A 46,937-nucleotide genomic window follows, 5' to 3' on the forward strand; every position below is an offset into this window, starting at 1 on the left:
TAATAGAGGCTGAAATCTAATTAGTGTTGGAGAAGAAAGAGATCTTTTTATTGACAAGGGGAGTCATACCAACGCCCGCATAAGGGGCAGTAAAACGTAGCGGCGATTGGTTTAAACTTGGGCGAAGCACCAAAACTAATCGCCGCGTAGTTTTGATGTCCCAGCGAGCCTGCGAGCGCCTTGATGCGCTTGTTAGTTGCCTTTCCTTGCCAACTCCAAAAACCTTGCTTTAGCAGCTTTGCTGTTTTTATAGCCTACATATTTGTAGCTTCCTATCAGGGCCTTTATGTTATTAAAGCTTTCTGAAGTTACTTTATCTTCAAATATCAGTGAGATTAAACCACCCGGCTCCATAACTATTTCAAAAGGCAACTCCCAGAAAGTGCCTTTGACCTCTAGCTCATCAGTCCACATTATGTAATGAAATGAGCTGAATTCAACACCGTCAATACTTTCGATATAAGCCATCAAATCCAATACAGACGGTTTCAAAATCCAACTCCACCAATTTTTTGGCTCTTCACTGATGACTAAATATTTCAAGACTGCTCCCAAAGGCTACTAACGCCTCAAACACCGGATTGGTGAAGATGGCGATTTTTTTGGAACAAAAAAAGTGACAGCTTTAACAAGTCCGAGTGATTTGACTTGTTATAACTGAACCAACGCACCATTACTTGTTACCTTAAATTCTATATTTTCTTTGAAATCAATCACCTTTGCTGGAAGGTTACCGTCACAATCAGGCTCCAATCCCGCTAATGTGGAAGAGATATAATAATTAAGATCTTCTTTCTTAAAGAAGGTTTTTGCTACTAATTTTTGCTCCCCTGAATCATGTCGAATTACCGCCAAGTGAGAAGCAGAGTGGCGCTTGAACCCGGGAGGAACATAAACGCCTCCATGCTCACAATACTCTTGAATTAATTTCGAGTACTTTCCTTTCATTGCTCACCCAAAGTTATAACAGCTTATTAAGCGGAAGCTCGATAATCTTCCGCGCAAAATTTAACTTACAAATAATATGTCATTTTAAGCTGTTGAAATAAAGTACAAATTTCTCACCAAGATAAGAAAAACTGAAAATCATGCTCGGCAAAAACGAGACCGTGGATGTAGGGTTTCCCTACATCCCTTGGCTACTTTGAAGTTAATCAATAACTTAGTTAATTTTTGGAAGATTATCGAGCCTTCAAAAAGCCAATTTTGGCTCTGTTTGTCACCCATTAATCAGGACAACAGTTATACCTGTATAAATACTTAGTGGTTTTTAACCAATGATGGACTGAGTTTAAACTCATTTTAGGGCAAAAATGATTTAGATGTATCGGGTTTGATGAGGTACCGCTACTCAAACTCCCCTCTGACTTTGCGAAGAATTTGATTGAGGAATAGCTGTAATAGACAGGATGTCTAGTGAGGTCTGTTCGAGGCAGGACGCCGAATAATTTGTCTGGAACAAATTTTAACAGCTTTAGCTGGCCCGAAGGGTGGAGGACAGGATGTCCGGAATAATCCGCCGCCTGCGTAATGACGATTGAAAATTAAGAGGAAGCAGATTGCGGGGGCAGGAGGGGAGTCCACAAAATTGTCTGGAACAATTTTGAACCTCTTTAGCGGGCCCGGCGGGTGGAAGGCAGGATGCCTGGAATATTGGGGAAAACTGGTTTTCCCTTCTGGGTGCTGTCGGCACCCCGACAAGTCCGTGGATGTACTAGAACAGTCAAGCGTAACTTAAAAATAATCAAATCTCAGCATCGCTGACTCCCAACTTGAACAGCCAAGCGCAGCTTAATATTACAAAACCATCTGCGAATTGATTATCACGATAGTTGAAACTGAGCGACTAAAAATAACAGGCATAAAAAAACCGAGCTATAACAAGCTCGGTTTCAACAATCTGTGAAAGATTAGAAAGGCATTTTCATACCCGGTGGCATCTGCATCCCGCCTGTCACTGCCGCCATCTTCTCTTTCTGAGTCTCTTCTACACGACGGGCCGCATCATTAATTGCTGCTGCAATTAAATCTTCTAGCATGTCTTTGTCGTCTTCCATTAGTGACTCGTCAATTTCAACGCGACGAACGTTGTGGCTGCCGTTCATGGTGATTTTCACCATGCCTGCACCTGCTTCGCCGGTGACTTCAAGCTTTTGAATTTCTTCTTGAGCTTTTTGCATTTTTTCTTGCATTTGTTGGGCTTGCTTCATTAGCTGGCCCATGCCGCCTTTTCCAAACATGTTACTATCTCTTCGATTTAGGCAAATTTATAGCTGCCATATTACTTATTTATATACGATTATCAATCAACTCTTGGGGAAATTGTACCGTATCATCGTCTATTTGCGCATTAAAGCGCTGCATTAACCAATTTACATTAGGATCTTGCAGTAAATTTTGCTTCGCGTCTTCGGTAAGCTCGGCTTTAAACCTGTGTCTGACCTCGAGTGGCGTTTCTCGCTCTGGAACATCTTCAACGATTACCTCTAAGGAGATAGGCTTGGCCATACCTTGATTCAAGGCGTCTTGCAAAGCTTGTTGGCTTTTCTTGTTATTTAAATGCCCCTGAGTATTTTTCAATCTTAGGGTTAACACATCACCTTGTTCATCAGCAATTGAATTAATCGCCAGTTGTCTTACTCGACCACCAATTGACAGACTCCCCATGCGTTTGTACCAACCTAGGTCACGACTATCACCAGTGACTACTGTGCTTACTGGAGCAATCGCACTTTGATGTGCCGCTGGCACTTGTTGTGGTGACTGTTGCGGTAATGACGATTCCTTATTTACAGGCGACTGTTGCACCTGCTCAGCCCCCTGTTTAGGCTTTTTTACGGCGTCGTCCTCACCTTTAGTATCTTGTTTGAGCTGTTCTGCATTAGCAATGGCTGCCATTAGCAGTGGATCGAGGATGTCCTCCTCGGTGGCTGCTGGCTGTTGCTCTGGCGCTATTTGAGGCGATGTTTGCGCTTGAACTGGCTCAGTGGCCGCCACTGTAGTGGTTTGAGCCGATTCAGCCTGTTGCAGGAGCGGTTGTTCAACAACGGCTTGCCCATCTATTTCAGGCTGAGATTGTGGTTCTACAGGCATTAAAGCTTGCTGGCTTTGTGCTTGCTCTGCAAAAGGGGCTTCAGTCTTAGGCGCTTGCGTCAAAGTGGCAGTCTCAGGGCTAGCCTCAAGCGATGCCGCTTGAGGCTGTGCTGAGACAACCGCCGCTGCGGCTAAATCAATACTTTGACGTTCAGTTACTTGCACATTAACCGGCTTTTGTGGCACAAAGGCAGCAGCACGGATCAGTGTCATCAACAAGCCACTGTTCGGACTTGGCGCATACGCCAGTTCTTTGCGGCCTTCTAATAAAATTTGGTAGTACAGCTGAATTTGTTCTGGTGATAATTGGCTGGCTATGGCTTGTACTGTCTTAGGTTGGCTGCTTAGGTGTATGGCTTCGGCCACAAATTGCACCAAACTGGCTTCATGCAGGCACTCTAAAAGATTCACTAACACTTGATCAGCACTGGTACCAATGCTTAAAACATGCTCAACCAGCTGCTGAATTTGAGCGATCTCACCATTGACCACATGACTGAGCATGGCTTCCACATATTTATCATCTAGTACGCCTAGCATCAACCGCACTTGTTCCAATGTTAATTGGCCTGCACCGTGTGCTAAGGCTTGATCGGTCAAGCTTAAACCATCTCGCATACTGCCATTGGCTGCTTTGGCGATCAGCTGCAGTGCTTGGTCGTCGTAATGGGTTTGTTCTTGCTGACAAATGGTGGCAATTTGTTGGCTGATTTGTTCTTCAGTGAGGCTTTGCAAGGTAAATTGCAAACAGCGTGACAACACGGTAATTGGTAGTTTTTGCGGATCGGTCGTCGCTAATAAAAATTTAACGTGCTCAGGTGGCTCTTCTAAGGTTTTTAACAAAGCGTTAAAACTACTTTTAGACAGCATATGAACTTCGTCAATTAAATAGACCTTATAGCGGCCCCTAGTAGGTCGATATTGAACGTTTTCTAGAATTTCGCGGGTGTCATCAACTTTAGTTCGTGATGCGGCATCCACTTCTATCAAGTCGATGAATCGGCCTTCTGCGATTTCTTGGCAGCTTCCGCATTGACCACAAGGATTGGCTGTCACCCCGGTTTCACAGTTTAAGCCTTTGGCAAACAAACGTGCTAAAGTGGTTTTCCCTACCCCGCGGGTACCAGTAAACAAATAGGCATGATGCAATCTTTGTTGTTCTAACGCATTAGTTAGCGCTTGTAAAACGTGGGCTTGCCCCACTACATGCTCAAATTTAGCAGGACGCCATTTACGGGCCAATACCTGATAGGACATTAATATTCCTGATCCTTCAAATTAGTCAATGACCCATGCTATCACAGATAAAAAAAGAGCCCAATACTAGGCTTTGTTTATCTTTCATGTTGACTTTATATGTGCTTTAAAGGACAAGCAATGGAAGCATAGTGATTCTAACTAAATAGCAGTGACGGGCCAAATGACCCTTTTAACGCCTGCTCAGAACAAAGTTTGTTAGCCATTTCACTGCATTGCTACTTAAGGCTTAGGGATAACCCAAAAGCCATCGCACTGCTTTGTATATAAAGCCAACAAACTCGTTTCATGACAACGGCAAAGACAACCCGACTTTGGCTGTCATTTGCACAGAATTAATCCCCTTCGAATTCACACAGGGAATAAACATCCAGGCCTAAACCTTTGAGTTTACTTTCACCACCGATATCTGGGAGGTTGATCACAAACGCTGCGTGCTCGACTTCTCCGCCTAATTGACGAATAAGCGCCACTGTCGCTTCAATTGTGCCACCTGTGGCTAATAGATCGTCAACCACTAAGACCTTATCCCCATCACTAATGGCATCGGTATGAATTTCTAAGGTGTCATGACCATATTCAAGCTCGTAGGTTTGACCAATTACTTGCCGAGGTAATTTGCCTGGCTTGCGCACCGGAATAAAACCTACATTAAGGGCTAGAGCTAATGGCGCACCAAATAAGAAGCCGCGAGCCTCTGTGCCAACAATTTTAGTAATGCCAAGGTTTTTGTAACGCTCAGTAAATAATTCGATAGTGGCTTGATAGGCCGCTGGTACTTCCATTAATGAAGTCACATCCCTAAACATGATCCCTTCTTTAGGGTAGTTTGGAATGGTTTTAATGCTTTGTTTGATTAAGTCCTGCTTAGCAGTCATTGTTCAAATCCTAAAGATAAAATTACCGCGAAAGGATATAGGCATCGATTACGACTTGCAAATAAAAATCCGACAGCATTTACCTAATAAGAGGTAATCGGGCAATAAAAGTGATCAATACTACCGCCATCAATAGCAGCATCACTTTTAATACTCCATAGTTAACCAAATAAATACTGAGCGCAAAACTGAACACTATGGTAATGCTGGCTTTAATTTTTGCCTTTAAGCGCATCCCCCGATGCCGATGCCAATCATCAATGCTTTGTTTGAACCAAGGATGATTCACTAAATAGTCATGCATCCGGCGGTCACTTTTGGCGAAACAATAGACACTTAATAAAATAAAAGGAACGGTCGGCAATAAAGGCAAAAAAGCCCCAATAAACCCTAATAATAAGCTGACAATGCCAACACTTTTATAAAAATACTTAAACATAAACAAATAAAGCACCGATAGGTGCCTTATTATTACTCGCTGAAATTTTATTTACCAGCCTACAGACAGAATACCCGCATGCTTTAACAGCGTAAGGGTTGCAGGAGCGGTAGGGATAAGTAATGCAAGGATAAAACCTAGGAAGTAGTAAATGTTATATGGTTCTTTAAACTGCTCAGAAGACATATTTAACCTCAAAGTACAAAAAGTTTGATTTAGTTCGAATAATTTGAGGCATTGTAGTGGTATAAGCGACAAATGAAAACCTTAATTTTCATTGACTTTATTAGCTTTTTTTAAGCAGCGCGAATAATCCCACGCTGAGCTAACATATTGATATTGTTTTTCAACAAGTTAACTAAATCACTCTGATTTGTTTGTGGCCATGAACTGAGTAAAATATCGTATAGTTCAGCGTATTTTATGCCTACTTTTTGAACAATTTGGTTACATATTACCGCAACTACAGGACTAAGCTGCAGAAACTGCACTCTATCTTGACTATCTCGATAAACTAACAGAAAAGTATCTTGTGCTTCTGGCGCTGGGTTTTGAGGACTAATTTGATGAACTGGCCACGGATATTGTAATAGTTGCGCCCCTTGGTACCACTGCATGTGGCTATCATTATTGAGCTCTGTCAGCAGCTCAGGTTCTTCACAATCTAAAGTGTCTAAATACAGCTCTAACCACTCGTAATGGGCTAAATGCAGACTGTATTGAGGCAACTGCCACTGTTGTAAATCCAGGGTCTGCAAGTATTCTAAAAAGTGTTCACTAATATTAACAAAATAAGGACTGGCGCAAGGGTGATGAATAAAAAATTCTCGAACTAAAGATTGCCACACTTTAGGGTCAACTAATGATTTTAAAACAGGGAAAGCCTGAGCAACAAAACCATTAATATTATTAAAAAAGAGCTCTTGATAGATCTCTAAGCGCCGAGTTTCTATTGCAAACGGCATGGTATCAGCAGCTTTTTTAAGCGCTTGAGTAAAATGATGTTGGGTGCTGAATAAGTCCATTATGCTGGCTTTGCTAAAGACGGTTGCTGCTGCAAATGTTTGATCATATTAATTTCATGCTGCAGTTCGTGCATAGGTGGAATATTAAAATCACGCTCTAATAATGTTGGCTTAAGCCCATGTTTTAAATAAGCGTGTTTTAATAGCTGCCAAACCGGATCTATCACCGCAGAGCCGTGGGTATCCACTTTTAGATCCTCTGCTTCATCGTAATGACCTGCAACATGCATTAACTGGATTGCTGCCCTCGGCATAGCATCGATAAACTGATAGGGGTCGTAATGGTGATTAATGCTGTTAACATAAACATTATTCACATCTAATAACAGCCTCGCACCGGATTCTTGCAAAACCGCAAGGGTAAATTCGGCCTCTGTCATTTGACTCGGCATCATTGAATAAAAAGACACATTTTCAAGGATCAACGGCCTTTCAATAATATCTTGTACTTGCTTAACTCTATTGGCCACATGCATGACCGCTTCTTCGGTAAATGGCAATGGCATTAAGTCATACATATGGCCATTATGGGAACAATAAGAAAGGTGTTCAGAGTAAATGTCAATATTGTGTAACGCCATAAAGCGTTTTATCCCTTTGACAAAGTCCACATCAAGGGGATCACTGCTACCAATAGATAACGATAAACCATGTAAAGCAAAAGTATGGCGCTCGGTAAGGGCACGAAACTGCTTCTTTAAATGACCCCCAAGTGTCATCCAATTTTCAGGCGCCACTTCAAAGAAATCGACATTGGGTGGCTGGTTTAAACATTCATCAAGAAATTCTCTTCTTAGGCCTAAACCGGCACCCTGTAACACATTTTTAGACTTCATATGCGTTTAGCTATTATGCAGCGCCACACTTGCCCTCACCGCATTTGCCTTCTTTAGCTTTATCGCCTTTTTTGCCACCGCATTTGCCTTCGCCGCACTTACCTTCTTTGGCTTTATCGGCTTTTTTGCCACCGCATTTGCCTTCACCGCACTTACCTTCGCCACATTTACCCTCTTTGGCTTTATCGGCTTTGTCCGCTTTTTTGCCACCGCACTTACCTTCGCCGCACTTACCTTCGCCACACTTGCCTTCTGCAGCAAATGTTTGGTAACCCGCCTCTAGTTGAGTAATGTCGGCACCTTGTGCCAATGCTTGGGCTGATAAGCAACTGGCACTTAATACTACTGCGCCTAATGCACCAGCTATTTTTGTTTTAGAATTAGCCATAGTTAGCTCCTAAGTTAACAATAGAGTGATAATAATCTCACATAATTAACATATAGTATCTATTATTTTTTGCTGTATTTCTAGAAAATGCACATACTGCTTTGTATGTAAATGTATCCAAGCTAAAATCCCTTTCTATTTCATTAATAAGGCTGTAGATGTTACACCTAACTTTAGCCCCTATGGAGGGGGTTCTTGATCACCTCATGCGGGATTTACTGACCAGAAGTGGTCAGTACGATTTATGTGTTACCGAGTTTATTCGTGTTATCGACCAGCTTCTGCCTGAAAGAGTGTTTTATAAACTCTGCCCCGAACTCAAAAATGGTTCTAAGACGCCCTCCGGTACCCCTGTTCGTGTCCAATTATTAGGTCAGCATCCTAGTTGGATGGCTGAAAATGCTAATGCTGCTATTGAGCTCGGTTCGGATGGCATTGACATTAATTTCGGTTGCCCATCCAAATTAGTGAATGGTTCCAATGGCGGCGCTGCGTTACTTAAGACGCCTGAAGTTATGTATCAGGTAGTAAAGTCCGTTCGTGAAGCCGTGCCAAAGGACAAAATTGTCAGTGCCAAAATGCGCTTAGGTTGGGATAGTGCTGAACATTGCTTAGAACTCGCCGACGCCATTTACCAAGCTGGCGCCAATGAAATGGCGGTTCATGGTCGTACCAAAGCTGACGGTTATAAAGCTGGTACGGTGAAATGGCAGCAAATTGCCAATATTGTAAAGCATGTCAATATTCCTGTTACCGCTAATGGCGACATTATCGATCGAGATTCTGCCCTTAAATGTCAACAAATCACCGGCACTCATAAATTAATGCTGGGGCGAGGTGCGCTTAACCTGCCTAATCTTGGGGAAGTGATCCGCAATACAAGTGAGCCCATGAATTGGACGCAAACAGTAGCATTGATGCTGCGCTATTCTGAGCTAGAGATGGAAGGAGATAAAGGTCTGTATTATCCCAACCGTATTAAACAATGGTTCTCGTATCTAAAAAGCCAGTACCCGCAAGCAAATGAACTTTTTAGAGAGATTCGCATTTATAAAAAAGCCCCTGAAATTGTTCAGAGGCTAGAAGCGGCTTTCGAAGCACTCGAGAACTAACCGGCCTTATAGAAAAGGTTGCTAAATGGATTGAGTAACCGCGCGGTTCCAGAAGTGAACTGCAGTGGTGCATTAATCACAGACAAACATAAGCAACCTTGTTCTGATACCGGGGTATGGGTATTACTATCGTCCATTAAACTCAGGTCCCCAGCTTTGTATTCATTGATACCATCACTAAAACTGCCCTCTAAAACCAGCGTCCATTCTTGGCCTTTGTGGGTATGCTCTGCAACCTTACCGCCTGGCTCGATGTAGAGAAAATCGATTTGATAATCTTGGCCGTGTTCTGCGACTTTAGCACGCCAGATTTTTCCAATGGCATTACTCCATGCTTGCTTTTTCGCTACAAGAGGAGCGAGTGCTTTGGGCAATTTAAAGTCTTGACCACGGTAATCAATGATCGGATGCGGCTTGGGCTGGGGATCCACTTTGGCTGAAGCCATAATGGTCGCTAACATGGCGTCCATTTCTTGCTTATCCAACATGATTTCGCTGCTACCGTTGCTTTTGCTTTTACTCCCCAATTGGTTGTTAGCTTCCGTTTCGAGCTGATGTTGATACTGATGTCTACAGCTACTGCATAGTTCTAAATGAGCTGACACCAAAATGCTATGTACATCGTCTAACTTACCTAAGCTGTATTGATTAATTAACATAGGATCTGGATGCTTTTTATTCATAACCAAAACTCTCTTTATTTATAATTTGCTCAAGCTTGATCAGGCCGAGCCTAACCCGGCTTTTCACTGTGCCGAGGGGTAAGTTCAAATGCTCTGCAACCGCCGCCTGGGACATATCTTGAAGATAGACCAGTTTGATGACTTGCTGTTGCTGCTCAGGAAGTTTACTGAGTTGTTCCAACAAGGAATTATTGTCTAAATCTTGTTCTGGGTTCTCTAACTCACCCGCTTGGTATTCCATGAAATCTTCGAAAATGTCATCGGAGCCCACCATGGAAATGCTGCGGCCCATTTTCCTTCCCATATCAAAACAGATGTTGCGCGCAATGGTATAAACCCATGTGCTGACGTTACCCTTGTCTTGATTATATAAGTGGGCTTTTTGCCAGACCATCATCATGGTTTCTTGCAACACTTCTTTGGCTTTATTTTCGTCACCCGTTTGTTTAAACCCAAAGCGGGTTATTTTTTGAGTAAAGTACTCAAAAAGCTGGGCAAAAGAGTGCTGGCATGATTCATTGGCGACTTTGACCATCCAATTACGTAGTTGAGCGAGTTCGAGTTCTTTGCCACTCAAAGCTGCGTTACTAGAGTTGGGCTGTATCGCATTTTCGTTGCTCAAAACTTCCATACTCCACCATTGGTTAACATGTACAATTCCTTAATTACGTTTGTTAAGTGTTAACGGATCATCTATATGCAGAAATTTGTTTAAATAGTTAGCCACATAAGCAAGTTTGGGTTGTTGCAGCAATAAAACTTTTTGCTCTGCAGCGATAGGCATCCATTCCAACAGCCTTAACAATAGATATTTATTGGAGAAATCACAACCTTTATACCAGTTACTCAGTTGCGGGTAATCGTTAATTATTTGCTGATATTGGTTGTGAAGCAATGCTGCCAAATCGGCTTCTATAGTGCTATCCGGCCAAATATTGCAGTCTGAATAATTGGCAATATTTAGACCGTCATCTTTGCGAAAATTTGAGTGTACTTCTACCATCTGGGTGCCCTCAACAGTGATCCCCAACAAGCCTCCGTCTAGGCGGTTAAAATCGATGACATTCACTTCACAAGCTAGATTTAAGATCTCCTTATTGTCTTGGGACAACATCCCCATGAGAAAACTTGGGCTGTTAGAGACATGCTGTTTGACCATATTCAGGTATCTTGGCTCAAAGATTTTTAAGCTAAGCTTACCTTTTGGGAAAACATGGGCATTTAATGGAAAAATAGGTAACTGTTTCATGGCATCCGCATTCAAATTATAAAATCACTATTTGCTACGCATCTTCAAATAAAATAGATCTATTGGTTTGATCTCTTTATAGTGGAACGACGTTATAAGGAATATAACTAGAAACAAGGAGTTGTTATGACCATTGCCCACAGTAACATGCAAAACTTCATCAGAGTTTTCAGCCAACTGTCTCCACACAATTTAGATACTCTATACCAAGTTTATGATGCAAATCTCACCTTCATAGACCCCGCTCACAATATCACCGGTCTAGACAGTTTCCATGACTACATGGTTAAGCTCTATGCCCCTTTAACGGAGTGTTACTTCGACATTCATGACAGTGCAGCGTTTGGCGATATTGGTTTCATCAGCTGGACTTTGAACTTTACCCACCCCAATTTTAACCAAGGCCGAAAGGTCGTTGTTGAAGGCTGCTCTAAGGTTAAATGGTATAACGACAAAATCGTGTATCACCGGGACTACTTTGACCTAGGTGCCATGCTGTACGAAAAATTACCACTGCTTGGCAAGATCATCCACTTCATTAAAAATAAACTTGGTTCAAATTAAGGAAAAAGAATGAAAATAGCCATCATTGGTAGCGGTATTTCTGCCCTAACCTGCGCCCATTTATTATCAGAACAACACCAAGTAGAAGTGTTTGAGAAAAACCACTACATTGGCGGCCATACTAATACGGTATCAGTTGAGGTTGAAGGTAAAACCCACCGCGTGGATACCGGCTTTATTGTATTTAACGATCGCACCTACCCTAACTTTTTAAAACTGTTAGACAGAATTGGCTTTCGCCCCAAAGCCTCAGAAATGAGCTTTAGTTGTCGTAACGAACTCACTGGGCTTGAATACAATGGCCATAATTTAAATACCTTGTTTTCCCAACGTAAGAATATTTTTTCGCCTAAGTTTTACAAGTTAATTAGCGAGATTGTCCGTTTTAACAATCAATCAAAGGCACTGCATTCATCGAACCAAGCTAAGCCGCTCACCTTAGGTGATTTAATCAATGATTATGACTTTTCAGAGCACTTTAGTGAGCACTATATTTTGCCTATGGTAGCGGCGATTTGGTCTTGCTCGTTAGAAGACGCTGCCAAGTTCCCTATTGATTTCTTTTTAAACTTTTTCAGCCACCATGGCTTGTTGAATATTAACGACCGTCCACAATGGTTTGTGCTTGAGGGCGGCTCTAGCAGTTACATTAATGATTTAACTGCGCCTTTTGCTGACAACATTCATCTAAATACCGGGGTGCTGGCCATCACTCGCCATGAAAACGGTGTCACCGTGACCACCGAGCATGGCTCGCAAGAGTTTGATGAAGTGGTACTGGCTTGCCACAGTGATCAAGCATTAGCCTTGTTATCTGACAAAACCGAAGACGAGCAGACGCTACTTTCTAAAATGAAGTACCAAAGCAATGTTGTGCAATTGCATCAGGATGAAAGCTTGATGCCTAAGCACAAGTTAAGTTGGGCCAGCTGGAACTTTTTATTAGAAGATAAAGCCGAGCGCTCAACGGATCCTGCCCTCGTGAGCTATTACATGAATCGCTTACAGGGCTTTAAAGACGCTCCAGACTTTTTTGTTACTTTAAATGGGGCTCACAAAGTCGATAAAGATAAGGTACTGCGAGAGTTTATTTATGAGCATCCAGTGATGGATGAAGACATGATCAACACCCAAAAGCAGCGTCAACTGATTTGCGGTAAAAACCATACTCACTTTGCAGGGGCATACTGGTACAACGGCTTCCATGAAGACGGCGTAAAAAGCGCGCTAGATGTCTGTAAACGCTTTGGAATTAGCCTATGAGCCTTGCCAAGTTAGCCATAGGTAAGGTTTTCCATAAACGCTTTGCCCCTAAGGTGCATGCGTTTAGTTACCCTTATTTTATGGTGCAACTGCCGCTAGATGAGCTCGAGCAAGTCAAACAAACTCACCCTTGGCTGTTTAAGCGTTTTAGTCCGATTAAGTTTAATCGCGATAAATACTTGGGTGACAATCAAAGCCTTGCCAGTGACATACGCGCAAGGGCTGGGGTTAAAGATGATGCACAAACCCATCCGGTCACCTTTATCGGGCAGTTAAGCTATTTTGGGATGTACTTTAGCCCGGTTAACTTTTATCTGGTTGGGCGTGAAAATTCCCATAGCCATTTAGTAGCCGAGGTATCAAACACGCCCTGGGGTGAGCGTCATCATTATGTTGTCCCCTTGGGCGACAATCAAATGCTGACTGAAAAAAATTTTCAGGTTTCCCCTTTTATGAAAACCAGTGGCGATTACCACTGGCAAATGGTTAATGAAGGCGATAAGTTAGCTTTATCGATAGAGCTGCACGATCCCGACAAGATATTTGTCGCCAGCATTAATTTGAATAAACAAAATTTGATCTTCTCCAAAACTCTGTCCGTAATGACTCTGAGTGTTGGAGCCATGTTCTCTACCTTGTTCAAAATATACTGGCAAGCATTAAAACTGGTGCTTAAAGGGATCCCTTTTTTGGGGCATCAAGGACGACACGGTAACGAAAGCAAGAATTAAGGACATCACATGTCAAGTAAATCAATTTCTACAAAATCCATAAAAGTAAGTGATTCATTAATAAAACGAATGCTGCTAAAGGCCCTAGCTAATTTAAGCCGTGGACAGTTATCCCTAATCGACGAAAACAATATCCAATATCATTTTAAAGGTAGTCATGATGGCCATCAGGCATCACTGACGATCAGTGATCCTAAGTTCTATTCTAAAGCCTTGATTGGTGGCAGTATTGGACTAGGAGAAAGCTACATCGAAGGTCACTGGCACACCGATAATTTAACTGAGCTGTTGAGTTTATTTGCAGACAATTTGGAGTGGTTAGACAAACTAGAAGCGCGCTTTGGCTGGTTGCTCATACCGTTTCTAAAGTTCAGCCACTGGCGTAACCGTAACCACGAAAAACAGTCTAAATCGAACATTTTGGCCCATTACGATTTAGGTAATCACCTCTACACTCAATTTTTGGATGATAGCATGTGCTATTCGAGTGGCATTTTTGACGGCCCAGATTGTAGCTTACATCAATCACAGCTCAACAAGATGGCAAGCATCTTGGAGCCACTCGATCTTACCCCACAAAGTCACTTGATTGAAATTGGCACCGGCTGGGGTGGACTTGCAATCTATGCTGCCCAAACCTATGGCTGTAAGGTGACCACCACAACCATTTCAGATGCTCAACACCAATTTGCCATGGCCAAGGTGAAATCTCTGGGTCTAGAAGACAAAATAACCCTACTGACCAAGGACTACCGTAAACTCGAAGGCCAATACGATGCCCTAGTGTCTGTTGAAATGATTGAAGCTGTCGGTAAACAGTATATGGATACTTACCTTAAAAAGTGTCAATCATTACTCAAACCTGGAGGCAAGCTGTCAATACAAGCCATCACGATTAACTGCAATCGCATGCGCAGCTACCAAAATGGGGTTGATTTTATTCAAAAATACATTTTCCCAGGGGGCTTCTTACCGAGCGTTGAAATGATTAGCCAACGTCTCTCAAAGCACACGGATCTGCAGTTGCGCGGCATCAAAGATTTCGGTCTGGACTACGGCATCACGCTTGCAAAATGGCGCCACAACTTCTTGGCCAATTGGCAACAGATCAGTGAACATGGGTTTGATATGCCGTTCAAACGCTTATGGTTGTTTTATTTAGGCTATTGTGAAGCTGGCTTCAACACCAAAAAGATCTCTGTGATCCAGTTTAACGCTGAAAACTTGGCGAAAGACTAACCCCGCTATGAACAAACTAAAGCAAACCCTCAATCAAGACTTTGTCAAATCTTCTGTCATCTTCCAAGTTTTGTGGTTTGCTTTAGTTATGTTTGGGGAGCAATATTTCTTCATTAGTCTAATTATTTTTGTATTTTGGGTTACCACCCAAAAAATCCCCATCAAAGCTTGGTCATTTGTGTTGCTGTTAACCTCGGTCGGGGTAACATTTGATTATGGCTTATTTATTTTTCAAGGTTATCAATTCAGCAACGACCAATTCCCATTTTGGCTAATGATGTTGTGGCTGTGTTTTAGTCGCTATCTGTATGACATGCTTAATCATTTTCAATGGCATTGGCTGGCTTGGTTTGTCATGGGGGCTATCTTTGGGCCCTTAGCCTATGTCGCTGCAAGTAAATTTGATGTTGTCACCATTACCGCTGAATCGTGGTACTTTATCCCGCCATTTTGGGCTGCCATATTAGTGTTTAGTAAAGTTGTTTTGAACAAGTTCCAGTTTGATCTAAATCCCCAATAATAGCGTAATCAAAGGCAAGTGTTTGAAAGGGTCTTTGTTATGAAAAGTTTTTTTGTTTTTCTGATTGTGATTTTTAGTGCATTCAGTTACAGCCATCAGCAAACTTATAACGACTGGAAAACGGTCGGCAGTGCTAAATTAAAAGTTCTATTTTGGGACATTTACACCGCTGAATTATTGACCCCTGACGGTCGCTATAGCAACCTTGAGCAACCCTTGAAACTTAAATTGACCTACTGGCGGGATATCGATCGTCAAGTACTCACTGACGAGACCCGCAACCAGTGGCAAAAGCTTGGTTTATATGACCAAAGCGATGAATCCTGGTTAACTGAAATCAATCAATTGTTCCCCAATATTCGCAAAGGTGAAGAACTGACTTTAGTTAGGCTAGAAGATCAGCAGGTATTGCTTTTGCATCAAGGTATTGAACTAGCAAGACTTGAGAATAGCCAACAAGTTAATGATTTTTTTGCTATATGGTTATCAGAAAATTCAAATTATCCTAAACTTACAAAAAAACTGACAGGCAACTAACATGAATAAATACCTTCTGGGAATGCTCTTTATACTTGCAGGTTGTTCGCAAAACTTCAAAGAATACCAATCCAAAACTCCTAACTTTCTCATCGAAGAATATTTCAATGGTGATGTACTCGCCTACGGAGTGGTCACTGACCATAAAGATCAGATGCTCAGAAGGTTCAGTGTTAGAATTGAAGGCCGCTGGGAAGGAGACAATGGCGTTTTAGATGAGTACTTTATTTATGATGATGGCGAAACTCAATATCGACAGTGGCGAATTCAAAAAACAGCGCCCGGCCGCTACAAAGGCCAAGCTGATGATATCATTGGTGATGCCATCGGCACCCAAGCTGGGCCAGTCCTTCAATGGCAATATTCAATGCGGCTCCCCGTTGATGGCAGTGAGTATGAAGTAAGCTTTGATGATCAAATGATCATGCTTGATGAACATAGAGTGTTGAACCGGGCGGCAATTAATAAGTTTGGTTTAAATGTGGCTAATGTTACCTTGTACTTTGAAAAGCTCGATGCCTATAAATACCCATTAAAATTTTCACATCTCGATAAATAATACCACAGCAGCGCGGCCATATAGGCTGTCCAGAGCAACCTTAACCGCTATGGGGGGAAACTCCCCCTCATATGAAATCAGCTTTGAAAATTAGCCTCTCGTAAGGTAATCTCCTACACCAATCCATTTATAACTGGTTAATGCCTCTAATCCCATTGGTCCCCGTGCATGGAGCTTCTGTGTACTCACGGCAACTTCTGCACCTAATCCAAATTGTGAGCCATCGGTAAAGCGGGTGCTGGCATTTACATACACGGCTGCTGAATTTACCTGTTGTACAAACTTTTTACATTGCTCGAGATCATCACTCAGTATGGCTTCAGAGTGACCACTAGAATGCTCACGAATATGGTTGATTGCTTCATCGATATTAGCGACTTGAACGATTCCCAAGGTTAACGACAACCATTCTTTGTCCAGCTCACCAGCTTCGAGTGGGGCAATACTAGCAAATTTTTCAGTCGCGTGTCGGTCACCTTTAAGTTTCACCCCATGCTGCTCAAGCGCATTAACCAACTTTTGCCAGTTTTGCTCTGATAATTGCTCATTAATTAATAGAGTATCTAGGGCATTACAAACACTGGGTCTTTGGGTTTTGGCATTGATAATAATACTGATGGCCTTATCGATATTTACCAGTTTATCAACATAAATGTGACAGATCCCAACCCCACCTGTGATTACTGGAATGGTCGAATTTTGTAAACAAAATCTTTGTAATCCTGGTCCACCACGAGGAATGATCATATCGACATATTGATCAAGTTTGAGCAATTGTTCCACTAACATCCTATCGGTACTATCGATGAGTTGGACGATGTTAGGGTTTAATTGTTGCTCTTTAAGGGCCTGATGAATAATATTTAGCAATGCGCGATTCGACTCTATGGTTTCCTTGCCACCTCGTAAAATAACTGCATTACCGGTTTTAAGCGCCAAACTAGCAATATCTATGGTCACATTCGGTCGTGCTTCGTAAATCACACCAAGCACACCAAGAGGGATTTTTTGACGGTATAACTGTAATCCATTTGCTAACTCTTTCGAGTCAAAGGTTTCACCAATGGGATCATGCAGATTGATTACCGTTTTAATATCTGATGCCATGGCTTGCAGGCGTTGACTATTGAGCAACAGTCTATCCTGCATGGCTTCATTCATTGCCGCTGCTTGGGCATTGCTAATATCAATACTGTTGGCAGTTAATACTTGCTGTTGTTGTTCAAGCAAAAGCTCTGCTATTCGGCCAAGTAATTTGTTTTTATGCTCTGTGCTTAGATTGGCAATTTCAAAACTGGCCTGCTTCGCCTGTTTACCCATTTCATTTAAATTTATCATAACAGTACCAAATCGTTCCTATGTATTGCGACATCTCCACAGCTATAGCCTAAGACACCGCTAATGTCATTGGAGTGTTTACCTTTAATTAAACTTAATTCATGGTCGCTGTAACGACTCATCCCTTTTGCTAAGGGCACCCCTTCACTCGAGCATATTTGGAGCATATCACCTCGACTAAATCGGCCTTCAACCTTAACAATACCCCTAGGTAACAAACTACGTCCATTTTGACCAATGGCCTGCTCCGCCCCTTTATCAATAATGATTCGATTTTGATGAGTGGCGGTTGCTAGCAACCATTGTTTTCTTTGCTCTAAGGGATCGGCTAAACGTTCAAACAAGGTTCCTGTCGTCGCGGCAGATAATATATTGTTGGTTATGTTTGTCGCCTGAAAACCACTGCAAACTATCGAAGGGATCCCTGCTCGCTGACAAAGTTTGGCGGCAATCAACTTTGTTGCCATTCCTCCTGTACCTAACAAGGTACCAGAGCCTCCAGCAAGCTTTTGAATGTCATCAGTAATTTCAACTACATTAGTAATTAATTGGGCATCTTTATAAGCCCTTGGATCTTTATCGAAAAGCCCTTGCTGATCGGTTAGCATCAGTAATAAATCGGCTTCAGCCAATATGGCGACTCTGGCTGATAAATTATCATTATCACCCACTTTAATTTCAGCGGTCGCAACCGCATCATTTTCATTAATCACAGGAATAATGCCATTGCTGAGTAAAGTCATCAGCGTATCTTTGGCATTTAGAAAGCGTTCTCTATCTTGCAGATCCGCTTGGGTAAGTAATAACTGACCTATTTTTAAGTCAAAATCCGCTAATAAGTTACTCCAGGTCTGCAATAGCTGCCCTTGTCCTACGGCCGCTAACATTTGCTTATTGGCTAAAGTTGATTCTAGCTCAGGAAAATTAAGATATTCCCTTCCTGCTGCAATCGCACCAGAAGTACACACCACCACCTCAATTCCAGCTTGATATAAAGCGTAAATTTGAGCCGCAATTTGCGCCATATGCTCTTTATCAAGGCGGCTACTGCCGGAGGTTAATACCGACGTACCTAATTTAATTACAACTCGTTGATAAGATTTCACTTTAGCCTCACTCAGTCATCCATCATGTTTATAACGAATTATCAACTAAAATGAAATTGAATTTTGAGCAAGGCTATTTTGTCAGGGCTGAAATGAGAAATTATTGCTTAGCTAAAAATAAACTTCAGCAAGAATAATAATGCAATAACAACCACGCCAATATTGAGATCTTGATATCCTTTAGTGATCCCTTTAATCAGGACATAAGCAATAAAGCCTAAGCCTATTCCGGTGGCTATTGAAAAGGTAAATGGAATTAGCAATACCACTACCACCACCGGCGCAGCCTCAGTGATATCGGCCCATTTCATCTCACCTAAAGCCGACAGCATTAGCACCGCAACATAGAATAACGCCCCAGCTGTAGCATAGGAAGGAACCATGGCAGCGATGGGCGCAAAGAAAAGCGCGACTAAAAACAGCAGACCAACGACTACCGCAGTCAGTCCAGTTCGACCACCTGCACTGACACCTGCTGTCGATTCCACATAACTGGTTGTGGTCGAAGTGCCCATTACAGCACCAGCAATAGTGGCGGTTGAATCCGCGACTAAGGCTTGCTTTAATCTCGGTAATTCACCGTTTTGATTCAACAAGCCACCACGCTGGGCGACGGCCACTAGCGTACCGGAGGTATCAAACAAATCGACAAACAAAAAAGCAAACACAATACTGATCAGACCGATTTCAAACATTTGTGAAAAATCTAACTGCATAAAGGTCGGAGCCACAGAGGGCGGCATAGAGACGATGCCTGTATAGATAACGTCGCCGCTAAATATAGAGATAGCACTGACGATTAAAATCGATAATAACACCCCAGAACGGATCCCTCTGTACACAAAACCAATAATCAACAGAAAGCCTAAGGCCCCCATTACCGCAGGCCATGAGGTTAAGTCGCCCACCGTAACCAAAGTTGCCGGGCTAGCAACTACTATTTGGGAATTTTTAAGAGCCAGCACTGCTAGAAATAACCCTATGCCTGCCCCTATGCCCATTCTTAAAGGTAAAGGAATAGAATTAATGACCCACTCTCGAACCTTAAATAATGACAATATTAAGAAGCATACCCCTGACAAAAACACTGCCATCAATGCCGTTTGCCAGTCATAGCCAAGCTCACCAACAACGGTATAGGCAAAAAACGCATTAAGCCCCATACCGGGCGCTAGAGCGATTGGATAATTTGCATAAAAGCCCATTATAAAACAACCTATTGCCGCTGCTAAACAGGTTGCAACAAATACCGCACCATGGTCCATACCGGTATCAGCTAACATTTGGGGGTTGACAAAAATAATGTAAGCCATTGTCAAAAAGGTGGTTAACCCTGCAAAGGCTTCTTGTTTAAGGGAGGTTTTGTTCGATTTTAATTGAAACAGACGTTCAAGCATAGTTTTGACCCTAATTTAAGCGCTGGTTTTATGGCCGATACTGCTCGCCTCTTTAGATATTCTTAAACTGATCCCCTGTAAAATAGGCTCAATTTGAGAGTAAATTTCTTCCGCGGTAACTTCGTTATTAAGTTCCGCATGAGTAAATTCAATTTGATTGGCAATTGCAAATAGCGCTAGGCCATCTACTTCGGGATGCTGTGAGCCGATACTGTTAAAAAACTCACCGATCGCCATCAACACACCCTGCCCTAAACTATCAAATGCCCTTGCTAAAGGTGGATTTCGCATTGATTCTTCTTTGAATGCATTTTCAATTTTAACTTGAAGGGGTTGGCTAATCTGTGAATAAATGTGGTCAGCTAAATACCGACCTGATTGAGAAATTAATAACCAACGAGCCTCGTCGGTTAAAGTTCCGAGGTGATTTTTAGGAATAAGGGCAAAACACTTTTTTTGTAGACTTTTTAATCGATTGATAGACTTTTCGGCAAAATAGGTAAAGGCATCATTTATTAAGATATCAATATCATCGAAATAATAAGTCGTCGCGGACAAAGGTACCTTAGCTTGTTGTGCTACCGAACGATGCTTAACGCCCCTGATCCCATGATGACCAATTAGGGTCAAAGTCGCTTCTAATATACTAATACGTCTTTTTACGCCATCAATACGAGTCGCAGCTTTACCTAGGTATTTGAGTTTTGTCATTGTCCACTAAAAAACCGTTAAAAAGTTAATTAAGTGTTACATTATTTACAAAAAAATTACATCTTTTTTTTGAGCTTAGTAAAAGCGCCTATCCTAGCGGCGCTTTCGTTTTTATCTTAGCTAAGAAAAGGATTGGTTTTTGCCTCAAAACCAAAGCTCGACTCTGGACCATGACCAGGCGTAAAGGTGTATTCTTCTCCTAAAGGAAGTAGTTTTAGTTTGATCGAATCGATTAAATCTTGGTGAACCGACATCGGGAAATCAGTTCGTCCAATTGAGCCTTTAAACAAAACGTCACCTACCCAAGCATGTTTTTGCTGCTTATTCACAAAAACAATATGACCTGGGGTGTGCCCTGGGGTAAAGATAACTTCTAATTGCATATTACCAATATCAATCACCTCCCCCTCCTCAAGATAACGGCTAGGGGTTAAATTCCCGGTATTTGTTAGGCCAAAGCGCAATGCTTGTTGGTCGAGCATACTTAGCCAGAATTCATCCGCTTTGTGGGGGCCTAATACCGGCACAGCAAGAGCATCGGCCAACTCTTGGGCTCCCCCAACATGATCTAAATGGCCATGGGTCAACAAAATTTTGTCTACCTGTAATTGGTACTGATTGATAACCGCAATGATTTTCTGAATATCACCACCTGGATCAATAACGGCTGCTGCTAAAGTTTGTTCACACCATATTACTGAACAATTTTGTGCGAACGGGGTTACCGGAATAATTTTTCTTTGCATAATCATTTCATCAATTTAATTTTGTTAAAGATTATCAAGCCTCCTGTAAAGCTTCAATTATAAGATGGCGATAAATTAAAGGTAATGGAACTTTAGCTCCTTTAATTTACCCTATCAGCGTAATCGTATTTTGCCTCTTTACCCTTTAGTATTGATGACATAAACTTGCATAAAAAATATGACAGAGAAGTTCCAATGACAGCAGCAACCCATTCAAAGTTAATTATTTTAGGTTCAGGCCCTGCTGGTTACACCGCTGCCGTTTATGCAGCTCGTGCCAACCTGCAACCTTTATTAATTACTGGTATGCAACAAGGTGGACAATTAACCACCACTACTGAAGTAGAAAACTGGCCGGGCGATCCTGAGGGCTTAACCGGTCCTGCATTAATGGAAAGAATGCAGCAGCACGCCGAAAAGTTTGAAACTAAAATTCAGTTCGACCAAATTACTGCTGTGGATTTATCAAAGCGCCCATTTACCTTAACCGGTGATATGGGTTCATACAGCTGTGATGCTTTGATCATTGCCACGGGTGCTTCAGCAACTTACCTAGGGTTAGAATCAGAGCAAGCATACCAAGGACGCGGCGTATCTGCCTGTGCGACCTGTGATGGCTTTTTCTATCGTGGTCAAAAAGTAGCGGTCGTCGGCGGCGGTAATACTGCCGTAGAAGAGGCTCTTTACCTAAGCAACATTGCCGAAGAAGTGCACTTAATTCACCGTCGTGATACTTTCCGCAGTGAAAAGATCCTCACTAAGCGGTTAATGGATAAAGTTGAGAATGGCAACATTAAGCTCCACCTAAACAAAACCCTAGATGAAGTGCTAGGTGATGATATGGGGGTAAATGCGCTATCACTGAAAAGCACTGAAGACGGTTCGTTACAGCAACTGGATGTGGCTGGGGTATTTATTGCCATTGGTCACAAACCCAATACCGGTATTTTTGCTGACCAACTTGAAATGTCTAACGGTTATTTAAAAGTTCAAAGTGGACTGCAAGGCAATGCCACCCAAACCAATATTGAAGGTGTATTTGCCTGTGGTGATGTGATGGATCAGATTTACCGTCAAGCGGTAACCTCGGCAGGAACCGGTTGTATGGCGGCGCTGGATGCCGAACGCTACTTAGACGCACTATAATTGGATTCAAGGCAGCTCCATGGCTGCCTTTTTAGTATTGAACCTATGAAGCTTACTTTATTGGACCCTTATTCCGATCCCCATTTCCCTGATGTCGATTGGGCATTAACTGAACCTGATGGCTTATTGGCTGTTGGTGGTGAGTTAACCCCTCAATGGCTGCTTAATGCATATCGTTGCGGTATTTTTCCTTGGTTTAACGAAGGCGAACCCGTGATGTGGTGGAGCCCATCAGAGCGAGCAGTACTTGAAGTTAATCAATATCAACCTAGCCGCTCCTTATTAAAAAGTATTCGTAAGAATCAATGGCAATTCAAAGTGAATCATAATTTTGCTGCGGTTATTGATGGTTGCAGTGGCCTTCGTGCTGACCAATTAGGTTCTTGGATCACTGCCGATATGAAACAAGCTTACATTAATCTCCACCAGCTTGGCCATGCCCATAGTATTGAAGTGTATCAAGACAATGCGCTTGTGGGAGGCTTGTATGGGATCTTAGTTGGGGGCGTATTTTGTGGCGAATCGATGTTTCATAAGGTCACCGATGCCTCCAAAGCGGCTTTTTATTGTTTAAATAACATTGCTAAACAAGCCGGAATAGAATTGATAGATGGCCAAATAGAAAACCCACATCTCATGTCTCTCGGCTTTAACGTGCTCAAAAGGCGTGAATTTATAAATAGATTAAACTTGTTGCACAGTAAAAAGATCAAACTCGCTGACTATTTTGAGTGATATTTGTAGCAATCCAACAGGTTCAGCTTTACACTAAGGCGGTTTTACGGCATCATAGCCGAGTTTTGAATTTGAGTATTAATGGGAAAAAACACTAGATGGCTAAAGAAGACAGTATTGAGATGCAAGGAACTATCCTTGAGACCTTGCCTAATACCATGTTTCGAGTTGAACTAGAGAATGGTCACGTTGTGACTGCTCACATTTCTGGTAAAATGCGTAAAAACTACATTCGTATTCTTACTGGTGACAAAGTAACGGTTCAGCTGACTCCTTACGATTTAACTAAAGGTCGTATCGTATTCCGCGCCCGTTAATAGAGTAACAGACTCACCAAAAAGCCCGCTAAAATGCGGGCTTTTTTGATGGTTTAATGAGCGTTCATGCTAATTATTGGGTTTCAATAACCGCTCGCTTGGCTTGATAATCAAGTTTAATTTGCTCATTTTCAACCGAAACAGAAACCTTACCGCCTTGGCTCAATTGGCCAAACAAGATTTCATTTGCTAACGGTTTTCTAATATTTTCCATGATCACTCTGGCCATGGGTCGGGCCCCCATAGATTTATCATAGCCTTTTTCTGCCAACAGCATTTGCGCATCTGCAGATACTTCTAATACCACTTGTTTGGCATCTAACTGAGCTTGTAATTCAGTTAAGAATTTATCCACTACTTTAGCGATAATGGTCATGTCTAAATGGTTAAACCAAACGATAGAATCTAAGCGATTTCTAAACTCTGGAGAGAACACTTTTTTAATATCGTCCATGGCATCATGAGAATGATCCTGTTGTTTGAAGCCAATAGAGCTACGAATGGTTTGCTGCACACCTGCGTTGGTCGTCATCACTAAGATCACATTTCTAAAATCTGCTTTGCGACCATTGTTATCGGTTAAGGTACCATGATCCATAACCTGTAATAGCAGGTTATAGACATCTGAATGCGCCTTCTCGATTTCATCGAGAAGCACCACACAGTGCGGATTCTTAATGACAGCATCGGTTAACAGGCCACCTTGGTCATAACCCACATAGCCAGGGGGCGCACCGATGAGTCTTGATACCGTATGGGGTTCCATGTACTCAGACATATCGAAACGTACCAGTTCAATACCCAGGCACTTAGACAGCTGCGCCGTCACCTCGGTTTTACCTACCCCTGTTGGGCCAGCAAATAAGAAACTACCAACCGGTTTATCTTCGCCACCTAAGCCACTTCGTGATAGACGAATGGCACTGGTTAACGAGTCAATTGCTTGATCCTGACCGAAGACCACCATCTTGAGGTTTCTATCTAAGTTCTTAAGCAGTTCAACATCCGAAGAGGATACTGATTTTTCAGGAATTCGTGCCATCTTAGAGACAATTTTTTCAATGTCCGCCTCACTGATGTTATTGTTACGACTGGCTTTAGGAAGTAAGGCCACTTGTGCGCCAGCCTCATCAATCACATCAATGGCTTTATCTGGAAGTTGACGCTCATTAATGTATTTATCTGCTAATACCGCTGCTGCAGATAATGCCTCTGGGGTGTATGTCACCCCATGGTGCTGCTCATACTTTTCTTTTAAACCGGTCAGAATTTGAGTGGTCTCTTGAACACTAGGCTCGACGATATCAATTTTTTGGAAGCGTCTTGCGAGGGCGCGATCTTTTTCAAAAACGCCTTGGTATTCCTGATATGTGGTTGACCCCATGCAACGAAGTTTACCATTAGACAATAATGGTTTAAGTAAATTCGATGCATCCATCATGCCGCCACTTGCAGCACCAGCTCCGATAATTGTGTGGATCTCGTCGATAAACAGAATCGAATTTTTCTCTGCTTGCAATGCTTTAAGGACAGTTTTGAAACGCTTCTCGAAATCGCCTCTATATTTAGTGCCCGCCAATAATGCCCCAAGATCTAAAGAGTAAATAGTGGCGTCTTGCATCACTTCAGGAACGTCATTGTTAACAATACGATAGGCCAAGCCCTCGGCGATGGCTGTTTTGCCTACGCCAGCCTCGCCCACTAAAAGTGGGTTGTTTTTGCGACGACGACACAGGACACTGATTGAACGTTCAATTTCTTGATGTCGACCGATTAAAGGATCGATTTCCCCTTGTTGTGCTAACTGATTGAGATTAGCGGCATACTGAGTTAAAGGAGACTCTTGATGATTATTATCTTGCTCGTGCTCAACCTGAATATGAGGCTCTGGAGAAGTGGGGTTGCTTTTGCTCTGAATTTTACCCACACCATGGGAAATGTAATTAACAATATCCAAACGATTAATGTCACGACGACGCAAAATGTAGACTGCCTGAGACTCTTGCTCAGAAAAAATCGCCACTAACACATTAGAGCCTGTGACTTCGTTTCGACCTGAAGACTGGACATGAAAAACAGCACGCTGTAAAACCCTTTGAAACCCGAGCGTGGGTTGGGTATCTTTTTCTGAGTCGTCTGCAGCAATAATAGGGGTAGTTTGGTCGACAAAATCTTGGATCTCTTTTCTAAGATGATCTATTTTCGCACCACAAGCCTCTAACGCTTGCACTGCTGATTGATTGTCGAGTAATGCAATAAGTAAGTGTTCTACCGTAATGAATTCATGCTTAGCTTCACGAGCTTTTTGAAATGCAGCATTTAATGTTAACTCAAGGTCTTTATTGAACATAGGCGCCCTCTTTGTCTGTCCCGCTAAACTTTCTCAATTGAACACAAAAGTGGGTGTTCGTTGGCACGAGCACATTGATTCACTTGTTCCGCTTTTGTTTCGGCTATGTCCCTGGTGTATATACCACATACGCCCTTACCTTTATTGTGGATCTCAAGCATCACTTCAGTTGCCTGCTCAAGATTCATAGAAAAAAAGTGCTGTAATATTTCTACTACGAAATCCATGGGCGTATAGTCATCATTATTTAACACCACTCGATACTGAGGTGGCGGTGCCAGCGCTTCTCTTTCGAGAACATTTTCAAAACTTTCTTGGTACTGATGATCCGATGACATATTTTTATCCTAGCCCCTTTTTGTTTAGTGATCCAACTTGATCAATAAATAAAATTTCTGATTTTATTTCAAGTGGTTTACATGATATCAGTATTGGTTATTACACTCATCCATAAAAACCTGAAAACCCCAGCAGATAGCACCCTTTACTGTCATATCAATAGGTTTACATTTGCTATAAAGGTATAAAACTTGGTTAGATGTCAATTCACCCCTGATAATGTTAGCTAAATGTTAAAAAAGGGCTTGACAGTTTATTTACATAGTTTCATTCTGGTTGTAGAACTTTTGAGCACTGAAAGACCCAAAGGTTCTCAATAGTTATAATACTGAAGAAGGAACAGGATAATGGCAACCGGTACAGTAAAATGGTTTAATAATGCAAAAGGATTTGGCTTCATTTGCCCTGAATCCGGCGGTGAAGATGTGTTTGCACATTACTCAACAATCCAAATGGAAGGCTACCGCACTCTTAAGGCTGGTCAAGAAGTCACTTATGATGTAGAAGCAGGCCCTAAAGGTATGCACGCCTCTGTGATCAGTCCTGTAAAATAGAGCCTTAACGCTCTAATAAAAGCAGACTTTTTCAAGTCTGCTTTTTTATTTTCTATGTATCTTGGTTTATTGCTAAAATACCCATATGAATACAAGATATCGCCCTAAAACAAAAATACTAAGCGTCCCTTCTCGACGCTCTAAAGCGGTTGTAAAGTCCAAACAAGGGCTGAAATCGAAACAACCGACTCAATTGATCGCTTTCAATAAACCTTTTGACGTGCTTTGCCAATTTACGGATGATCAAAACCGTAAAACCTTGAAAGATTATATTAATGTTGCAGATGTGTATGCCGCCGGCCGATTAGATAGGGACTCTGAGGGATTACTCCTGCTGACTAATGATGGTAAATTACAGGCTAAACTGACTCAACCAAACAAAAACACAGAAAAAGAGTACTGGGTGCAAGTAGAAGGTTGCCCGCAAGCTGCTGACTTGGACAAGCTTCGTCATGGCGTTACTTTAAAAGATGGGCCAACTAAACCTGCCAAGGTGGAGGTCATGTCTGAGCCGGAGGTTTGGGATAGAACGCCCCCCATCAGGGAGCGCAAAAATATTCCAACCACATGGCTGAAAATCATCATTACTGAAGGTAGAAACAGACAAGTAAGAAGAATGACCGCTAATATCGGTTACCCAACTTTGCGCTTGATCCGTTATCGTATGGGCCATTGGACCTTAGATAAACTGCAACCTGGTCAATGGACAGAATTAACCCTGTAACCTATCAATGTTTGCCAAAAGCAAAACAAACCGATTAAAATTCAAACAATTTTGTGAGCTTGTCTAAGCTTTCACCTGCTAAATGGTTAATCGCTTGGGTGCTCGCAACTGTCGTGCTAGAATAGCGCGCCTTAATTTCCTAAACGTATAGCAAAGTTATGTCAGAAAATCACAACATCAAAGTCATTGTCGGCATGTCTGGTGGCGTTGATTCCAGCGTATCTGCCTACCTGCTTAAAAAGCAGGGTTATCAGGTAGAAGGTTTATTTATGAAGAACTGGGAAGAAGACGATACTGAAGAGTACTGTGCCGCTGCTCAAGATCTTGAAGATGCCCAAGCCGTATGTGACAAACTGGATATTCCACTGCATTCAGTCAACTTTGCTGCTGAATACTGGGACAATGTTTTCGAGCACTTCTTGCAAGAATACAAAGCGGGTCGTACCCCAAACCCAGATATCATCTGTAACAAAGAAATCAAATTCAAAGCCTTTTTGCAGTTTGCTGCAGAAGCGCTAGGGGCGAACTATATCGCTACCGGCCACTATGTACGTCGCCGAGAAGTGGATGGCCAGTTCCAAATGATCCGTGGTGTGGATAACAACAAAGATCAAAGCTATTTCTTATATACCCTATCCCATGAGCATGTAGCGCAAACCTTGTTCCCTGTAGGTGAACTTGAAAAGCCAGAAGTGCGTGAAATTGCTAAAGAACTGGGCTTGATTACCGCTGAGAAAAAAGACTCTACTGGTATCTGCTTTATTGGCGAACGTAAGTTTACTGACTTCCTAAAACAGTACTTACCAGCACAACCTGGTGATATTGAAACCACCGAAGGTGAAGTCATTGGTAGCCACCAGGGGCTGATGTATCACACCCTAGGCCAACGTAAAGGTCTTGGTATTGGTGGTATGAAAAACTCATCTGAGGATCCATGGTACGTAGTAGATAAAGATCTAGAGCGTAATGTCTTGGTTGTGGGTCAAGGTGGTAATCACCCGCGCTTAATGTCTGTTGGCCTATTAGCGAGCCAGTTACATTGGGTCGATCGTCAGCCAATTACTCAAGAGCGCAAATTAACAGTCAAAACTCGTTACCGCCAACAGGATGTACCTTGTACCGTATATCCTGAGGTAGATGGTCAAATTAAGGTTATCTTCGATGCCCCTGTCGCGGCGGTAACCCCAGGTCAATCAGCCGTATTCTATGATGGCGACGTTTGTCTTGGTGGCGGTATCATCGACACCTTGATTAAGGAATAATCGTAAATAATGAGCGCTAACTTAAATGAGCGTATGCTTGCATTGGCTGGTCTAATGCAAGCGATTAATCAAGTACAGCACATTGCCCGACATGGCAACCTTGATAAACAACAACTGCAAGATGTACTTGCCCCGATTCTGGTGATGAATCCAGACAGTACTAATGATGTTTACCCATCAGAGCCAATGATCACCCAAGGCTTTAAAAGTATTGTTCAGCTTTTTGGTTCGGCTTCCAACAAAGATATGGAAGGCAGTCGCTTCCTTGTTGGCATACTTGCCCTTGAGCGCAAACTCTCTAAAAACCCTCAAGCATTAAGCATGCTAGGTCAACGCATTAATGAAGTAAATCGTCAATTGAATCATTTTGAATTGAGTGATGACGCTGTTATCGCTAACCTAGCGAGCATTTATGTCGACGTGATAAGCCCCTTAGGTCCGAAACTCCAAGTCAGTGGAAACCCATTACACTTACAAAAGCCTGATTGTCAAAATATGATTAGAGCCTGTCTGCTAAGTGCCATGCGCTCTGCTGTATTATGGCGCCAGTTAGGCGGCAAGCGTCGACAATTAATTTTTAGCCGTCAAGGCATCTTAGAATTCGCACAAAATAAACTTCGCTAATAAATAATATTAGGAGCACAAAATGGAATTATCCGCACTGACCGCCGTATCTCCAGTTGATGGTCGTTATGGCAGTAAAACCAAAGAACTGAGAGACATTTTCAGTGAATTTGGTCTGATCAAATATCGTGTGCAGGTAGAAATTAACTGGCTGATTGCCCTTGCTAATAACCCTCAAATTAGCGAAGTTCCTGCTTTTTCTGAAGAAGCACTAGCCATTCTTCACTCTATCCGTGATGACTTCAATGTTGAAGGCGCGGCTCGTGTGAAAGAGATTGAGCGTACTACTAACCACGACGTAAAAGCGGTTGAGTACTTCATTAAAGAGCAATTCGGCGGTAACGCTGAGCTAGACGCAATCAATGAGTTTGTGCACTTTGCTTGTACCTCTGAAGACATTAACAACCTGTCCCATGGCCTAATGCTAACTGAAGCACGCACTAAGGTATTACTGCCTTACTGTAACGAGCTATTAAGCGCTATCAGCGAGCTTGCTAAGCAAAACCGTGACGTGCCGATGATGTCTCGTACCCACGGTCAGCCTGCTTCACCAACCACCCTTGGTAAAGAAATGGCCAACGTAGCAGCCCGTCTTGCACGCCAAATTAAGCAAATTGAAAACGTTGAAATCCTAGGTAAATTCAACGGTGCTGTAGGTAACTACAATGCCCACGAGTCTGCGTATCCAGAAATTGACTGGCATAAGACCTCAGAAGCGTTTGTGACTAGCCTTGGTCTGACTTGGAACCCTTACACCACTCAAATTGAACCCCACGATTACATTGCGGAACTGTTTGATGCGGTGGCTCGTTTCAACACCATTCTGATGGACTTTGACCGTGATGTTTGGGGTTACATTGCCCTAGGTCACTTTAAGCAAAAAACCATTGCTGGTGAAATTGGTTCATCAACCATGCCACATAAAGTGAACCCTATCGATTTTGAAAACTCGGAAGGTAACATCGGTATTGCTAACGCCCTGCTTAACCACCTAGCAAGCAAATTGCCTGTTTCTCGCTGGCAGCGTGATCTGACAGATTCAACGGTGCTTCGTAACCTAGGTGTGGGTCTGGCCCACGCTGTAATTGCTTACCAAGCGACTCTTAAAGGGATCAGTAAATTACAAGTTAACGAGCAAAGTCTACTGGATGAGCTTGATGGCAACTGGGAAGTACTGGCAGAGCCGGTACAAACCGTAATGCGTCGTTATGGCATTGAAAAGCCATACGAAAAACTAAAAGAGCTGACCCGTGGTAAGCGTGTCGATGCCCAAGGCATGGCAGATTTTATTGACAACCTAGAACTGCCTGAAGAAGTAAAAGCAGAGCTGAAAAAGCTCACCCCTGCTAATTACTTAGGTGATGCGATACGTCTAACCGATCTTTTAGGCTAATATATAATTCGCCTATACCAATAAAGGAACAGCGGCTTTGGCCGCTGTTATTTTTTATATGCATTTAAATTTTGATACCGATGCCTTCTTGGGCATGTTTTGGCAAAAAAAGCCAAAGCTTATTCGCAAAGCCATCAGCAATTTTGAAGACCCAATTGAAGCCGATGAACTGGCAGGTCTTGCCATGGAAGACGAAGTGGCCTCAAGGATCATTGAAACCCTAAGCGATGGCTGGAAAGCCCACAGCGGCCCATTTAACGACTACCATAAATTCGGCAGCGATAACTGGCAATTGCTGGTACAAGCAGTCAATCACTGGTATCCGCCGACGTTACCTTTAGTGGAAGCATTCCGTTTTATTCCTGAATGGCGCTTTGACGATTTAATGGTGTCATTTTCGACCCCCGGTGGTGGTGTCGGTCCCCATATTGATCAGTACGATGTGTTTATTATCCAAGGCAGCGGCAAACGCCGTTGGCAGGTAGGTCCAAATACCCACACCACTTGCCGTAATGATAACACCATGAGCCTGGTGACTGACTTTGAGGCTATTATTGATGCTGAGCTTAACCCTGGCGATATTCTATATATTCCAGCGGGTTACCCACACCAAGGGCAAACCATTGAGCCTTCAATGTCATATTCTATGGGCTTTAGAGCCCCTAGCCAAAAAGAGTTTATTTCTAACTGGGCGGATGTACTGGAAGATAAGTCCTTGGGCGAAAAGCGCCTAATTACTTCAGAGGAAACCTCGGCAGCAGGGATTTTAGCCAGCACCACCATGGATGATATTAAAGCGTTAATTAAAGAGAGTTTAGATTCCGATGACTTTAACACCATCACTGGCTGTTTATTGTCCAAGAATCGCTTTGAATTAGCTCCTTATCAGCCAGATCAAGACCTCAGCATTGAGCAATGCCTGGCTTTGTTTGCTAAAGAAACGCTCTACCGGTTGCCAGGGGTAAAAGTATTATCTCTAGAGCAAGATAAGCACAGCAGAGTATTTGTCAATGGTGAGGAGTACCGCTTTGGCGATGCCAGTATTGAGCATTGTTATATGCTGGCCAATCTAACTGCTTATCCACCTGCCGCTCTAGAAGAGCTGTGCGAATCCAAAGACATTTTAAACGCTCTGGTCGAAATGGTTAATCAAGGCCTGATGGTCTTTGACGACGAATGATCTCGCGCTTAACCCAAGGGCTTAGCATGGCTAAGCCTTTGGGCTAGAGTGTTAGCGAAAAAGTTCTAGGGTTGGGCTACTTGGATGTGTTCGATTGCCCAAAGATATAACTGACCAGAGCGGTGGCAGACACATAATGGTTTTGCCTTACTAATGGTGAATCTTGGTAAGCACTACCATGCAATGAAAAATACTTCACACCAAAATTAAAATACCAGCTTTGATAGCGACGACGCACTTTAAAAGCAAGTTCCGTTCCGGTATAACCTGCTTTTGCTTGGTAGCTAGGACGAGTTTCTGTGGAAAATTCAGGTGCTACTCCAAAGTAATATTGATGGTATCTTTGATCACTAAAGCTGCTGCTTAATTTGCTGGTAAATAACCACTGCCCAAGTTCCCGTTCATAATAAAATCTTGGCTCAAAAGTCCAACCGCGATGATACAGCATTGGATTACCAATTGAAAAAGCTCCCCTAGCAGACAAATCTAATCTTAATAAATAGCTTGAGGTTTTTTGTAACTGATACTCTAACTTGGGGCCCACTTCGGCGACTAAATCCAAATTATTCATGCCGCGACGAGCTTCATTTTGCTCATTCTGAACCGGCAAGGAACCACTAAAACTCAAATTAAGATCAAGCTTTTCGCTATCGTAAAAAATTCCCCTAACGCCCTGGCGATCGGCTTTGAATTTTTCACCACGATAACGGATATAGGGAGCGGGTAACACATAAGTACTCGATTGATCTGATCCTAGGTAATCAGGTAACACTGCGGCACCGACGCCTAAGCCAAACTCCCACAGGGGCTGGTTAGTTTCATCAATGGTTATTTTCTGTTGTGCTGCACTAGCCCAAGGGACGAATACAAGGATGGGGAACAAATAAAGATAGGCTTTGAACACAAATATTCCTTTATAGTGTGTGACAGTGTAAGTTTGCTTAATGTACCCTTTTTAAATATAAAATTCATAAAAAAAGAGGTCATATGACCTCTTTTGACATTAGCTTATAGATCGGATTATGCTTGCCAAAGTTTATCGTCATTAGCAAAGTTATGCAGATCTTGTGCTCGAGTCACTAACAACTGCGCAAACTCTGCTTGGGTTTTATCTTGGCCTTTAGTGGCCTGCATAATATTTTCCGCCTTTAGTTGCCAAGCAAGGGAAAAGTGACGCATGGCATCCCGGGCACTGGTTGCGACAGAAAAAGGAACATGATCCGTTGGCAATTCACCAGTGATCACCCAATAGTATCCGATTGGTTGGGTGGTTTGCACTTTCCAAAGGGCAACTAATGGCGCTAAATGACGCGAATCGTCTACTAACACCTTTTCTGGTAATAAACCTTTGCTTGCTAAAAATCCATTGGTTTTTTGAAATTGTTGTTGTAACCACTGCGCCTGTAATTGTTGGGTATTTTGTTGTTCTGACATCTTTATAAATTCCTATTTTTTGAGCCACTTTAGCATGTCAATGGCTAACTACAAGACTCATCGTCACCATTTGTATAGGAAACCACCAACAATAGCCAACATTGTTCAAAGTTTAGTGACTAGCCCCTTGAGACTAAAGCTGACTTAGACTACCCTACTCGGCCATTTTAGAATTTAACATCGGGTGACCCTTGCAACCTAAACAAATTACCAATAAACAACTTGAAGTATGGTTAGATGAAATGGCCGTTTCTTACAGTTACTGCCCTAACTGTAGTGGGTTGCACCTTGAAAAATTCAATGAACTGGATTTTGTTAATGACTGCAAGCTAGAAATTTATGATGGATTACTGATCTGGAGTTCAAGCATCGATTTTTCTGCCAGTCAAATTCTGCAAATTAATGCGGCATTAACTCAACTGGGCATTCAAAATCCTGAATTCAAGATACTCTTGGAAGTAGATGATGCTGGTCATCAGCTGTTGGTCGTTCATACCGCAGTCGTCAGTGAAGGTTTACTCGACAGCCAGTTCACTGCGTTGTTTACTCGACTTTCCCAAGGCTTCATTGGCTTGCTAGAACAACTGCAACAACTGCAGCTGCTTACCCCACAGGTCATCGATATAATGGAGTTACCAGAATACGACCGGATCCATTAATTAATTAATTGCTGCAGTAGGTTTTTTAATAAAGCTTGCTGCTGTGGCGCTAACCTGTTGAGTAGTTCCTGTTCGACTCTCTCAACCTCAACCATTAGATCTTGTTTAATGGCTTTTCCTTCTATGGTTAAGAAAATCCTGAACACACGCCTGTTTTCAGGTTCTTGACGGCGCTCTATAAATCCGAGTGTTTGCAGATGATCAAGTACTCGAGTAATGGTGTAACTGGGAATATCGCAGGTTTTTGCAAGCTCAATTTGAGTCATCCCTTCTGCTTGCCAAAGCTGATTCAACACTGGCCAAAAGCGAAACTCCAATTGGTAACGTTTTAAATTATTATCCATTTGAGTTTGAAAAAGCTCATTTAGGGCGGATAATTGTTGTTGTAACGTCCATTCTTGCACCATAGCACCACCAGATATTAAGCCATTGTTATTTATAATAATGGTTCATAATATTAAAAAGAGGCAACTATTTTAATGTAAATTTAAGGGGGGTTGCTGGCAGATTATATATTAACTTATCCCCCTCAATAACGGCTTTTTCAGATACCCGTAGGTGTTCTGCACGAGTGAGCTTAGCTTTGCAGTTTTGCCAAAGCGTAAAACTTAACTGCTCGCCATCAAAATCGATATCTTCTATGTTGCCTCGGTAACTTAAGCCGACAGTAGTTTGGCCAATAAATTGCTCTTCGTTAAAGATTAAGTCACTAATATAAAAAGGCACATCATCCACTTGGATCTGCATTTTTTCGACAGCTGTGACTAAATAGTATTGCCCTTGTTCAAACCTTAGTACACCCGCAAAAAGCCTAACCAAAGGCAAACGAGTTATCTTAACACCTTGATGGTACCAATCGCCGTTAGTATCAATCCTAATATCAATATTGCCGCAAGTTTTTGGTTGCCAACTGGCTCTTACATGCTCATTGTTATCGAGTTGCTTTGATAACTCAGTTAAGTCCATTTATGCTCCTAGCGCCCTTACCAAGGCCTGCACCGGATGAAGCGTGTGAATCCCATCCATGCGTTTAATTTGGCTGCGACAAGAGTAACCAGCCACCAATAATTTAGACTGATTTTGCTGTACTTGTTGGCGCCAGCCCATATTGTAAAGAGCTTCCGAATTCACTAGATTTTCAGTTTCATGGCCATAACTGCCAGCCATACCACAGCACCCCATGGGTTTAGTGTTGAGTTGTAGCCCAAAGTGAGCAAAAATTTTCTGCCATGATTTCATATTTTGTGGCAAAGCGGTTTGTTCGGTGCAATGACTTAATAAGGTAAATTCACCCTCAAGATCTTTCACTTGAATACCCGCCAATTGAGTCGCTAACCATTCAGGTAAAGTATCGACATGAAAGTCACCTCTTTGCTCACCCAATACTTGCTTATATTCCTCTCGATAGGTCAATACCAAAGCAGGATCGATACCCACCATAGGCAAACCTAATTGATGTAATTGATTAAGAAAGTCACTGGAGTCCTGCGCCGTTTTAGCAAATTTATCTAAAAAGCCTTTTATGTGCATTGGCTTGCCATTAGGTTTAAACGGCAGTAACACTGCGAGGTAACCCAGTTTTTGCAATAATTGCACCAGATCATGCATCACTTCGGCATCATAAAAACTATTAAAAGGATCTTGCACAATCAGGACTGTTTTTTGTTTTTGCTGTGGCGACAGTGCTTTTAATGCTTCTAGATCATAGCCCAAAGCTTCGTCACCTTGTAGCCGCTGATTAAGGGTCGGAATAGAAAGTTCAGGGGCATCAACATAACCGACAGTATGCTTTAACAACCAGCGGGACAATACATTACTAGAGGCAAAATTAACCAGTCTAGGGAACTTAGCCATCAACGGCACCGAATCCTCAATGTTGGCGACTAAATAATCTTTGACTGGACGCAAATACCTTTTATGGTACAGGTAGTTAAATCTAGATTTAAGATCTGGTATATCAACATTAATTGGGCATTGATTAACACATGCTTTACACGCGAGACAACCTGACATGGCTTGCTTAACCTGATGGTTAAAATCATCATCTTTGGCCATGGTATTTTTCAGTTTGTCGATAAAACTTGCTGACTTAACATTTTCTAGACGACTCACATCAATACCTTGCTCACTCAGTAAGCGTAACCATTCACGCATAATAGTGGCACGCCCTTTAGGAGACTGCACCCTATCACCCGTGGCTTTAAAAGATGGACACATGGGTGAATTTTTAGCGTAATTAAAGCAAAGGCCATTACCATTACAATTTAATGAGCTCGCATAGGCGTCTTTGACGACCACAGGAATTTGTCTGTCCCTGTGACCACGCTTAAGATCGTCGATATTGTAAAGCTCGACACTGGAATCCACTGGGGTAAATAATTTACCTGGGTTTAAACGGTTATCAGGATCGAACAAGCCTTTAATACTTCTTAGGGTATGCATCAACTCGTCACCAAAAACGTCGGTCGCGTATTCACCCCGCACCCCTTTGCCATGCTCGCCCCACATCAGTCCGCCATATTTTAGGGTTAAGGCAGCGACTTTATCTGATATCTCCCTAAGCAAGCGTTCATCAGCGGGATCGCACATATCAAGCGCAGGCCTAACATGCAACACTCCCGCATCAACATGACCAAACATGCCGTAATTGAGTTTTGCATCATCAAGCAAAGCTCTAAATTCCATAATAAAGTCAGCAAGTTGCTCCGGCGGCACCGCCGTATCTTCGGCAAATGGAAGCGGTTTACGTGGGCCTTTGACCGCCCCTAATAGGCCAACGGCTTTTTTACGCATCGCGTAAATTTTACCGATACTGGCCAGTTCGTCACATACCTTAAAACCAACAATTTTTGATTCTGTATCGTCACCAAGCACTTGTAATAAGTGCTGCAAGCGGGCAGACACATCCTCAACGTCACCTGCAAACTCCACCATATTTAAGCCTAAATAAGGCGTTTCACCATCGAGCAATTCTGAAACCGAATGCCAAATGATATCCCGACGGGCTAAATCAAGTACTGTAGAATCAATGGTCTCAACCACGGTCGCATTAGCCGCCACTAATGAAGGTGCGTGTCGCAACGCCGCTTCGAAATCAGAGTATTGGATATTAACCAAGACCCTAGATTTAGGAATAGGCACAACGTTAAGCTTAACCTTAGTGATAAAAGCGAGGGTTCCTTCAGAGCCACAAAGGATCCGCCCTAAATCGAACTGGCTTAAATCGTCATTAAAGACATTTTTTAGATCGTAGCCGGTTAAAAAACGGTTTAAATTCGGAAAGCGCTCATTAATCAATTGACGCTGTTGCTCACACCAGTCTTTCACTTGCTGGGCAATCGCTAAGGCCTTGCCGCTGTAGTGGTTAGCTAAATCAGCGCTATTGATGGTTTTAGTGGTGATTTTAGTGCCGTCAATGAGTACCGCTTCGACTTCAAGCACATGATCGGAGGTTTTACCGTAAACCAGTGAGCCTGCACCAGAGGCATCGGTATTAACCATGCCACCGATGGTGGCACGGTTTGAGGTGGATAAATCCGGCCCAAAGAACAAACCATGGGGACGCAGCTCATCATTAAGGAAATCTTTAACTACACCGGTTTGTACCCAAGCACTTGTCGTCTTTGCATCCACCGATTCTACTTGGGTAAAGTGGCGTGATAAATCAACCAAAATACCTTTATTTAAGCTTTGGCCATTAGTGCCAGTGCCGCCACCCCTCGGGGAGAAATTAACCCCTTTATAAGCAGATTGCTGGGCCAGTTTTAAGGCGATAACTAAATCTTGGTCGTCTTTAGGATAAAGAATCGCCTCAGGTATATATTGGTAAATCGAGTTATCTACTGACTGCGCTAACCGAGCACTGTAACGATGATCGATTTCCCCTTGGAAATTACTGCTCTGCAGTGCCTCTAAATAGGCTTGATATTCAAGGTTAATCGTTTGAGTTGGTTCAAGTTTAGGTAGCATAACGGCTCAATATAAATGGTGCTTTGTTGCCATTATAAAAAAAAAGCCGCTCAATGGGCGGCTTTCTTAATGAAAATAAGTAAATTTTACGTTTTAAATTTATTTATTGCCTAAATACAACCAAGTATCCACCACGGTATCTGGGTTTAAAGAGACACTATCAATACCTTGCTCAACCAGCCAAGCGGCAAAATCTTCGTGATCCGATGGCCCTTGACCACAAATACCAACGTATTTCCCCTTAGCTTTAGCCGATTTTATCGCCATAGACAACAAGGCTTTAATCGCCTCATTGCGCTCATCAAATAAGTGGCTGATGATACCTGAGTCGCGATCTAAACCCAATGTAAGTTGGGTTAAATCATTTGAACCTATCGAAAAACCATCAAAATGCTCTAGAAATTGATCAGCCAATAACGCATTGGATGGCAGCTCACACATCATGATCACTTTCAGACCATTTTCACCACGCTTTAGTCCCTGCTCAGCTAACAACTGAATAACTTGCTGACCTTCGGAAACCGTGCGCACAAAGGGGATCATAATTTCCACATTAGTCAAGCCCATATCATTACGAACTCGTTTTAATGCCTCACACTCTAGCGCAAAACAATCACGGAATGACTCAGAAATATAACGACTTGCACCACGGAACCCTAACATTGGGTTTTCTTCCTCTGGTTCGTAACGCTTACCGCCAATGAGGTTAGCGTATTCATTCGATTTAAAGTCAGACATTCGCACAATCACCCGTTGTGGATAAAAAGCCGCACCAATACTGGCAATACCCTCAACCAATTTTGAGATATAAAACTCTTTAGGTGACTCATAACCGCAGACATATTCATTGATAATCGTTTGAGTTTTAGCATCCTGATGGTCGTACTCAAGAAGTGCCTTAGGATGAATACCAATCATTCGATTAATGATAAATTCGAGACGCGCCAGACCCACCCCAGCATTGGGCAGTTTGGCAAAATCAAATGCTCGGTCAGGATTACCGACATTCATCATGATTTTTATTGGTAACTCTGGCATCGAATCCACTCGAGATGATTTCACCTCATACTGCAACTCACCTTGATAAATAAACCCGGTATCTCCCTCTGCACAAGAAACTGTCACTTTTTGTCCAGTACTGATCAGTTCGGTAGCATTGCCACAACCGACTACCGCAGGGACTCCTAGTTCCCTCGCGATAATTGCGGCATGGCAGGTACGTCCACCACGATTGGTGACGATGGCACTCGCGCGCTTCATGATTGGTTCCCAATCTGGATCCGTCATATCGGTCACCAATACATCACCCGCTTCTATCTGGTTCATATCTGCAATGGAAGCTAAAACCTTAGCTGTGCCATGACCAATCTTATGACCAATTGCTCGACCTTCTGCAACCAACGGGCCCGTTTGCTTTAAATTGTATCGTTCAATTAATTGCACATTTTCACGAGAGCGCACAGTTTCAGGACGCGCTTGCACAATATACAACTTGCCATCTAAACCATCTTTAGCCCACTCAATGTCCATCGGACGGCCATAATGCTGTTCAATAATGATTGCTTGCTTTGCCAGTTCTTGGACTTCGGCATCGCTGATGGAAAACTGCTTACTACGTAACGCTTCTATGCCTTGTATTTGTACTTGGTTGCCGTGCGACTCGTCCTCTGAATAAGTCATTTCCACCAGCTTAGAACCTAGATTGCGGCGAACTACCGCTTGTTTGCCTAGTTTTAAAATCGGCTTATGAACATAAAATTCGTCTGGGTTTACTGCGCCTTGTACGACCATCTCACCTAGACCATAAGAAGAAGTGATAAATACGATATCTTCGTGGCCAGATTCAGTATCAATTGAAAACATTACTCCCGAAGCCCCAATATCACTGCGCACCATACGCTGCACACCGGCAGACAATGCCACACCACGGTGATCGTATCCTTGATGCACTCGGTAAGAAATGGCACGGTCGTTAAATAGCGAGGCATAAACGTGTTTGATGGCCACTAACACAGCATCAAAACCACGTACATTTAAAAAAGTTTCCTGCTGTCCCGCAAAAGACGCATCGGGCATATCTTCAGCGGTTGCAGATGAACGTACCGCAAATGATACCCCATTTAAACCCGCTTCTAATTGTTCAAAACTGGCTCGGATGGCTTGCTCAAGTTGTGGTTGAAAAGGGGTGTCTATGATCCATTGACGGATATCTGCACCAACGCGAGCTAAAGCATCGACATCATCTACGTCTAGCCTATCTAAGACTTGATAAATTTTCTGATTTAAGCCACTTTGCTCTAGAAACTCATTAAAAGCATAGGATGTGGTAGCAAAACCACCAGGTACTTGCACTCCCATACCGGTGAGATGACTGATCATTTCACCCAGAGAAGCATTTTTTCCCCCCACAATGCCAACATCGGACATTCCTAAGTCTTGATACCAAAGTACATATTGCTGCACGCGCGTCTCTCCCAGTTCTCGTTTATAAGGCCTAACTCTTCCATCAAAGGCAATATCATTCTACACTCATAAAAAAATAAACGTAAACCCTTAATTTAATTGTAATTTTATTACTCTTAGGCGGAACAAAATGAGACAAGTATTCTATATTTCTGACGGAACAGCGATTACTGCCGAGGTTTTCGGGCATGCCTTACTTTCGCAATTCCCCATAAAATTCAATACCATAACCATCCCTTTTGTGGAAACGAAACAAAAAGCAGAAAATGTAGTAAAACAAATAAATGATAATTTTGTTACAACAGGAGAACGGCCTTTGGTTTTTCATTCGATTGTCAATCCAGAAATCCGTGACATTATTTTTGCCTCTGAAGCGATAGATTATGATTTTTTAAATACTTTCGTAGCACCACTTGAGCAACAACTTGGAATCAAAGCCGAGCCCAAAAGTCATCGAACCCACAGTATTTCCCAAGATTACAGCCAACGTATTGATGCAATTAACTACTCGCTCGATAACGACGATGGCCAATCTCTAAAAAACATTGCGCAAGCTGATATTGTACTGTTGGGTGTTTCCCGCTGTGGTAAAACCCCATCCTCACTTTATTTAGCCATGCAATTTGGCATAAAAGCAGCAAACTACCCATTTGTAGAAGATGATATGGACAACTTAACTTTGCCTGCAGCTCTTAAGCAATATAAGCATAAGTTATTTGGCTTAACGATAGCCGCCGAGCGGTTACAAGAGATCCGTGAATCTAGGCTTAATGGTTCCCGCTATGCTTCTTTACGCCAGTGCCGAATGGAAGTTAACGAAGTTGAAATGCTTTATCGAAAAGAAAATATTCCCTACATCAATACCACTTATCATTCAGTAGAAGAAATTGCGACTAAAATCTTGGAAATTACTGGTATCAAGCGGCATATGTTTTAATTAACCACCGGCATTACTTCGCCCTTGAAAGAGTTTTCTCGGTCATTTTACGATAAAAATTAAAATGCTTTATTTAGCAGCAACCCCTTGGTTTAACTCAGCCAAATTACAACGCTGCCATCACTATCTTTGGGCTTTAAAAGATTTGCTAGTATTAATAAATATCCATAAGCCAACCAAACGGCCAACTTATTTGCACAGAAATTGATTTTATTTGCAATTTTAGGTATTGCTAGAGTACTAAAAAAGCACAGCAACAAAGGAATGTTATGGAACATCAAAGCATTTATGAAGTCCCAGCTAACTTCGCAAATAGCCAAAGCACGTCACTTGAACAATTTCAAAGTATGTACCAGAGCTCCATCTCTGACCCCGAATCTTTCTGGGGTGAAATGGCAAAAAAGCTACACTGGTTTAAGCCTTTTAGTAAAGTTAAAGACTGCTCATTTGCTGCTGCAGACTTGCATATTCGTTGGTTTGAAGATGGCCAAACAAACGCCAGTTTCAACTGCGTTGATAGGCATCTACAAGAGAGAGGCGATCAAACTGCCATTATCTGGGAAGGCGACAACCCCGCTGACCAAGAAACACTGACCTATGCCCAGCTTCATCAAAGGGTATGCAAAAGCGCCAACCTACTTAAATCCTTAGGAGTCGTTAAAGGTGATGTGGTGACTCTATATATGCCGATGGTCCCTGAAGCACTTATTTTGATGTTGGCCTGCAGTCGCATTGGGGCGGTCCATTCTGTTATCTTTGGCGGCTTCTCAGCTGATTCTATTGCCACTCGTGTTCACGATGGTCAATCTAAACTGGTGATCACTGCTGATGAAGGTCTTCGCGGTGGAAAAACCATCCCATTAAAAGCAACGGTTGATGCCGCTTTATCGAACCCTATCGTCACTACGGTGGGCAATGTATTAGTTTATAAACGAACCAATGCGGAAATAAATTGGGTTGAAGGCAGAGATCTCGATTATTTATCACTAGTAGCCCAGCAAAGCGGTGACTGTCCTGCTGAAACGATGAACGCCGAAGATCCGCTATTTATTCTGTATACCTCAGGTTCAACCGGTAACCCTAAAGGTGTACTTCATAGCACAGGTGGTTATCTCGTGTATGCACAAACCACCTTTAAACATATTTTTGATCACAGGGATGATGATATTTTCTGGTGCACCGCCGATGTGGGTTGGATCACTGGTCACAGTTATATGGCCTATGGCCCATTATTAAATGGTGCCACCATTTTAATGCATGAAGGTGTGCCTAACTACCCTGATTCAAGTCGCTTAGCCGATATGATTGATAGGCACAAGGTGACGATTTTATATACCGCACCAACCTTAATCCGCGCCTTAATGGCTCATGGTGAAGGCTATTTTAGTGAACTTGATGGCTCCAGCCTGCGTTTAATGGGCAGTGTTGGAGAGCCAATTAATCCTGAAGCTTGGCGCTGGTACCATAGTGTTATTGGCAAGGGCCGCTGCCCAATCGTAGATACTTGGTGGCAAACGGAGACAGGAGGCATTTTAATTTCGCCAATCCCATCGGCAATAGCGAGCAAACCTGGTTCTGCCACTTTACCTTTTTTTGGGGTGCAACCCGCCATTGTCGATGGTGAAGGCAATATCCTAGAGGGGGCCTGTGAAGGTAATTTAGTGATGCTGGACTCTTGGCCAGGCCAGATGCGCAGCGTATATGGGGATCACCAAAGATTTGTCGATACCTATTTCAAAACATTCGAGGGTATGTATTTTACCGGCGATGGTGCCCGTAGGGATGATGATGGTTACTACTGGATCACAGGTCGGGTGGACGATGTATTGAATGTATCAGGCCACAGGTTAGGCACCGCTGAAATTGAAAGCGCGCTGGTTAGCCACCCCCAAGTCGCTGAAGCTGCTGTCGTTGGCTATCCCCATGCCATTAAAGGTCAAGGGATCTATACCTATGTCACTTTAAATGATCACGTTGAACCTTCTTCTGAATTAGTCAGTGAGTTAAAAAGTTGGGTAAGGCAAGAAATTGGGGCCTTAGCGACTCCAGACAAAATACAGTGGGCGCCTGGCTTACCTAAAACCCGCTCAGGAAAGATAATGCGTCGCTTCTTGCGGAAGATTGCCGCAAACGAAATCGAACAAATGGGTGATTCAAGTACCCTCGCCGATCCAACTGTTTTAATAAATTTAATCGCTGAAAGACAAACGGATTAATGTTTACAAAAGGGGCGTTCAGCCCCTTTTGTGTATTTCACGATTTTCTAATTTCTGGCGTTCATTTTTACTGATAAGAACTAAAGTAGCACCATAACCACCAAATTTTAACGGCGCTGAATGATAGGCTTGAATATAAGGATAAACCTCTAACCATTGTTTCAAAGCACTTTTTAGTAATGGCATTCCATTTTTTTTGCCATTGCCGTGTTTGATTAACAAGCATCTAATATTCGCTCGGTAGCAATCGTCAATAAAGGTCACAAAATCAAAGCGGGCGGCCTTGAGCGAAAGTCCTGTTAAATCTAATTGCGCTTCAATGTCATATTTTGCTAAACGCAAGTTTTTATATACGCCAGTCTGAAGTCCAGAGGTTTTCCCCGCTATCGGTTCATCCACAGACAACATCTCAATCCGGCTTTTATCAATCATTAATTGATTGATACGCTCAGCAAACATATGAGCAGAAAGCTTTTGTTGCTTCGCCACTGTGCTATCCTTCACTAGCACGACAGTATTGGATTTTTGAAGAGGTTTGACATCAGCCATTTCTTGAAAAAACAAATCAAGGCCTTCATCTTTCATATATTACTCCTTAATCCAGATGGCGTTTACATCGGTAAATACACATTTTGTAAAAACTTAACAGTTGCCGTTAATCTTTAGTAGTTTATATTAATGACATAAGCATTATTAAAGGTGAATAATGAAAATAAAAATTTCCATAGTTTTATTGCTAGTCGGTGCTTTTTTGAGCGTTGCTCCTGCTTTTTCAGCGAGCCCAGAAGATAAACAATTAAATCAAATTTACCATCAAATTTCACATTCTTACGAAAACCTTGATGCCACCAATTTGGCGCAACTTTACTCAAAGCAAGCCAGCTATGTGCCCGCTGCCAGTCACAGGGAAATCATCATTGGAAGGGATAACATTGTTGACATTTATGAAGAAATTTTTAAAAAGATAAAAAACAAACAAGCTAAAATTAAAGTCGGCTTTCGAACTATCTCTAGGCAAATAGGAAAAAATTACGCTAATGATGTCGGCTATTATTTGGTTGAGGTAATACCTTCGACGAGCTCCGAGCAACCGCTTTCCCATTTTGCGGGAAAATTTGCCATGGGTTTTGTTAAAAATAAGTCAGGGCAATGGCAAATTAATTTAGACACTGCCAACAAGGCCGAACTGAATATGTACCTGTCGGCTAAAGCTCAAATACACACACCAAATGATAACGCCCCTAATTCCTTGCAAACAATAGAACCGTAATAATGTTAAATCAAGATCATTGTCGATGTGGTTCCAGCAAGCCATATTCAGCGTGTTGTCAAAGGCTGCATCAACAACAGCAAAAGGCAACTACCGCCTTAGAATTAATGAAAAGTCGTTATTGCGCCTTTTGTATGGGAAATTATCAGTATTTAATTGATACTGATAAGACTGGTAATCCTCTTTCATTAGCTGACTTTAGCGATCAACAGCCTGAATCTTGGAAAGGGTTAGAAATTGTTGACTATGGTGACAACTGGGTCCAGTTTAAGGCTTGGTACAAGCTTGGCAATCAATGGGGCTGCATCCATGAACGCTCTGTCTTCTTGAATCAGCAAGAGCAGTGGTATTATCTTGCTGGCGAAGCCCTTGACTATCAACTGCCCGCACGTAACGACCCCTGTGTCTGCGGCAGCACAAAAAAATTCAAAAAGTGCTGCATGTGAAGATTGACTATCGCTTACTCGCCATTTAACTCAGCATTAACTCGCTTGTCGTTCAGACTATATTTATGAGATATCTAAGAAAATTATCTCAGCATTTCCAGTTGATATAAAATTTTCTCGACACCACAGCTAAAACTTATCACCACTTGATAGTGGCTGGTATGCTCTAAAATCTTCATGCGGGCCTCTGGAAAGCGCTGGGTTAATTGCTCAGACATCTGTTGCCATTGACTATCTATATCGGGTTTTTCTAGTTTTATCGTTAAATCAAGGTCTTGATTATCGATAATTGAACCCATTTCAACTGGACTGCCGCAAGTTGTGCAATCGTCTTTGATGACAATATTATTTTGAGTCATTTTAAAATCCAACAAACATTAGCCATACAATATAATACTAATGGGCGAATTAGACTGTGGCTAAAATCTCAGAAAAGACTCTTTGTTTGTTGACCAACTCACAAAAATCATACTGTTCGATACCATCTTTGATTGCCGCTGGCGGACGGTAATTGCTCAGAGCCAGTTGCATGCCATGGTCTGGTTCACTATCAAAATGAATGGTGGGGGCAACTAAAGCATCTTGCAATCGCTGCGAAATGAGTCCGCCTTGATGAAATACAGGGTCTCGCTCTGCAATAGAGGCTTGATGGTATGTTTTTTTCAGAGGCTGAGCTTGGGGCAATTCAAACTGTTGCCTTAATGCTTGCTCAACATCAACTTGGGGTTGCTGCTGAATATGATTATTAGGTTGATCACCAAACTGCATCGCTAATAGCAAACTAAATTGACTACGAGCAGCACCATTAACAGCAATACTTAACTGCAGCTCTTGATTAGCGGTAATGTGATGAAGTGAACTAACCTGCATAACGGACTCTGGTATTGATAACAAAAAAGTTATCGACCAATCATCTTTAAGCTTTAATCAAATTTGTACTTGTGGGCATTTTTTTGACTGCTTGCACATTTATCCAGCAAACAATACCCTTATAAGCATTTCTTGTGAAAATCATCTTTACAAGTTCATGTTCTGGTTATAGTATTCGCAGCACTCCTGTGGTGGGGTTCCCGAGTGGCCAAAGGGATCAGACTGTAAATCTGACGGCTCAGCCTTCGATGGTTCGAATCCATCTCCCACCACCATTTTCACAATTAGTAAATTGTAACCCGTGGTGGGGTTCCCGAGTGGCCAAAGGGATCAGACTGTAAATCTGACGGCTCAGCCTTCGATGGTTCGAATCCATCT

The 46,937-nt window shown here is 42.4% G+C and carries 51 protein-coding genes and 1 tRNA gene; 23 read left to right on the forward strand and 29 right to left on the reverse strand.

The window, feature by feature from the left end; translation table 11 throughout:
• Positions 1-192: 192 nt before the first annotated feature.
• From GFB48_RS15060 to GFB48_RS15100, 10 genes are all read right to left on the reverse strand, one after another.
• The gene (locus tag GFB48_RS15060; RefSeq protein ID WP_163937601.1) at positions 193-543 is read right to left on the reverse strand and encodes a hypothetical protein; all 351 of its coding nucleotides are present in this window, start codon (positions 541-543) and stop codon (positions 193-195) included.
• 108 nt (positions 544-651) lie between these two features.
• On the reverse strand, positions 652-948 hold the full coding sequence (locus GFB48_RS15065) for a hypothetical protein (RefSeq protein WP_163937604.1): 297 nt from the start codon (positions 946-948) through the stop codon (positions 652-654).
• A 962-nt stretch (positions 949-1,910) separates the two neighbouring features.
• Positions 1,911-2,240 carry a YbaB/EbfC family nucleoid-associated protein gene (locus tag GFB48_RS15070; protein WP_163937607.1) on the reverse strand — a complete coding sequence of 110 codons (330 nt, stop codon included), beginning with the start codon at positions 2,238-2,240 and terminating at the stop codon, positions 1,911-1,913.
• Positions 2,241-2,289: 49 nt separating this feature from the next.
• Complete coding sequence (gene dnaX / locus GFB48_RS15075; RefSeq protein WP_163937610.1) at positions 2,290-4,350, reverse strand: DNA polymerase III subunit gamma/tau; 2,061 nt, start codon at positions 4,348-4,350, stop codon at positions 2,290-2,292.
• 335 nt (positions 4,351-4,685) lie between these two features.
• A complete protein-coding gene (apt, locus tag GFB48_RS15080) occupies positions 4,686-5,228 on the reverse strand; it encodes an adenine phosphoribosyltransferase (protein WP_163937613.1) in 543 nt (180 codons plus the stop codon).
• Positions 5,229-5,307: 79 nt separating this feature from the next.
• Positions 5,308-5,667, reverse strand: coding sequence for a YbaN family protein (locus GFB48_RS15085; protein ID WP_163937616.1), 360 nt, complete (start codon positions 5,665-5,667; stop codon positions 5,308-5,310).
• 51 nt (positions 5,668-5,718) lie between these two features.
• Positions 5,719-5,853 (reverse strand): hypothetical protein, encoded by a 135-nt coding sequence (locus tag GFB48_RS17780; RefSeq protein ID WP_256377996.1) that lies wholly within the window; start codon positions 5,851-5,853, stop codon positions 5,719-5,721.
• A 110-nt stretch (positions 5,854-5,963) separates the two neighbouring features.
• On the reverse strand, positions 5,964-6,692 hold the full coding sequence (locus GFB48_RS15090) for a DUF2063 domain-containing protein (RefSeq protein WP_163937619.1): 729 nt from the start codon (positions 6,690-6,692) through the stop codon (positions 5,964-5,966).
• A complete protein-coding gene (locus GFB48_RS15095) occupies positions 6,692-7,528 on the reverse strand; it encodes a DUF692 domain-containing protein (protein ID WP_163937622.1) in 837 nt (278 codons plus the stop codon). The genes GFB48_RS15090 and GFB48_RS15095 overlap by 1 nt, the downstream gene beginning before the upstream one ends.
• Positions 7,529-7,541: 13 nt before the next feature.
• A complete protein-coding gene (locus GFB48_RS15100; RefSeq protein ID WP_163937625.1) occupies positions 7,542-7,916 on the reverse strand; it encodes a hypothetical protein in 375 nt (124 codons plus the stop codon).
• Between the two features lie 158 nt (positions 7,917-8,074).
• On the opposite strand from GFB48_RS15100, the gene dusC reads away from it, so the two are divergent.
• Positions 8,075-9,028 (forward strand): tRNA dihydrouridine(16) synthase DusC, encoded by a 954-nt coding sequence (gene dusC, locus GFB48_RS15105; RefSeq protein ID WP_205597748.1) that lies wholly within the window; start codon positions 8,075-8,077, stop codon positions 9,026-9,028.
• Here dusC and GFB48_RS15110 read toward each other — a convergent pair.
• Genes GFB48_RS15110 through GFB48_RS15120 form a run of 3 tightly spaced genes read right to left on the reverse strand, consistent with a single transcriptional unit; the run spans position 9,025 to position 10,960 of the window.
• The gene (locus GFB48_RS15110; RefSeq protein ID WP_163937627.1) at positions 9,025-9,711 is read right to left on the reverse strand and encodes a ChrR family anti-sigma-E factor; all 687 of its coding nucleotides are present in this window, start codon (positions 9,709-9,711) and stop codon (positions 9,025-9,027) included. The two genes, dusC and GFB48_RS15110, sit on opposite strands and share 4 nt — an antisense overlap.
• On the reverse strand, positions 9,704-10,342 hold the full coding sequence (locus tag GFB48_RS15115) for a sigma-70 family RNA polymerase sigma factor (RefSeq protein ID WP_163937629.1): 639 nt from the start codon (positions 10,340-10,342) through the stop codon (positions 9,704-9,706). Before GFB48_RS15115 ends, GFB48_RS15110 begins: the two co-directional genes overlap by 8 nt.
• A 30-nt stretch (positions 10,343-10,372) precedes the next feature.
• Complete coding sequence (locus tag GFB48_RS15120) at positions 10,373-10,960, reverse strand: LON peptidase substrate-binding domain-containing protein (protein ID WP_163937632.1); 588 nt, start codon at positions 10,958-10,960, stop codon at positions 10,373-10,375.
• A 126-nt stretch (positions 10,961-11,086) separates the two neighbouring features.
• Between GFB48_RS15120 and GFB48_RS15125 the strand changes: the two genes are divergently transcribed.
• Genes GFB48_RS15125 through GFB48_RS15155 form a run of 7 tightly spaced genes read left to right on the forward strand, consistent with a single transcriptional unit; the run spans position 11,087 to position 16,373 of the window.
• Positions 11,087-11,524 (forward strand): nuclear transport factor 2 family protein, encoded by a 438-nt coding sequence (locus GFB48_RS15125; RefSeq protein ID WP_163937635.1) that lies wholly within the window; start codon positions 11,087-11,089, stop codon positions 11,522-11,524.
• 9 nt (positions 11,525-11,533) lie between these two features.
• Positions 11,534-12,787, forward strand: coding sequence for an NAD(P)/FAD-dependent oxidoreductase (locus GFB48_RS15130; protein WP_163937638.1), 1,254 nt, complete (start codon positions 11,534-11,536; stop codon positions 12,785-12,787).
• The gene (locus tag GFB48_RS15135) at positions 12,784-13,518 is read left to right on the forward strand and encodes a DUF1365 domain-containing protein (protein WP_163937641.1); all 735 of its coding nucleotides are present in this window, start codon (positions 12,784-12,786) and stop codon (positions 13,516-13,518) included. Before GFB48_RS15130 ends, GFB48_RS15135 begins: the two co-directional genes overlap by 4 nt.
• 9 nt (positions 13,519-13,527) lie before the next feature.
• Complete coding sequence (locus GFB48_RS15140) at positions 13,528-14,757, forward strand: cyclopropane-fatty-acyl-phospholipid synthase family protein (protein WP_163937644.1); 1,230 nt, start codon at positions 13,528-13,530, stop codon at positions 14,755-14,757.
• Between the two features lie 7 nt (positions 14,758-14,764).
• Positions 14,765-15,277, forward strand: coding sequence for a DUF2878 domain-containing protein (locus GFB48_RS15145; protein ID WP_163937647.1), 513 nt, complete (start codon positions 14,765-14,767; stop codon positions 15,275-15,277).
• 39 nt (positions 15,278-15,316) lie between these two features.
• Positions 15,317-15,814 carry a hypothetical protein gene (locus tag GFB48_RS15150; protein WP_163937650.1) on the forward strand — a complete coding sequence of 166 codons (498 nt, stop codon included), beginning with the start codon at positions 15,317-15,319 and terminating at the stop codon, positions 15,812-15,814.
• Position 15,815: 1 nt separating this feature from the next.
• Positions 15,816-16,373 carry a DUF3833 domain-containing protein gene (locus GFB48_RS15155; protein WP_163937653.1) on the forward strand — a complete coding sequence of 186 codons (558 nt, stop codon included), beginning with the start codon at positions 15,816-15,818 and terminating at the stop codon, positions 16,371-16,373.
• Between the two features lie 90 nt (positions 16,374-16,463).
• Here GFB48_RS15155 and GFB48_RS15160 read toward each other — a convergent pair whose 3' ends face one another.
• The 5 genes from GFB48_RS15160 to GFB48_RS15180 form a co-directional block, all read right to left on the reverse strand.
• Complete coding sequence (locus GFB48_RS15160) at positions 16,464-17,711, reverse strand: glutamate-5-semialdehyde dehydrogenase (RefSeq protein ID WP_163937656.1); 1,248 nt, start codon at positions 17,709-17,711, stop codon at positions 16,464-16,466.
• The gene (proB, locus tag GFB48_RS15165) at positions 17,708-18,832 is read right to left on the reverse strand and encodes a glutamate 5-kinase (RefSeq protein ID WP_163937735.1); all 1,125 of its coding nucleotides are present in this window, start codon (positions 18,830-18,832) and stop codon (positions 17,708-17,710) included. The genes GFB48_RS15160 and proB overlap by 4 nt, the downstream gene beginning before the upstream one ends.
• A gap of 92 nt (positions 18,833-18,924) precedes the next feature.
• Positions 18,925-20,214, reverse strand: coding sequence for an NCS2 family permease (locus tag GFB48_RS15170; RefSeq protein ID WP_163937658.1), 1,290 nt, complete (start codon positions 20,212-20,214; stop codon positions 18,925-18,927).
• A 15-nt stretch (positions 20,215-20,229) separates the two neighbouring features.
• The gene (locus tag GFB48_RS15175; protein WP_163937661.1) at positions 20,230-20,925 is read right to left on the reverse strand and encodes a TetR/AcrR family transcriptional regulator; all 696 of its coding nucleotides are present in this window, start codon (positions 20,923-20,925) and stop codon (positions 20,230-20,232) included.
• Between the two features lie 116 nt (positions 20,926-21,041).
• Positions 21,042-21,671: an MBL fold metallo-hydrolase gene (locus GFB48_RS15180; RefSeq protein ID WP_163937663.1), complete on the reverse strand. Its 630-nt coding sequence runs from the start codon at positions 21,669-21,671 to the stop codon at positions 21,042-21,044.
• 195 nt (positions 21,672-21,866) lie between these two features.
• Here GFB48_RS15180 and trxB point away from each other — a divergent pair, with 195 nt between their 5' ends.
• The 3 genes from trxB (at position 21,867) to infA (ending at position 23,869) form a co-directional block, all read left to right on the forward strand.
• Positions 21,867-22,817: a thioredoxin-disulfide reductase gene (gene trxB / locus GFB48_RS15185; RefSeq protein ID WP_163937666.1), complete on the forward strand. Its 951-nt coding sequence runs from the start codon at positions 21,867-21,869 to the stop codon at positions 22,815-22,817.
• A 45-nt stretch (positions 22,818-22,862) separates the two neighbouring features.
• Entirely contained in the window at positions 22,863-23,552 is a 690-nt protein-coding gene (aat, locus tag GFB48_RS15190) for a leucyl/phenylalanyl-tRNA--protein transferase (RefSeq protein ID WP_163937669.1), read from the forward strand.
• 98 nt (positions 23,553-23,650) lie between these two features.
• Entirely contained in the window at positions 23,651-23,869 is a 219-nt protein-coding gene (infA, locus tag GFB48_RS15195; RefSeq protein WP_095499127.1) for a translation initiation factor IF-1, read from the forward strand.
• Between the two features lie 73 nt (positions 23,870-23,942).
• On the opposite strand, the gene clpA is transcribed toward infA, so the two are convergent.
• Complete coding sequence (clpA, locus tag GFB48_RS15200) at positions 23,943-26,219, reverse strand: ATP-dependent Clp protease ATP-binding subunit ClpA (protein ID WP_163937672.1); 2,277 nt, start codon at positions 26,217-26,219, stop codon at positions 23,943-23,945.
• Positions 26,220-26,242: 23 nt separating this feature from the next.
• A complete protein-coding gene (gene clpS, locus GFB48_RS15205) occupies positions 26,243-26,557 on the reverse strand; it encodes an ATP-dependent Clp protease adapter ClpS (protein ID WP_163937674.1) in 315 nt (104 codons plus the stop codon).
• 348 nt (positions 26,558-26,905) lie between these two features.
• On the opposite strand from clpS, the gene cspD reads away from it, so the two are divergent.
• The 6 genes from cspD to GFB48_RS15235 all read left to right on the forward strand — a co-directional run bounded on the left by cspD (position 26,906) and on the right by GFB48_RS15235 (position 32,295).
• Entirely contained in the window at positions 26,906-27,112 is a 207-nt protein-coding gene (gene cspD, locus GFB48_RS15210) for a cold shock domain-containing protein CspD (protein ID WP_163937676.1), read from the forward strand.
• Positions 27,113-27,197: 85 nt separating this feature from the next.
• Complete coding sequence (locus GFB48_RS15215) at positions 27,198-27,836, forward strand: pseudouridine synthase (RefSeq protein ID WP_163937679.1); 639 nt, start codon at positions 27,198-27,200, stop codon at positions 27,834-27,836.
• 158 nt (positions 27,837-27,994) lie between these two features.
• A complete protein-coding gene (gene mnmA / locus GFB48_RS15220) occupies positions 27,995-29,098 on the forward strand; it encodes a tRNA 2-thiouridine(34) synthase MnmA (protein WP_163937682.1) in 1,104 nt (367 codons plus the stop codon).
• A 9-nt stretch (positions 29,099-29,107) separates the two neighbouring features.
• Positions 29,108-29,722 (forward strand): high frequency lysogenization protein HflD, encoded by a 615-nt coding sequence (gene hflD / locus GFB48_RS15225; RefSeq protein ID WP_163937685.1) that lies wholly within the window; start codon positions 29,108-29,110, stop codon positions 29,720-29,722.
• Positions 29,723-29,744: 22 nt separating this feature from the next.
• Complete coding sequence (gene purB / locus GFB48_RS15230) at positions 29,745-31,115, forward strand: adenylosuccinate lyase (RefSeq protein WP_163937688.1); 1,371 nt, start codon at positions 29,745-29,747, stop codon at positions 31,113-31,115.
• 37 nt (positions 31,116-31,152) lie between these two features.
• Entirely contained in the window at positions 31,153-32,295 is a 1,143-nt protein-coding gene (locus GFB48_RS15235) for a cupin domain-containing protein (RefSeq protein ID WP_163937691.1), read from the forward strand.
• A 76-nt stretch (positions 32,296-32,371) separates the two neighbouring features.
• Here the strand turns inward: GFB48_RS15235 and GFB48_RS15240 are convergent, their stop codons facing one another.
• Positions 32,372-33,199: a MipA/OmpV family protein gene (locus GFB48_RS15240; RefSeq protein ID WP_163937694.1), complete on the reverse strand. Its 828-nt coding sequence runs from the start codon at positions 33,197-33,199 to the stop codon at positions 32,372-32,374.
• A gap of 116 nt (positions 33,200-33,315) precedes the next feature.
• Positions 33,316-33,729, reverse strand: coding sequence for a DUF4826 family protein (locus tag GFB48_RS15245; RefSeq protein ID WP_163937697.1), 414 nt, complete (start codon positions 33,727-33,729; stop codon positions 33,316-33,318).
• Between the two features lie 191 nt (positions 33,730-33,920).
• Here GFB48_RS15245 and GFB48_RS15250 point away from each other — a divergent pair, with 191 nt between their 5' ends.
• Entirely contained in the window at positions 33,921-34,388 is a 468-nt protein-coding gene (locus GFB48_RS15250) for a hypothetical protein (protein ID WP_163937700.1), read from the forward strand.
• Here the strand turns inward: GFB48_RS15250 and GFB48_RS15255 are convergent.
• From GFB48_RS15255 to ppsA, 4 genes are all read right to left on the reverse strand, one after another.
• Positions 34,385-34,795, reverse strand: coding sequence for a MarR family winged helix-turn-helix transcriptional regulator (locus GFB48_RS15255; RefSeq protein WP_163937703.1), 411 nt, complete (start codon positions 34,793-34,795; stop codon positions 34,385-34,387). The genes GFB48_RS15250 and GFB48_RS15255 overlap by 4 nt on opposite strands.
• 64 nt (positions 34,796-34,859) lie before the next feature.
• The gene (locus GFB48_RS15260; RefSeq protein WP_163937706.1) at positions 34,860-35,354 is read right to left on the reverse strand and encodes a DUF1285 domain-containing protein; all 495 of its coding nucleotides are present in this window, start codon (positions 35,352-35,354) and stop codon (positions 34,860-34,862) included.
• Positions 35,355-38,357 carry an FAD-binding and (Fe-S)-binding domain-containing protein gene (locus GFB48_RS15265; RefSeq protein WP_163937709.1) on the reverse strand — a complete coding sequence of 1,001 codons (3,003 nt, stop codon included), beginning with the start codon at positions 38,355-38,357 and terminating at the stop codon, positions 35,355-35,357. It abuts the gene before it with no gap.
• Positions 38,358-38,456: 99 nt separating this feature from the next.
• A complete protein-coding gene (gene ppsA, locus GFB48_RS15270) occupies positions 38,457-40,820 on the reverse strand; it encodes a phosphoenolpyruvate synthase (RefSeq protein WP_163937711.1) in 2,364 nt (787 codons plus the stop codon).
• A 130-nt stretch (positions 40,821-40,950) separates the two neighbouring features.
• Here ppsA and GFB48_RS15275 point away from each other — a divergent pair, with 130 nt between their 5' ends.
• Both GFB48_RS15275 and acs read left to right on the forward strand, forming a co-directional pair.
• Positions 40,951-41,757, forward strand: coding sequence for a pyruvate, water dikinase regulatory protein (locus GFB48_RS15275; protein ID WP_163937714.1), 807 nt, complete (start codon positions 40,951-40,953; stop codon positions 41,755-41,757).
• Between the two features lie 269 nt (positions 41,758-42,026).
• On the forward strand, positions 42,027-43,973 hold the full coding sequence (gene acs / locus GFB48_RS15280; protein ID WP_163937717.1) for an acetate--CoA ligase: 1,947 nt from the start codon (positions 42,027-42,029) through the stop codon (positions 43,971-43,973).
• Between the two features lie 18 nt (positions 43,974-43,991).
• On the opposite strand, the gene GFB48_RS15285 is transcribed toward acs, so the two are convergent.
• A complete protein-coding gene (locus GFB48_RS15285) occupies positions 43,992-44,558 on the reverse strand; it encodes a Smr/MutS family protein (RefSeq protein ID WP_163937718.1) in 567 nt (188 codons plus the stop codon).
• A gap of 121 nt (positions 44,559-44,679) precedes the next feature.
• Here GFB48_RS15285 and GFB48_RS15290 point away from each other — a divergent pair, with 121 nt between their 5' ends.
• On the forward strand, positions 44,680-45,243 hold the full coding sequence (locus GFB48_RS15290; protein ID WP_163937720.1) for a nuclear transport factor 2 family protein: 564 nt from the start codon (positions 44,680-44,682) through the stop codon (positions 45,241-45,243).
• A 2-nt stretch (positions 45,244-45,245) separates the two neighbouring features.
• Positions 45,246-45,689, forward strand: coding sequence for a YchJ family protein (locus tag GFB48_RS15295; RefSeq protein ID WP_163937723.1), 444 nt, complete (start codon positions 45,246-45,248; stop codon positions 45,687-45,689).
• 83 nt (positions 45,690-45,772) lie between these two features.
• Here the strand turns inward: GFB48_RS15295 and GFB48_RS15300 are convergent, their stop codons facing one another.
• Positions 45,773-46,048: a DUF406 family protein gene (locus GFB48_RS15300; protein WP_163937726.1), complete on the reverse strand. Its 276-nt coding sequence runs from the start codon at positions 46,046-46,048 to the stop codon at positions 45,773-45,775.
• Positions 46,049-46,097: 49 nt separating this feature from the next.
• Entirely contained in the window at positions 46,098-46,559 is a 462-nt protein-coding gene (locus GFB48_RS15305) for a VC2046/SO_2500 family protein (RefSeq protein WP_163937729.1), read from the reverse strand.
• A 190-nt stretch (positions 46,560-46,749) separates the two neighbouring features.
• On the opposite strand from GFB48_RS15305, the gene GFB48_RS15310 reads away from it, so the two are divergent.
• A tRNA-Tyr gene (locus GFB48_RS15310) sits at positions 46,750-46,834 on the forward strand.
• The last annotated feature ends 103 nt before the right edge of the window (positions 46,835-46,937 follow it).

Origin of the sequence: Paraferrimonas sp. SM1919 (genome assembly GCF_010993985.1) — a bacterium.
Taxonomy (GTDB): domain Bacteria; phylum Pseudomonadota; class Gammaproteobacteria; order Enterobacterales; family Shewanellaceae; genus SM1919.

Coding starts and splice junctions, on each gene's coding strand:
- GFB48_RS15065 (WP_163937604.1), bottom strand. CDS start 948: ATGAAAGGAAAGTACTCGAAATTAATTCAAGAGTATTGTGAGCATGGA.
- GFB48_RS15070 (WP_163937607.1), bottom strand. CDS start 2,240: ATGTTTGGAAAAGGCGGCATGGGCCAGCTAATGAAGCAAGCCCAACAA.
- dnaX (WP_163937610.1), bottom strand. CDS start 4,350: ATGTCCTATCAGGTATTGGCCCGTAAATGGCGTCCTGCTAAATTTGAG.
- apt (WP_163937613.1), bottom strand. CDS start 5,228: ATGACTGCTAAGCAGGACTTAATCAAACAAAGCATTAAAACCATTCCA.
- GFB48_RS15085 (WP_163937616.1), bottom strand. CDS start 5,667: ATGTTTAAGTATTTTTATAAAAGTGTTGGCATTGTCAGCTTATTATTA.
- GFB48_RS17780 (WP_256377996.1), bottom strand. CDS start 5,853: ATGTCTTCTGAGCAGTTTAAAGAACCATATAACATTTACTACTTCCTA.
- GFB48_RS15090 (WP_163937619.1), bottom strand. CDS start 6,692: ATGGACTTATTCAGCACCCAACATCATTTTACTCAAGCGCTTAAAAAA.
- GFB48_RS15095 (WP_163937622.1), bottom strand. CDS start 7,528: ATGAAGTCTAAAAATGTGTTACAGGGTGCCGGTTTAGGCCTAAGAAGA.
- GFB48_RS15100 (WP_163937625.1), bottom strand. CDS start 7,916: ATGGCTAATTCTAAAACAAAAATAGCTGGTGCATTAGGCGCAGTAGTA.
- dusC (WP_205597748.1), top strand. CDS start 8,075: ATGTTACACCTAACTTTAGCCCCTATGGAGGGGGTTCTTGATCACCTC.
- GFB48_RS15110 (WP_163937627.1), bottom strand. CDS start 9,711: ATGAATAAAAAGCATCCAGATCCTATGTTAATTAATCAATACAGCTTA.
- GFB48_RS15115 (WP_163937629.1), bottom strand. CDS start 10,342: ATGGAAGTTTTGAGCAACGAAAATGCGATACAGCCCAACTCTAGTAAC.
- GFB48_RS15120 (WP_163937632.1), bottom strand. CDS start 10,960: ATGAAACAGTTACCTATTTTTCCATTAAATGCCCATGTTTTCCCAAAA.
- GFB48_RS15125 (WP_163937635.1), top strand. CDS start 11,087: ATGACCATTGCCCACAGTAACATGCAAAACTTCATCAGAGTTTTCAGC.
- GFB48_RS15130 (WP_163937638.1), top strand. CDS start 11,534: ATGAAAATAGCCATCATTGGTAGCGGTATTTCTGCCCTAACCTGCGCC.
- GFB48_RS15135 (WP_163937641.1), top strand. CDS start 12,784: ATGAGCCTTGCCAAGTTAGCCATAGGTAAGGTTTTCCATAAACGCTTT.
- GFB48_RS15140 (WP_163937644.1), top strand. CDS start 13,528: ATGTCAAGTAAATCAATTTCTACAAAATCCATAAAAGTAAGTGATTCA.
- GFB48_RS15145 (WP_163937647.1), top strand. CDS start 14,765: ATGAACAAACTAAAGCAAACCCTCAATCAAGACTTTGTCAAATCTTCT.
- GFB48_RS15150 (WP_163937650.1), top strand. CDS start 15,317: ATGAAAAGTTTTTTTGTTTTTCTGATTGTGATTTTTAGTGCATTCAGT.
- GFB48_RS15155 (WP_163937653.1), top strand. CDS start 15,816: ATGAATAAATACCTTCTGGGAATGCTCTTTATACTTGCAGGTTGTTCG.
- GFB48_RS15160 (WP_163937656.1), bottom strand. CDS start 17,711: ATGATAAATTTAAATGAAATGGGTAAACAGGCGAAGCAGGCCAGTTTT.
- GFB48_RS15170 (WP_163937658.1), bottom strand. CDS start 20,214: ATGCTTGAACGTCTGTTTCAATTAAAATCGAACAAAACCTCCCTTAAA.
- GFB48_RS15175 (WP_163937661.1), bottom strand. CDS start 20,925: ATGACAAAACTCAAATACCTAGGTAAAGCTGCGACTCGTATTGATGGC.
- GFB48_RS15180 (WP_163937663.1), bottom strand. CDS start 21,671: ATGCAAAGAAAAATTATTCCGGTAACCCCGTTCGCACAAAATTGTTCA.
- trxB (WP_163937666.1), top strand. CDS start 21,867: ATGACAGCAGCAACCCATTCAAAGTTAATTATTTTAGGTTCAGGCCCT.
- aat (WP_163937669.1), top strand. CDS start 22,863: ATGAAGCTTACTTTATTGGACCCTTATTCCGATCCCCATTTCCCTGAT.
- infA (WP_095499127.1), top strand. CDS start 23,651: ATGGCTAAAGAAGACAGTATTGAGATGCAAGGAACTATCCTTGAGACC.
- clpA (WP_163937672.1), bottom strand. CDS start 26,219: ATGTTCAATAAAGACCTTGAGTTAACATTAAATGCTGCATTTCAAAAA.
- clpS (WP_163937674.1), bottom strand. CDS start 26,557: ATGTCATCGGATCATCAGTACCAAGAAAGTTTTGAAAATGTTCTCGAA.
- cspD (WP_163937676.1), top strand. CDS start 26,906: ATGGCAACCGGTACAGTAAAATGGTTTAATAATGCAAAAGGATTTGGC.
- GFB48_RS15215 (WP_163937679.1), top strand. CDS start 27,198: ATGAATACAAGATATCGCCCTAAAACAAAAATACTAAGCGTCCCTTCT.
- mnmA (WP_163937682.1), top strand. CDS start 27,995: ATGTCAGAAAATCACAACATCAAAGTCATTGTCGGCATGTCTGGTGGC.
- hflD (WP_163937685.1), top strand. CDS start 29,108: ATGAGCGCTAACTTAAATGAGCGTATGCTTGCATTGGCTGGTCTAATG.
- purB (WP_163937688.1), top strand. CDS start 29,745: ATGGAATTATCCGCACTGACCGCCGTATCTCCAGTTGATGGTCGTTAT.
- GFB48_RS15245 (WP_163937697.1), bottom strand. CDS start 33,729: ATGTCAGAACAACAAAATACCCAACAATTACAGGCGCAGTGGTTACAA.
- GFB48_RS15255 (WP_163937703.1), bottom strand. CDS start 34,795: ATGGTGCAAGAATGGACGTTACAACAACAATTATCCGCCCTAAATGAG.
- GFB48_RS15260 (WP_163937706.1), bottom strand. CDS start 35,354: ATGGACTTAACTGAGTTATCAAAGCAACTCGATAACAATGAGCATGTA.
- GFB48_RS15265 (WP_163937709.1), bottom strand. CDS start 38,357: ATGCTACCTAAACTTGAACCAACTCAAACGATTAACCTTGAATATCAA.
- GFB48_RS15275 (WP_163937714.1), top strand. CDS start 40,951: ATGAGACAAGTATTCTATATTTCTGACGGAACAGCGATTACTGCCGAG.
- acs (WP_163937717.1), top strand. CDS start 42,027: ATGGAACATCAAAGCATTTATGAAGTCCCAGCTAACTTCGCAAATAGC.
- GFB48_RS15285 (WP_163937718.1), bottom strand. CDS start 44,558: ATGAAAGATGAAGGCCTTGATTTGTTTTTTCAAGAAATGGCTGATGTC.
- GFB48_RS15290 (WP_163937720.1), top strand. CDS start 44,680: ATGAAAATAAAAATTTCCATAGTTTTATTGCTAGTCGGTGCTTTTTTG.
- GFB48_RS15295 (WP_163937723.1), top strand. CDS start 45,246: ATGTTAAATCAAGATCATTGTCGATGTGGTTCCAGCAAGCCATATTCA.
- GFB48_RS15300 (WP_163937726.1), bottom strand. CDS start 46,048: ATGACTCAAAATAATATTGTCATCAAAGACGATTGCACAACTTGCGGC.
- GFB48_RS15305 (WP_163937729.1), bottom strand. CDS start 46,559: ATGCAGGTTAGTTCACTTCATCACATTACCGCTAATCAAGAGCTGCAG.